The organism is Xenorhabdus lircayensis (assembly GCF_016306625.1).
GTDB lineage: Bacteria > Pseudomonadota > Gammaproteobacteria > Enterobacterales > Enterobacteriaceae > Xenorhabdus > Xenorhabdus lircayensis.
This window is the reverse complement of sequence record NZ_JACOII010000021.1, coordinates 1-57,671: the sequence shown is the minus strand read 5'-3', so window position 1 is coordinate 57,671 and position 57,671 is coordinate 1. Positions and strand designations below refer to the sequence as shown.

56 protein-coding genes, 2 tRNA genes, 2 pseudogenes and 1 other annotated feature (1 of these 61 running past the window's edge) are annotated in these 57,671 nt (G+C 43.0%); of the genes and pseudogenes, 32 read left to right on the top strand and 28 right to left on the bottom strand.

Going from position 1 to position 57,671, the window contains the following annotated elements; genetic code table 11:
- From thrS to H8A87_RS03735, 19 genes are all read left to right on the top strand, one after another.
- On the top strand, window positions 1-700 hold the end of the coding sequence (gene thrS / locus H8A87_RS03825) for a threonine--tRNA ligase (RefSeq protein WP_198688664.1). It extends 1,229 nt beyond the left edge of the window; 700 of the gene's 1,929 nt are visible here — the last part of the coding sequence; its start codon lies off the left edge, out of view; it ends in the stop codon at window positions 698-700.
- Window positions 701-703: 3 nt separating this feature from the next.
- Window positions 704-1,243 (top strand): translation initiation factor IF-3, encoded by a 540-nt coding sequence (infC, locus tag H8A87_RS03820; RefSeq protein WP_198688756.1) that lies wholly within the window; start codon window positions 704-706, stop codon window positions 1,241-1,243.
- Window positions 1,244-1,339: 96 nt separating this feature from the next.
- The gene (gene rpmI, locus H8A87_RS03815; protein ID WP_006118955.1) at window positions 1,340-1,537 is read left to right on the top strand and encodes a 50S ribosomal protein L35; all 198 of its coding nucleotides are present in this window, start codon (window positions 1,340-1,342) and stop codon (window positions 1,535-1,537) included.
- 42 nt (window positions 1,538-1,579) lie between these two features.
- Window positions 1,580-1,936, top strand: a complete 357-nt coding sequence (gene rplT, locus H8A87_RS03810) for a 50S ribosomal protein L20 (protein ID WP_010847342.1) — start codon at window positions 1,580-1,582, stop codon at window positions 1,934-1,936.
- A gap of 126 nt (window positions 1,937-2,062) precedes the next feature.
- Window positions 2,063-2,186, top strand: a sequence feature (Phe leader region).
- Window positions 2,069-2,113: a pheST operon leader peptide PheM gene (gene pheM, locus H8A87_RS20395; protein ID WP_198688755.1), complete on the top strand. Its 45-nt coding sequence runs from the start codon at window positions 2,069-2,071 to the stop codon at window positions 2,111-2,113. Its footprint overlaps the feature before it by 45 nt.
- A gap of 77 nt (window positions 2,187-2,263) precedes the next feature.
- On the top strand, window positions 2,264-3,247 hold the full coding sequence (gene pheS, locus H8A87_RS03800) for a phenylalanine--tRNA ligase subunit alpha (RefSeq protein ID WP_198688663.1): 984 nt from the start codon (window positions 2,264-2,266) through the stop codon (window positions 3,245-3,247).
- Window positions 3,248-3,261: 14 nt separating this feature from the next.
- Complete coding sequence (gene pheT / locus H8A87_RS03795; protein ID WP_198688662.1) at window positions 3,262-5,649, top strand: phenylalanine--tRNA ligase subunit beta; 2,388 nt, start codon at window positions 3,262-3,264, stop codon at window positions 5,647-5,649.
- A gap of 4 nt (window positions 5,650-5,653) precedes the next feature.
- Window positions 5,654-5,950 carry an integration host factor subunit alpha gene (gene ihfA / locus H8A87_RS03790; protein ID WP_038233943.1) on the top strand — a complete coding sequence of 99 codons (297 nt, stop codon included), beginning with the start codon at window positions 5,654-5,656 and terminating at the stop codon, window positions 5,948-5,950.
- A 102-nt stretch (window positions 5,951-6,052) separates the two neighbouring features.
- Complete coding sequence (btuC, locus tag H8A87_RS03785; RefSeq protein ID WP_198688754.1) at window positions 6,053-7,048, top strand: vitamin B12 ABC transporter permease BtuC; 996 nt, start codon at window positions 6,053-6,055, stop codon at window positions 7,046-7,048.
- Between the two features lie 50 nt (window positions 7,049-7,098).
- Complete coding sequence (gene btuD / locus H8A87_RS03780; protein ID WP_198688661.1) at window positions 7,099-7,866, top strand: vitamin B12 ABC transporter ATP-binding protein BtuD; 768 nt, start codon at window positions 7,099-7,101, stop codon at window positions 7,864-7,866.
- A 156-nt stretch (window positions 7,867-8,022) separates the two neighbouring features.
- Window positions 8,023-9,168: a UDP-4-amino-4-deoxy-L-arabinose aminotransferase gene (gene arnB / locus H8A87_RS03775; RefSeq protein WP_198688660.1), complete on the top strand. Its 1,146-nt coding sequence runs from the start codon at window positions 8,023-8,025 to the stop codon at window positions 9,166-9,168.
- Complete coding sequence (gene arnC, locus H8A87_RS03770; protein ID WP_198688659.1) at window positions 9,169-10,146, top strand: undecaprenyl-phosphate 4-deoxy-4-formamido-L-arabinose transferase; 978 nt, start codon at window positions 9,169-9,171, stop codon at window positions 10,144-10,146.
- A complete protein-coding gene (gene arnA, locus H8A87_RS03765) occupies window positions 10,146-12,131 on the top strand; it encodes a bifunctional UDP-4-amino-4-deoxy-L-arabinose formyltransferase/UDP-glucuronic acid oxidase ArnA (RefSeq protein ID WP_198688658.1) in 1,986 nt (661 codons plus the stop codon). The genes arnC and arnA overlap by 1 nt, the downstream gene beginning before the upstream one ends.
- Before the next feature lie 50 nt (window positions 12,132-12,181).
- On the top strand, window positions 12,182-13,075 hold the full coding sequence (gene arnD, locus H8A87_RS03760; protein WP_198688657.1) for a 4-deoxy-4-formamido-L-arabinose-phosphoundecaprenol deformylase: 894 nt from the start codon (window positions 12,182-12,184) through the stop codon (window positions 13,073-13,075).
- 7 nt (window positions 13,076-13,082) lie between these two features.
- Window positions 13,083-14,744: a lipid IV(A) 4-amino-4-deoxy-L-arabinosyltransferase gene (gene arnT / locus H8A87_RS03755; protein ID WP_198688656.1), complete on the top strand. Its 1,662-nt coding sequence runs from the start codon at window positions 13,083-13,085 to the stop codon at window positions 14,742-14,744.
- Window positions 14,741-15,088 carry a 4-amino-4-deoxy-L-arabinose-phosphoundecaprenol flippase subunit ArnE gene (gene arnE, locus H8A87_RS03750; RefSeq protein ID WP_198688655.1) on the top strand — a complete coding sequence of 116 codons (348 nt, stop codon included), beginning with the start codon at window positions 14,741-14,743 and terminating at the stop codon, window positions 15,086-15,088. Before arnT ends, arnE begins: the two co-directional genes overlap by 4 nt.
- Window positions 15,088-15,483: a 4-amino-4-deoxy-L-arabinose-phosphoundecaprenol flippase subunit ArnF gene (gene arnF / locus H8A87_RS03745; protein ID WP_198688654.1), complete on the top strand. Its 396-nt coding sequence runs from the start codon at window positions 15,088-15,090 to the stop codon at window positions 15,481-15,483. The genes arnE and arnF overlap by 1 nt, the downstream gene beginning before the upstream one ends.
- A gap of 144 nt (window positions 15,484-15,627) precedes the next feature.
- Complete coding sequence (locus tag H8A87_RS03740; RefSeq protein WP_198688653.1) at window positions 15,628-16,113, top strand: C40 family peptidase; 486 nt, start codon at window positions 15,628-15,630, stop codon at window positions 16,111-16,113.
- 75 nt (window positions 16,114-16,188) lie between these two features.
- Complete coding sequence (locus H8A87_RS03735; protein ID WP_198688652.1) at window positions 16,189-17,205, top strand: lipoate--protein ligase A; 1,017 nt, start codon at window positions 16,189-16,191, stop codon at window positions 17,203-17,205.
- 15 nt (window positions 17,206-17,220) lie between these two features.
- On the opposite strand, the gene H8A87_RS03730 is transcribed toward H8A87_RS03735, so the two are convergent.
- From H8A87_RS03730 to ppsR, 8 genes are all read right to left on the bottom strand, one after another.
- Window positions 17,221-17,586, bottom strand: coding sequence for a helix-turn-helix domain-containing protein (locus tag H8A87_RS03730; RefSeq protein WP_198688651.1), 366 nt, complete (start codon window positions 17,584-17,586; stop codon window positions 17,221-17,223).
- A gap of 596 nt (window positions 17,587-18,182) precedes the next feature.
- Entirely contained in the window at window positions 18,183-18,977 is a 795-nt protein-coding gene (locus H8A87_RS03725; RefSeq protein WP_198688650.1) for a heme ABC transporter ATP-binding protein, read from the bottom strand.
- Window positions 18,977-19,978 (bottom strand): FecCD family ABC transporter permease, encoded by a 1,002-nt coding sequence (locus tag H8A87_RS03720; protein WP_198688649.1) that lies wholly within the window; start codon window positions 19,976-19,978, stop codon window positions 18,977-18,979. The genes H8A87_RS03725 and H8A87_RS03720 overlap by 1 nt, the downstream gene beginning before the upstream one ends.
- Window positions 19,975-20,793, bottom strand: a complete 819-nt coding sequence (locus tag H8A87_RS03715; RefSeq protein ID WP_198688648.1) for a heme/hemin ABC transporter substrate-binding protein — start codon at window positions 20,791-20,793, stop codon at window positions 19,975-19,977. The genes H8A87_RS03720 and H8A87_RS03715 overlap by 4 nt, the downstream gene beginning before the upstream one ends.
- Window positions 20,790-21,863: a hemin-degrading factor gene (locus H8A87_RS03710; RefSeq protein ID WP_198688647.1), complete on the bottom strand. Its 1,074-nt coding sequence runs from the start codon at window positions 21,861-21,863 to the stop codon at window positions 20,790-20,792. The genes H8A87_RS03715 and H8A87_RS03710 overlap by 4 nt, the downstream gene beginning before the upstream one ends.
- Before the next feature lie 74 nt (window positions 21,864-21,937).
- Complete coding sequence (locus H8A87_RS03705) at window positions 21,938-23,989, bottom strand: TonB-dependent hemoglobin/transferrin/lactoferrin family receptor (protein WP_198688646.1); 2,052 nt, start codon at window positions 23,987-23,989, stop codon at window positions 21,938-21,940.
- Window positions 23,990-24,463: 474 nt separating this feature from the next.
- The gene (locus H8A87_RS03700) at window positions 24,464-25,510 is read right to left on the bottom strand and encodes a 3-deoxy-7-phosphoheptulonate synthase (RefSeq protein WP_198688645.1); all 1,047 of its coding nucleotides are present in this window, start codon (window positions 25,508-25,510) and stop codon (window positions 24,464-24,466) included.
- Between the two features lie 152 nt (window positions 25,511-25,662).
- Window positions 25,663-26,526 carry a posphoenolpyruvate synthetase regulatory kinase/phosphorylase PpsR gene (ppsR, locus tag H8A87_RS03695; RefSeq protein WP_198688753.1) on the bottom strand — a complete coding sequence of 288 codons (864 nt, stop codon included), beginning with the start codon at window positions 26,524-26,526 and terminating at the stop codon, window positions 25,663-25,665.
- Window positions 26,527-26,778: 252 nt separating this feature from the next.
- Here ppsR and ppsA point away from each other — a divergent pair, with 252 nt between their 5' ends.
- Complete coding sequence (gene ppsA / locus H8A87_RS03690) at window positions 26,779-29,157, top strand: phosphoenolpyruvate synthase (protein WP_198688644.1); 2,379 nt, start codon at window positions 26,779-26,781, stop codon at window positions 29,155-29,157.
- 472 nt (window positions 29,158-29,629) lie between these two features.
- On the opposite strand, the gene ydiK is transcribed toward ppsA, so the two are convergent.
- Entirely contained in the window at window positions 29,630-30,739 is a 1,110-nt protein-coding gene (gene ydiK / locus H8A87_RS03685) for an AI-2E family transporter YdiK (RefSeq protein ID WP_198688643.1), read from the bottom strand.
- 207 nt (window positions 30,740-30,946) lie between these two features.
- On the opposite strand from ydiK, the gene ydiJ reads away from it, so the two are divergent.
- From ydiJ to H8A87_RS03670, 3 genes are all read left to right on the top strand, one after another.
- The gene (ydiJ, locus tag H8A87_RS03680; RefSeq protein WP_198688642.1) at window positions 30,947-34,018 is read left to right on the top strand and encodes a D-2-hydroxyglutarate dehydrogenase YdiJ; all 3,072 of its coding nucleotides are present in this window, start codon (window positions 30,947-30,949) and stop codon (window positions 34,016-34,018) included.
- Complete coding sequence (locus H8A87_RS03675; RefSeq protein WP_198688641.1) at window positions 34,015-34,428, top strand: hotdog fold thioesterase; 414 nt, start codon at window positions 34,015-34,017, stop codon at window positions 34,426-34,428. The genes ydiJ and H8A87_RS03675 overlap by 4 nt, the downstream gene beginning before the upstream one ends.
- Before the next feature lie 157 nt (window positions 34,429-34,585).
- Entirely contained in the window at window positions 34,586-35,650 is a 1,065-nt protein-coding gene (locus tag H8A87_RS03670) for a L,D-transpeptidase family protein (RefSeq protein ID WP_198688640.1), read from the top strand.
- A gap of 77 nt (window positions 35,651-35,727) precedes the next feature.
- Here H8A87_RS03670 and H8A87_RS03665 read toward each other — a convergent pair whose 3' ends face one another.
- The 5 genes from H8A87_RS03665 to H8A87_RS03645 form a co-directional block, all read right to left on the bottom strand.
- Window positions 35,728-35,964: a major outer membrane lipoprotein gene (locus H8A87_RS03665; protein WP_047964342.1), complete on the bottom strand. Its 237-nt coding sequence runs from the start codon at window positions 35,962-35,964 to the stop codon at window positions 35,728-35,730.
- Window positions 35,965-36,600: 636 nt separating this feature from the next.
- Complete coding sequence (pykF, locus tag H8A87_RS03660; protein WP_198688639.1) at window positions 36,601-38,010, bottom strand: pyruvate kinase PykF; 1,410 nt, start codon at window positions 38,008-38,010, stop codon at window positions 36,601-36,603.
- A gap of 522 nt (window positions 38,011-38,532) precedes the next feature.
- Window positions 38,533-38,609 (bottom strand) — tRNA-Val (locus H8A87_RS03655).
- A 33-nt stretch (window positions 38,610-38,642) separates the two neighbouring features.
- Window positions 38,643-38,719 (bottom strand) — tRNA-Val (locus H8A87_RS03650).
- 159 nt (window positions 38,720-38,878) lie between these two features.
- The gene (locus H8A87_RS03645) at window positions 38,879-40,252 is read right to left on the bottom strand and encodes an MATE family efflux transporter (RefSeq protein ID WP_198688638.1); all 1,374 of its coding nucleotides are present in this window, start codon (window positions 40,250-40,252) and stop codon (window positions 38,879-38,881) included.
- 279 nt (window positions 40,253-40,531) lie between these two features.
- Here H8A87_RS03645 and H8A87_RS03640 point away from each other — a divergent pair, with 279 nt between their 5' ends.
- Window positions 40,532-41,176, top strand: coding sequence for a riboflavin synthase subunit alpha (locus tag H8A87_RS03640; RefSeq protein WP_198688637.1), 645 nt, complete (start codon window positions 40,532-40,534; stop codon window positions 41,174-41,176).
- Window positions 41,177-41,287: 111 nt separating this feature from the next.
- On the opposite strand, the gene cfa is transcribed toward H8A87_RS03640, so the two are convergent.
- Both cfa and punC read right to left on the bottom strand, forming a co-directional pair.
- A complete protein-coding gene (cfa, locus tag H8A87_RS03635; protein WP_198688636.1) occupies window positions 41,288-42,439 on the bottom strand; it encodes a cyclopropane fatty acyl phospholipid synthase in 1,152 nt (383 codons plus the stop codon).
- A 320-nt stretch (window positions 42,440-42,759) separates the two neighbouring features.
- On the bottom strand, window positions 42,760-43,941 hold the full coding sequence (punC, locus tag H8A87_RS03630; RefSeq protein ID WP_198688635.1) for a purine nucleoside transporter PunC: 1,182 nt from the start codon (window positions 43,939-43,941) through the stop codon (window positions 42,760-42,762).
- Between the two features lie 122 nt (window positions 43,942-44,063).
- Here punC and punR point away from each other — a divergent pair, with 122 nt between their 5' ends.
- Complete coding sequence (gene punR / locus H8A87_RS03625; RefSeq protein ID WP_198688634.1) at window positions 44,064-44,972, top strand: DNA-binding transcriptional activator PunR; 909 nt, start codon at window positions 44,064-44,066, stop codon at window positions 44,970-44,972.
- 3 nt (window positions 44,973-44,975) lie between these two features.
- On the opposite strand, the gene purR is transcribed toward punR, so the two are convergent.
- Window positions 44,976-46,001 (bottom strand): HTH-type transcriptional repressor PurR, encoded by a 1,026-nt coding sequence (gene purR, locus H8A87_RS03620; protein WP_198688633.1) that lies wholly within the window; start codon window positions 45,999-46,001, stop codon window positions 44,976-44,978.
- Window positions 46,002-46,566: 565 nt separating this feature from the next.
- The gene (gene sodB, locus H8A87_RS03615) at window positions 46,567-47,145 is read right to left on the bottom strand and encodes a superoxide dismutase [Fe] (protein WP_198688632.1); all 579 of its coding nucleotides are present in this window, start codon (window positions 47,143-47,145) and stop codon (window positions 46,567-46,569) included.
- Between the two features lie 392 nt (window positions 47,146-47,537).
- Here sodB and H8A87_RS03610 point away from each other — a divergent pair, with 392 nt between their 5' ends.
- Entirely contained in the window at window positions 47,538-47,897 is a 360-nt protein-coding gene (locus H8A87_RS03610) for a Grx4 family monothiol glutaredoxin (protein ID WP_198688752.1), read from the top strand.
- 64 nt (window positions 47,898-47,961) lie between these two features.
- Here the strand turns inward: H8A87_RS03610 and rnt are convergent, their stop codons facing one another.
- From rnt to H8A87_RS03580, 6 genes are all read right to left on the bottom strand, one after another.
- Complete coding sequence (gene rnt / locus H8A87_RS03605; protein ID WP_198688631.1) at window positions 47,962-48,621, bottom strand: ribonuclease T; 660 nt, start codon at window positions 48,619-48,621, stop codon at window positions 47,962-47,964.
- A 188-nt stretch (window positions 48,622-48,809) separates the two neighbouring features.
- Window positions 48,810-49,217, bottom strand: coding sequence for a lactoylglutathione lyase (gloA, locus tag H8A87_RS03600; RefSeq protein ID WP_198688630.1), 408 nt, complete (start codon window positions 49,215-49,217; stop codon window positions 48,810-48,812).
- A gap of 184 nt (window positions 49,218-49,401) precedes the next feature.
- Window positions 49,402-49,677, bottom strand: coding sequence for a pyocin activator PrtN family protein (locus tag H8A87_RS03595; protein WP_198688751.1), 276 nt, complete (start codon window positions 49,675-49,677; stop codon window positions 49,402-49,404).
- A 5-nt stretch (window positions 49,678-49,682) separates the two neighbouring features.
- Window positions 49,683-49,988 (bottom strand): hypothetical protein, encoded by a 306-nt coding sequence (locus tag H8A87_RS03590; protein WP_198688629.1) that lies wholly within the window; start codon window positions 49,986-49,988, stop codon window positions 49,683-49,685.
- Window positions 49,978-50,178, bottom strand: a complete 201-nt coding sequence (locus tag H8A87_RS03585; RefSeq protein WP_198688628.1) for a hypothetical protein — start codon at window positions 50,176-50,178, stop codon at window positions 49,978-49,980. The genes H8A87_RS03590 and H8A87_RS03585 overlap by 11 nt, the downstream gene beginning before the upstream one ends.
- Window positions 50,175-50,567 (bottom strand): DUF551 domain-containing protein, encoded by a 393-nt coding sequence (locus H8A87_RS03580; RefSeq protein ID WP_198688627.1) that lies wholly within the window; start codon window positions 50,565-50,567, stop codon window positions 50,175-50,177. Before H8A87_RS03580 ends, H8A87_RS03585 begins: the two co-directional genes overlap by 4 nt.
- A 95-nt stretch (window positions 50,568-50,662) precedes the next feature.
- Here H8A87_RS03580 and H8A87_RS20175 point away from each other — a divergent pair, with 95 nt between their 5' ends.
- Window positions 50,663-50,794 carry a hypothetical protein gene (locus H8A87_RS20175; protein ID WP_269749513.1) on the top strand — a complete coding sequence of 44 codons (132 nt, stop codon included), beginning with the start codon at window positions 50,663-50,665 and terminating at the stop codon, window positions 50,792-50,794.
- Here the strand turns inward: H8A87_RS20175 and H8A87_RS03575 are convergent.
- The 4 genes from H8A87_RS03575 to H8A87_RS03560 form a co-directional block, all read right to left on the bottom strand.
- Window positions 50,788-51,243, bottom strand: coding sequence for a hypothetical protein (locus H8A87_RS03575; RefSeq protein WP_232370055.1), 456 nt, complete (start codon window positions 51,241-51,243; stop codon window positions 50,788-50,790). The genes H8A87_RS20175 and H8A87_RS03575 overlap by 7 nt on opposite strands.
- The gene (locus H8A87_RS03570; RefSeq protein WP_198688626.1) at window positions 51,230-51,583 is read right to left on the bottom strand and encodes a hypothetical protein; all 354 of its coding nucleotides are present in this window, start codon (window positions 51,581-51,583) and stop codon (window positions 51,230-51,232) included. Before H8A87_RS03570 ends, H8A87_RS03575 begins: the two co-directional genes overlap by 14 nt.
- Complete coding sequence (locus tag H8A87_RS03565; protein WP_198688625.1) at window positions 51,580-51,954, bottom strand: hypothetical protein; 375 nt, start codon at window positions 51,952-51,954, stop codon at window positions 51,580-51,582. Before H8A87_RS03565 ends, H8A87_RS03570 begins: the two co-directional genes overlap by 4 nt.
- Window positions 51,955-52,581: 627 nt before the next feature.
- Window positions 52,582-53,322, bottom strand: a complete 741-nt coding sequence (locus H8A87_RS03560; protein ID WP_198688624.1) for a LexA family transcriptional regulator — start codon at window positions 53,320-53,322, stop codon at window positions 52,582-52,584.
- 116 nt (window positions 53,323-53,438) lie between these two features.
- Here H8A87_RS03560 and H8A87_RS03555 point away from each other — a divergent pair, with 116 nt between their 5' ends.
- From H8A87_RS03555 to H8A87_RS03535, 5 genes and pseudogenes are all read left to right on the top strand, one after another.
- On the top strand, window positions 53,439-53,675 hold the full coding sequence (locus H8A87_RS03555) for a transcriptional regulator (protein ID WP_198688623.1): 237 nt from the start codon (window positions 53,439-53,441) through the stop codon (window positions 53,673-53,675).
- Window positions 53,665-53,946 (top strand): hypothetical protein, encoded by a 282-nt coding sequence (locus tag H8A87_RS03550; protein WP_232370054.1) that lies wholly within the window; start codon window positions 53,665-53,667, stop codon window positions 53,944-53,946. The genes H8A87_RS03555 and H8A87_RS03550 overlap by 11 nt, the downstream gene beginning before the upstream one ends.
- A gap of 406 nt (window positions 53,947-54,352) precedes the next feature.
- On the top strand, window positions 54,353-55,966 hold the full coding sequence (locus H8A87_RS03545; protein WP_198688748.1) for a DEAD/DEAH box helicase: 1,614 nt from the start codon (window positions 54,353-54,355) through the stop codon (window positions 55,964-55,966).
- Window positions 55,963-56,529, top strand: a pseudogene (locus tag H8A87_RS20600) (DUF7146 domain-containing protein); the annotation flags it as partial. The gene H8A87_RS03545 and the pseudogene H8A87_RS20600, both read left to right, overlap by 4 nt.
- 35 nt (window positions 56,530-56,564) lie before the next feature.
- Window positions 56,565-57,671: pseudogene (locus H8A87_RS03535) on the top strand (host specificity protein J); the annotation flags it as partial.

The window sequence follows — 57,671 nt, the reverse complement described above, 5'->3', positions numbered from 1 at the left end:
CTTTGGTTTCGAGAAGATTGTTGTTAAGTTATCAACTCGCCCAGAAAAACGTATTGGCACGGAAAAACAGTGGGATGAAGCAGAAGCTGATCTTGCTGAAGCACTGATTCAAAACAGCATTGAATTTGAATACCAGCCGGGCGAGGGTGCATTTTATGGTCCTAAAATTGAATTTACTCTATATGATTGTTTGGATCGTGCGTGGCAATGTGGTACTGTGCAACTCGATTTTTCACTGCCAGCGCGTCTGAATGCGTCATATGTGGGTGAAAATAACGAACGTAAGGTTCCTGTAATGATTCACCGTGCGGTTCTGGGGTCTCTGGAACGGTTCATCGGTATCCTGACAGAAGAATATGCTGGGTTTTTCCCGACATGGTTGGCACCTCAGCAAGTCGTTGTCATGAATATTACTGACGGCCAGGCAAATTATGTACAGGAATTAGTTAAAAAACTTCAAGATGCAGGCATTCGTGCAAAAGCAGACTTGAGAAATGAGAAGATTGGTTTTAAAATCCGTGAACACACTTTGCGTCGTGTGCCTTACATGCTTGTTTGTGGTGATAAAGAAGTCGAGTCAGGAAAAGTATCTGTCCGTACACGCCGCGGCAAGGATTTAGGCAGCATTGACGTCAATGAGTTTACAGAAAAACTGCTGACAGAAATTCGCAGTCGTAATCTTCATCAATTGGAGGAATAAGGTATTAAAGGCGGAAAAAGAATTCAACCGGCGCGCCCAAATCGCATTAATGAAGAGATTCGCGCCTCTGAAGTTCGTTTAACTGGATTAGATGGCGAACAGATTGGTATTGTCAGTCTGAGAGAAGCTCTTGAGAAAGCTGAGGAAGCTGGTGTTGATTTAGTTGAAATCAGCCCAAATGCCGAACCGCCGGTTTGTCGTATCATGGATTACGGCAAGTTCCTCTATGAGAAGAGTAAATCAGTCAAAGAACAGAAAAAGAAACAAAAGGTTATACAGGTCAAGGAAATTAAATTCCGTCCTGGTACAGATGAAGGCGACTATCAGGTCAAACTACGCAACCTGATTCGTTTTCTGGAAGATGGCGATAAAGCTAAAATCACCCTGCGTTTCCGTGGGCGTGAAATGGCGCACCAGCAGATTGGTATTGAGATGCTTAACCGTATCCGTGACGATCTGACTGAATTGGCTGTGGTCGAATCCTTCCCATCGAAGGTTGAAGGCCGCCAGATGATCATGGTGCTCGCTCCCAAGAAGAAATAGTCAGGCAAAAACAAGTAATAGACTCCAGTCAATTTTGGTTGGGGTCTATTCGCCTGACTAATTCGTTGTAATCAACAATGCGAAGTGGAAATTAAAATGCCAAAGATTAAAACAGTACGCGGCGCAGCTAAACGCTTCAAAAAAACCGCAAGTGGCGGTTTCAAGCGTAAGCACGCTAACCTTCGTCACATTCTGACTAAAAAATCAACTAAGCGTAAACGTCATTTACGTCCAAAAGGCATGGTCTCCAAAGGTGATCTGGGCCTGGTTGTTGCTTGTCTGCCTTACGCATAAGTAATTTTTTAGATTAGAATTTAGAGACGATAGGAGAAGTATATGGCTCGCGTAAAACGTGGTGTTATTGCCCGTGCACGTCACAAGAAAATTTTAAAACAAGCGAAAGGTTACTACGGTGCTCGTTCGCGCGTTTATCGTGTTGCTTTCCAGGCTGTTATTAAAGCTGGTCAGTACGCTTACCGTGACCGCCGTCAGCGTAAACGTCAATTCCGTCAACTGTGGATTGCACGTATCAACGCTGCTGCACGTCAGAACGGCATGTCTTACAGCCGTTTCATCAACGGCCTGAAAAAGGCTTCGATTGAAATCGACCGTAAGATTCTGGCTGACATCGCTGTATTCGACAAAGTAGCATTCGCTGCTCTGGTTGAAAAAGCGAAGGGCGCTCTGGCATAAGTCAGGTTAAAAGAGGGAGCTTGCTCCCTCTTTTGCTTTTTTCCAAAATGTGGCTTATTACTGGTTAGATTAATATCAATCAGGTTAAAATTAGTCAGATCAAAAAAGGATATAGGGGAGAGAACAAAAATAATGAAATTAGCCTTTTTTCGTTTCTTTTTTTACTTTAGCGCCTGAAATAGGGGGCTTTGCGCGTCAGAAAAGAAACGAAAAACAGCGCTTGAGCCTCCAGTGTGGAGGCTTTTTTATTTTTATGACCTCATAGATAACTTGAGGACATAGTCTATAACAACTAAAAGGCCATCTGGCCGAAGGAAGAGGAAAACGATGTCACATCTTACTGAGCTGGTTGCAAAGGCAAAAGCAGCCGTAGAAGAAGCCCAGGATGTTGCCGCGTTGGATTTGGTGCGAGTTGAATACCTGGGAAAAAAAGGCCATTTAACCCTCCAGATGTCATCGCTGCGTGACTTACCCGCCGAAGAGCGTCCAGCGGCAGGGGCTGTTATTAATCAGGCGAAACAAGAAGTTCAAGAAGCATTGAATGCGCATAAGACAAAGCTGGAATCAGATGTTTTGAATGCGCGCCTAGCAGCAGAAAAAATCGATGTTTCATTGCCTGGCCGTCGTATGGAAAATGGTGGTTTGCATCCTGTTACCCGCACGATTGAACGTATTGAAACTTTCTTTGGCGAGTTAGGTTTTTCTGTTGAATCTGGCCCAGAAATCGAAGATGACTATCATAACTTTGATGCTCTGAATATTCCTGCGCACCATCCTGCGCGTGCTGATCATGATACTTTCTGGCTTGACGCAACGCGTCTGCTGCGTACCCAGACTTCTGGTGTACAGATCCGTACCATGAAAGAGCGTCAGCCACCAATCCGCATCATTGCGCCGGGACGTGTATATCGCAATGATTATGATCAGACACATACTCCAATGTTCCATCAGATAGAAGGGCTAATTGTTGATAAAAATATCAGCTTTACCAACCTGAAAGGCACACTGCATGACTTTTTGAATAACTTTTTTGAAGAAGATATGCAGGTTCGTTTCCGTCCTTCTTATTTTCCATTTACGGAACCTTCCGCAGAAGTTGATGTGATGGGCAAAAATGGCAAATGGTTGGAAATATTGGGTTGCGGTATGGTACATCCGAACGTATTGCGCAATGTTGGTATTGATCCTGAAGTCTATTCTGGTTTTGCCTTTGGCATGGGGATGGAGCGTCTGACCATGCTTCGTTATGGTGTTACAGATTTGCGTGCATTCTTCGAAAATGATTTGCGTTTCCTCAAACAATTTAAATAAGGCGGGTATATCTCATGAAATTCAGTGAACTCTGGTTACGCGAGTGGGTAAACCCAGCCATTAGTAGTGAAGCATTGTCTGATCAAATCACCATGGCTGGTTTGGAAGTTGATGGTGTTGAAAAAGTGGCTGGTCAATTCCACGGTGTATTTGTTGGCGAAGTTGTTGAATGTGGCCAACATCCAAACGCAGATAAATTACGCATTACAAAAGTCAATGTTGGTGGTGAACGCCTGCTGGATATTGTTTGTGGTGCGCCAAATTGCCGTCAGGGGCTTCGTGTCGCTGTTGCTACAGTTGGGGCTGTTCTGCCAGGTGATTTCAAAATTAAGGCTGCTAAATTGCGTGGAGAGCCGTCAGAAGGGATGTTGTGTTCATTTTCTGAACTAGGCATTGCTGATGATCAAGATGGCATCATTGAATTGCCAGCAGATGCTCCAATTGGTACTGATCTACGTGATTACATGAAGTTGGATGATAGTGCAATTGAAATCAGCATTACACCAAACCGCGCTGATTGTTTAGGCATCATGGGCGTTGCCCGTGACGTAGCAGTTATCAACAAACTGTCCATGTCAGAACCAAAAATCGAAGCCGTTAAACCAACTACAGACGCGACATTTCCTATCCGTGTTGACGCTCCTGAAGCTTGCCCACGTTACTTAGGGCGTGTTATCAAGAATGTGAACGTCAAGGCTGCTACGCCATTGTGGATGCGCGAAAAACTGCGTCGTGGTGGTATCCGTTCGATTGATCCGGTTGTTGATGTCACCAACTATGTTTTACTTGAGCTGGGACAACCACTGCACGCGTTCGATTTGGAACGTCTAAATGGCTCAATTATTGTTCGTTTGGCCGAGCAAGGTGAAAAACTCACACTGTTAGATGGAAATGAAACGGAACTTTCTGCTGAAACACTTGTAATTTCTGATGAAAAGCAATTGCTTGCTATAGCTGGGATCTTTGGCGGGGAATATTCTGGTGTTAATGCGGAAACTCAGAATATCCTGCTGGAGTGTGCGTTTTTTGCACCATTGGCGATTGCAGGTCGTGCTCGCCGTTATGGTCTGCATACTGATGCTTCTCATCGCTTTGAACGTGGGGTAGATTCACAGCTTCAGCATAAGGCGATGGAATATGCCACTCAGTTGTTGATCGCGATTTGTGGTGGAGAAGCAGGAGAAATCGTTGATGTCACTAGCGAATCTCATTTGCCAAAATCAGCAACGATTACTTTGAACCGTCAGAAATTGGATCGTTTGATTGGCCACCATATTGCTGATGAACAAGTAACAGACATTCTGACACGTTTAGGTTGTCAAATAACTGTCCAGAATGATAGCTGGCAAGCTGTTGCACCTAGCTGGCGTTTTGATATGCAGATCGAAGAAGATCTGGTTGAGGAAGTTGCCCGTATTTACGGTTATAACAATATCCCCGATGTGCCTGTTTGTGCAGATCTCGTGATGACTTCACATCACGAAGCTGATTTGTCATTAAAACGAGTCAAAACAATGTTGGTGGACAAAGGTTATCAAGAAGCAATTACCTATAGCTTTGTTGATCCTAAGATTCAGCAACATCTGCACCCACAGGAAGAAGCGCTGATCCTACCGAATCCAATTTCGGCAGATATGTCAGCGATGCGCTTATCCTTGCTGACAGGATTATTGACCACAGTTGTATATAACCAAAATCGCCAGCAGAGCCGAGTCCGCTTATTTGAGACAGGTCTGCGTTTTGTACCAGATGAGAAGGCGGAGTACGGTATTCGTCAGGAATTGATGCTTGCTGGCGTTATCGCAGGAAACCGTTTCGAAGAACACTGGTCGATTGAAAAACAATCAGTTGATTTCTTTGATTTGAAGGGTGATTTAGAATCTGTTTTAGAAATGACAGGTAAACTATCTGGCATTTCCTTTAGGGCGGAAGAACATCCTGCTTTACATCCTGGACAATGTGCTGGGATTTATATGGAAAATAGTTACATTGGTTATATCGGCGTTGTTCATCCAGAACTGGAGCGCAAACTTGACTTAAACGGCCGTACCGTGGTATTCGAGTTATTGTGGGCCAGTCTAGTAGACCGCATGATTCCTGAGATGACGGAAGTTTCTCGCTTCCCATCTAACCGCCGTGATATCGCCATAGTTGTGCCTGAAAATGTAGCCGCAGAAGATGTTCTGGCTGAATGTAAAAAAGTTGGCGTAAATCATATAGTTGGCATAAACTTATTTGACGTGTATTGTGGTAAAGGTGTCGCGGAAGGCTATAAGAGCCTTGCTATTAGCTTAATCTTGCAGGATACCATGTGTACACTGGAAGAAGAAGAAATTGCTGCGACCGTCAACAAATGCGTTGCTGCATTAGAACAGCGATTCCAAGCATCCTTGAGGGACTGAACTTATGGCGCTTACTAAAGCTGAAATGTCAGAAAATCTGTTTGAGAAACTGGGTATTAGCAAGCGTGACGCTAAAGATCTAGTGGAGATGTTCTTTGAAGAAGTGCGTCGCTCTTTGGAGAATGGGGAGCAGGTAAAGTTATCTGGATTTGGCAACTTTGATTTGCGAGACAAAAATCAACGTCCCGGCCGTAATCCGAAAACAGGAGAAGATATTCCGATTACGGCTCGCCGTGTTGTCACTTTCCGCCCAGGCCAAAAGCTGAAAAATCGGGTAGAAAAAGCGTTACCCAAAGAATAAATACATAAAAAGGCCGCCCTTATGCGGTCTTTTTCTTATCTTTCATATCCCATTGTCTACGATGGGATGTATTTCTTATTTCCTGAATGGCCTCATACCATCATGTACTCTGTTTATGAGTTGATCACTTATCAGAGAAAACGTAACCATAGAGTGATAGCGATTTTATCTGTTTTATTCATTATGCTATTTATTTTGTCATTATGTGCGGGCGAAATCTGGTTCTGGCCTGATCAATGGCTGTCTGACTCTGCTCAGTTGTTTATTTGGCAATTGAGATTACCCAGAGCACTTGCGGTGATGGTGGTCGGTGCGAGTTTGGCTGTATCAGGTGCAATCATGCAGGCGTTGTTTGAAAATCCACTGGCAGAGCCGGGATTGCTTGGGATCAGCAATGGTGCCGGCGTTGTAGTAGTATGTTTGATACTTGCTTTTCATGGTATTGCTCCATTGTGGTTATTGAGCGTTGGCTCGGTACTCGGGGCGCTTTTCATGACGGCTATTTTGTTAGCATTTTCCAGAAGACATCAAGTGACCAATACCCGCCTACTATTGATTGGAGTTGCCTTCGGGGTGATATTTGGAGCCTTGATGACGTGGATGGTCTATTTCAGCACAAGTTTGGATTTACGGCAGTTGATGTATTGGATGATGGGCAGTTTCAGCGGCATTGACTGGCGCCAGAAATGGTTGGTTATTGCATTGCTCCCCGCTATTTTATGGCTAAGCCGCAAGGGTAACATTTTGAATTATCTGTCGCTTGGAGAATTGCAAGCTCGGCAACTAGGTATATCTCATCATAAATGGCGTAATTTATTGGTGTCGGTAGTTGGATTGCTGGTTGGTTTGAGTGTTGCCCTGGCGGGAGCGATAAGTTTTATCGGCTTAGTTATTCCCCATATCTTAAGGTTGATTGGCCTGACAGATCATAAAACGTTGCTTCCTGCCAGTGCATTAGCGGGAGGCAGTGGTTTATTGCTGGCCGATTTATTTTCTCGTCTGTCATTGTCTCACGCAGAAGTACCGATTGGGGTTGTCACTGTAACATTAGGGGCCCCCATCTTTATATGGCTTTTATTAAGAACACACCATTATTAAGAACACATCGTTCTCTACCTATTAATGAGAAATGAGATGAGAGTAATAACATGACCAGCCAGCCGATTTTGGAGCTGAATAATGTTACGGTTAGCAACAGACTGAATGCATTGTCCGCATCTGTTATGGCTGGAGAACAAATTCATCTGGTTGGATTAAACGGTTCGGGAAAGAGTACTTTGCTTTCAGCGGTTGCGGGCATTTTATCCTATAGCGGTCACATTCATTTGAGTGGACGGAATTTGAATGATTATCGCCAACACGAATTGGCAAAATTTCGAGCTTGGTTCTCTCAATCATCGTCTACTCCTATCATGCCAGTTTTTCAATATTTGGACATGTTCCGCCCTGAATCTGTTCCATTGATCCAGAGTGAAAACGTGTTATATGAACTTTGTCAGCAAATGAAACTTCTTCCGTTACTTTCGTCGTCAATTGGGCAATTATCAGGTGGAGAGTGGCAGCGTGTCAGATTAGCTGGAACTTTTTTTCAAATATGGCCGGAATTGAACCCTAACGGAAGGTTACTCCTGCTTGATGAGCCAACAAATAATCTTGATATTACCCAGCAAGCTATTTTGGATAAGTTGATCAGAAAATTTTGTTCACTAGGAGGGGCGGTACTACTGAGTAGCCATGATCTTGATCACACTTACGAACAAGCTACTGGAGTATGGTTGCTCTCACATGGAGAATTATTAGCATCTGGTGTACCACGGAATGTAATGACAGAACGAAATTTATCAGAAATTTTTGAAGTAAAAATTAGACATATTAAAAATATCAGCTATAAATTATGGAGGGTCAACCATATGTAATTTCTAGTAAGTGAAACCCACCATAATTATTACCTCCTATTTTTTGGTGCTCTGGTTGACCAAAAATTGTTTACTTGTTGATGTTTCGTTAAACAAGTATCATCTAGAATTGCTCAATTATAAAACGAACTAAGCTACACAAGGCATAAGGCGATTATGGATAGTTTTTTGCCATTTTCTCGTCCTGCGATTGGCAGGGAAGAAATAGAAGCAGTAGAGAAAGTTTTACGTTCAGGTTGGATTACAACAGGGCCACAAAACCATCAATTAGAGCAAGATTTTTCCCACATGTTTGGATGTAAACATGCTATTGCCCTATGCTCCGCTACTGCGGGAATGCACTTAGCTTTGCTGGCATTGGGTATAGGTTCAGGTGATGAAGTTATTACTCCTTCCCAAACTTGGGTTTCCACTATCAATATGATTTGTCTGTTAGGTGCCGAACCTGTCATGGTTGATGTTGACCGTGATACGTTGATGGTCAGTGCAGAAACAGCCAAAAAAGCAATTACCCCAAAAACCAAAGCCATTATCCCTGTTCATTACGCGGGAGCGCCTTGTGATCTTGATGCTCTGCGCTCTGTTGCTCAAGAAGCCAATATTCCCCTGATTGAAGATGCTGCTCATGCTGTAGGAACCCGTTATAAAAATGAATGGGTGGGAGAGCGGGGAACGGCAATCTTTTCATTCCATGCCATTAAAAATATGACCTGTGCTGAAGGCGGTATGTTCGTTACAGATGATGATGAATTTGCACAACGGGTACGCTGCTTAAAATTTCATGGATTGGCCGTTGATGCTTTCGACCGACAAATTCAAGGTAGGAAGCCACAGGCGGAAGTGATTGAACCGGGCTTTAAATATAACTTATCAGATATTCATGCGGCAATGGCGGTTGTACAGCTAAGTAAGCTGGCATCAATGAACGCACGCCGTTGTGAGCTGGTGGCTCGGTATTCTTCTGCACTTATCGATTCACCTTTGCAAATGTTGAGTGTTCCCGAATATGAGCATTTGCATACCCATCATCTTTTTATGGTACGTGTTGACAAAAATATCTGCGGTATTGATCGCGATACTTTCATGGCACGCCTAAAAGACAGGAATATTGGTACAGGTTTGCATTTCAGAGCCGCCCATACGCAGAAATATTATCGGGAGCGTTATCCGCAACTTTCCCTGCCTGTATCTGAGTGGAACTCATCAACACTCTGTTCATTACCGCTTTTCCCAGATATGAACAACGATGATGTGGATCGTGTCGTGGATGCGATAACTGAAATTCTTTCGGAGCATAAGTAAGTGACATTTGAAAAGATTAAAAAAGTTTCGGTCGTTATTCCTGTTTACAACGAAGAAGAAAGTCTGCCCCAATTGTTGGAAAGAACGATCACAGCATGCCAAAAACTTGAGCAGAAATACGAAATAATCTTGGTCGATGACGGTAGCCGTGACAGTTCTGCCGATATCTTAACTCAGGCGGCTGAGTCTCCCGAAAATCATGTAATTGCTATTTTGCTCAACCGCAATTACGGGCAACATTCAGCTATTATGGCGGGATTTCATCAGGCTGATGGTGATCTGATTATTACGCTTGATGCTGATTTGCAAAATCCACCAGAAGAGATCCCCCATTTAGTTAAAACGGCAGAAGAGGGATATGACGTTGTAGGTACACGTCGTGCCAACCGTCAGGATTCCTGGTTCCGTAAAAGCGCATCCAAAATAATCAATGCGATGATAACTAAAGCGACGGGACGGTCGATGGGAGATTACGGTTGTATGCTGCGTGCCTATCGCCGTCATATTGTACGTGCGATGCTGCAATGCCATGAACGCAGCACGTTTATTCCTATTCTTGCCAATACCTTTGCACGTAAAACGATAGAAATTGATGTAGCCCATGCTGAACGTGAGTTTGGGGACTCCAAATACAGCTTCATGAAACTGATAAACCTGATGTATGACCTTTTGACTTGCTTAACAACTGCACCATTGCGGTTATTGAGTGTAGTGGGGAGCATCATTGCCATAACAGGTTTCCTGTTGGCGGTACTGTTGATTACTCTGCGCCTGATCTTTGGCTCAATGTGGGCTGCTGAAGGCGTGTTTACCCTGTTTGCTATTCTTTTTATGTTTATTGGTGCACAGTTCGTCGCAATGGGATTGCTCGGTGAATACATTGGCCGGATATATAACGACGTTCGTGCCCGCCCGCGTTATTTTATTCAAAAAGTGGTCGGAGTTAAAAAGACCAACGACAATCAGGAAAAAAGCTAATGAAAGCAGTTATCTTTGCCTATCATGATATTGGTTGTGTCGGACTTAATGCGCTAGTAAAAGCGGGTTTTGATATTCAGGCTGTATTTACACATACCGATGATCCAAATGAAAATCACTTTTTTTCATCTGTTGCACGTATCGGCGCAGATTTAGGATTACCTGTATTTGCGCCAGAAGATGTGAATCACCCACTTTGGTTGGAGCGCATCCGTGAGATGAAACCGGATGTCATTTTCTCTTTTTACTACCGCAACATGCTTAGTCAGGAAATTCTATCACTGGCTGAAAAAGGCACATTTAACCTTCATGGTTCCTTATTGCCGAAATATCGTGGGCGTGCTCCCATCAACTGGGCTGTACTCAATGGAGAGACTGAGACAGGTGTAACACTGCACAAAATGCTGGTGAAACCGGATGCTGGGGATATTGTCGCGCAGCAGGCTATACAGATAAGTGAAACTGATACTTCACTGGAAGTACATGGAAAAATACGTGAAGCGGCCGTTGAATTATTGGATAACATCCTGCCTCAAATAAAATCAGGCCATTATCCATCAATTCCACAGAACGAAAGTCAGGCAACTTATTTTGGTCGTCGCACGGCTGAAGATGGTGAGATAACTTGGAATAAATCTGCCAAAGAAATTAATAATTTGGTTAGAGCCGTGACAGAGCCCTATCCAGGCGCATTTACCTTCCTAGGTGGGCGTAAAATTACAATTTGGCGTGCACGACCAATTAATCAGGTTCATGGTAAACGTCCTGGAACCGTAATTTCTACTGAGCCATTTGTTATTGCTTGTGGTGATGGTGCGTTGGAAATCATTAGCGGGCAGGGTGAGTCAGGGCTTTATGTTCAGGGCAATCGCTTAGCTCTTGAGATGGGCATCGTGACGGGTGTTCATGTTGGTCAGAAAGCAACAGCACAAGTCAGTCGCCGTAAACGTGTCCTGATTTTGGGTGTCAATGGATTCATTGGTAATCACCTGACCGAACGTCTGTTGGATGATGGCAACTATGACATATACGGGATGGATATTGGTTCTTCTGCTATTGAACGATTCATTGGCAATCCTTGTTTTCATTTCATTGAGGGAGATGTCAGCATCCATACTGAATGGATTGAATATCACATCAAGAAATGTGATGTCATTCTCCCATTAGTAGCCATTGCTACCCCGATTGAATACACCCGTAATCCATTGCGAGTTTTTGAATTGGATTTTGAAGAGAATCTGAAAATTGTCCGCTATTGTGTGAAATACAACAAAAGGATTATTTTCCCGTCAACGTCTGAAGTTTATGGCATGTGTGACGACAAGGAGTTTGATGAAGATACTTCACGTCTGATTGTCGGGCCTATTAATAAACAGCGCTGGATCTACTCAGTTTCTAAGCAGTTACTTGATCGAGTTATTTGGGCATATGGTGCAAAAGAAGGCTTAAGATTCACTTTATTCCGTCCGTTTAACTGGATGGGGCCAAGATTGGATAACTTGAATTCAGCACGTATCGGTAGTTCAAGGGCGATCACTCAGCTAATTTTGAACTTGGTGGAAGGTTCTCCGATTAAACTGGTGGATGGTGGAGAGCAAAAACGTTGTTTCACTGATATCCATGATGGCATTGAAGCACTGTTCAGAATCATCGAAAACCGAGACGGGTTGTGTGATAGCCAAATTATCAATATTGGTAATCCAACGAATGAAGCTAGCATTCGCCAACTGGCTGAAATGCTTCTGGAGAGTTTTGAAAAACACGAACTGCGCGGGCATTTCCCTCCATTTGCTGGGTTCAAGAAGATCGAAAGCAGCAGTTATTATGGTCAGGGTTATCAGGATGTTGAACACCGTAAACCCAGTATTAAAAATGCAGAACGTCTGTTGGGCTGGAAACCTACCATTGATATGAAGCACACCATTGATGAAACACTGGATTTCTTTCTGCATGGAGCAGTTGAAGAATTAAAACGGAAGCACTAAAAATCAATTGGAAGTCAGGAAGATATTAGGAAAAGAGTAGGAAGAAAGTGATGAAGAAAGTTGGTTTGAGAATTGATGTGGATACTTATCGAGGTACAAGGGAAGGTGTACCGAAGTTGCTTGAGATTTTGCAAAAGCACCGTATTCAAGCCAGCTTTTTTTTCAGTGTTGGGCCAGACAACATGGGGCGTCATTTATGGCGCCTGTTGCGGCCTAAGTTTCTCTGGAAAATGCTGAGGTCAAATGCAGCTTCCCTTTATGGTCTGGATATCTTACTGGCTGGTACAGCTTGGCCAGGGAAAAAGATAGCAAAAGATCTGGGTTATTTGATGAAGCAAACAATGGATGCAGGTCATGAAGTTGGCTTGCATGCATGGGATCATCAAGGCTGGCAAGCAAAAGTAGGGCGCTGGTCGGAGGCCGAATTAGCGGGACAAGTGCGATTAGGCGTTGATGCGTTGGAAAAGGCGACTGGGAAGACCGTTACATGCTCAGCCGTTGCAGGTTGGCGAGCAGATGAACGTGTATTGACGGTTAAACAGTGTTTTGATTTTGATTACAACAGTGATTGCCGTGGAATATACCCATTCAGGCCTCTCTTGCCTAATGGACATGTGGGGACCGTACAAATTCCTGTCACATTACCTACCTATGATGAAGTTGTTGGTACACGGGTCAGTGATGCAGACTTCAATCATTTTATCCTTGAAGCCATCAAAAATGATTGTGGTGTTCCTGTTTATACCATCCATACCGAAGTTGAAGGTATGTCGAAGTCTTCGCAATTTGAAACATTACTGAATATGCTTCATCAGCAAGATATCCAGTTTTGTAAATTAAGTCATTTATTACCTGAAAATAGAGAAACGCTTCCTGTTGGGAAAATTGTTCGTTCGGATTTTCCCGGTCGTGAAGGCTGGTTAGGTTGCCAACAAGAGGTATAACACAGATATGTTGAATACTCGGACGAGTAAAGCAGGGGCCGTTCTAATGGCTCTTTTTTTTATTCTTACTTACCTATTGCCACTGGATAGCCGTCTGTTATGGCAGCCAGATGAAACTCGGTATGCTGAAATTAGTCGAGAAATGCTGCAACGTGGGAATTGGATTGTACCTCACTTCTTGGATATCCGCTATTTTGAAAAACCAGTTGCTGGGTATTGGATTAACAATATTAGCCAGTGGATTTTTGGTGACAATAACTTTGCTGTTCGTTTTGGATCTGTATTCAGCATATTAATTAGTGCGTTTCTTCTTTATCGGCTGGCAATGATGATGTGGCAATGTCGTCAGACGGCTTTTGTTTCCAGCCTGATTTACATCTCCATGTTTATTGTTTTTTCCATTGGCACTTATAGCGTCCTTGATCCCATGTTTTCTTTATGGATTACCGCGGGGATTGTGAGCTGCTATTGGGCTCTCAAAGCTGCCACTACCCGAGAACGGGTTCTGGCATGGTCTGTGTTGGGGCTGACTTGTGGCATGGCATTTATGACAAAGGGATTTCTGGCATTGGCGTTGCCTGTAGTTGCGATGATACCCATCACGATATATCAGAAGCGTTTTCTGGAAATGGTTCGTTTTGGTCCTCTTGCCGTGATTTCCGCTATTTTGATTAGCCTACCGTGGGTGATTGCGGTTGCTTTGCGTGAACCGAATTACTGGCATTATTTCTTTTGGATAGAACATATACAGCGTTTTGCTTCTGAGAAAGCTCAACATATTGCACCCATTTGGTATTACTTACCGATACTGATTTTAGGTGTAATCCCGTGGTTGGGATTACTACCCGGTGCCTTGATTAAAAGCTGGAAAGAGAAAAAAAAACACCCAGAGATGTTTTTCCTCTTTTGTTGGTTTGTTGTTCCATTGGTATTTTTCAGTATTGCAAAAGGAAAATTGCCAACTTACGTTTTACCGTTTATCGGCCCTTTGGCACTGATGATGGCAAAATACGGGGTTGACTGTGTCAAAAATGGCAATATGAATCCATTGAAAATGAATGGCCTGGTGAATGTCTTCTTTGGGCTGATTGCGATTTTGTTTCTTTTTGCCATGGAAACGCTGACCAGCCAGCCACTTTATCAGCCTAACGAGTGGCTGAAATGGATTATGGGAATTATTGCTTTTGGCGCTTGGGGAGTTATTGGTTATCTGTGCTTCACTCGAGATGGAAAATATTGGTTATGGGCTGCTGCTTGTTCAATTGTGCTCAGTTTATCGATAGGTAGTGCATTGCCTATAAAGACGATTAATTCCAAACTTCCCCAGTTTTTCATTAGACAAAATGAGAAAGAGTTGGCTGATAGCAAATATATCCTGTCTCAGTCTGTAGGGGTGGGAGCTGCGATTGCATGGGAATTAAAACGCAGCGATATTTACATGTTTGATCGCCCGGGTGAATTAGAATATGGGCTTGAGTATCCTGATAGCCAATATCGGTATGTGGAACAAGAAGAATTCCCTACGTGGCTAGCTAAAGCACGTAAAGAAGGTCAGGTGGCAGTTGTTTTCCTATTATCTTCAAAAGGTGATCTTCCTGAATTGCCTGAGCCGGATCTTGTGCGCCGTGGTCATCGTTTTGTCCTTGTGATTTATAAGAAACAGCTATGAGTGGCAACATAGCATTATTGGTTTTGGTTAGTTTACTGACCTGCGCGGGACAATTATGCCAGAAGCAGGCTGTTGTCTGTTGGCAGAAAAAAGATACCCCCCATAAGGGGGTATCTATGACGATATGGCTGTCTAGTGCTATTCTTCTGTTGGGGATGGGAATGATATTCTGGCTGAGATTATTGCAATTTTTGCCGCTGAGTATCGCATACCCTATGCTTAGTATGAATTTTGTAGTAGTGACTTTGATTGGGCAATTCCTGTATCAGGAAAAAGTGGGGCTAAAACACTGGGTCGGCGTTTTTGCAATTATGTTGGGAATTTTATTGATGGGCCTGAGTTAATGAAAGGTTATCTTTGGGGAATGGTGAATGTCTTACTGGTCACTGTAGCTCAGTTGTTATTGAAATGGGGAGTTGCCCGTCTGCCAGAACTTTCGTTGTCGGCGCATTGGCTGGATATCGACTGGCTTTGGGCAAACCATAACCCTTTATTGATGGTTATGGCTGGTTTGGCGGGATATGCATTGTCCATGTTATGTTGGTTCTTTACCTTGAAATATCTGCCATTGAACAAAGCGTATCCTATTATTAGCTTGAGCTATGTTTTTGTTTATTTAATGGCAACTTTATTGCCTTGGTTCAACGAAGCTATCTCATTATTGAAAACTGTGGGGGTTATTTTTATCTTGTTGGGAGTTTGGCTAATTAGCCGACCAGAAACAAAACAATCTCATTGATTACCATTTACAACATAATAGCCAGCGCGAGTATTCTATGAAAGAGAACCTTATGAGAGGACAACTTATAAGAGAGAAACTTGTTTTTTTATCTCCTGCCAGATAAAGTTTGTTCGTTTCAATTTGATGACTGGGGGAAAGTGGATGTTAATAAGAGTAGGGCATTTATGCTTATTATTGAGTTTTTTCCTCATTGGTTGTACCAATCCAGTCTCCAAATCTAATTTTCCTCCGTTAAGGACAGCCCTTTCTGATCCGATAATGGTTATCGCTCAGTTAAAAGATCAACTTAATCAATGGCATAAAACTCCCTATCGCTATGGTGGTATGGATAGACATGGTGTTGACTGTTCAGGCTTTGTTTACCGCACGTTTTATGACCGTTTCAATATCCGGCTTCCACGTACAACAAATGATCAAACCAAATTAGGCATACGGATTAACAAAGATGATCTGATGCCAGGGGATTTGGTCTTTTTCAAGACAGGCAGTGGTGAAAGTGGCCTGCATGTAGGTATTTATGATACTAACAATGAATTTATTCACGCATCCACCAGTAAAGGCGTAATACGTTCCTCCCTTGACAATGTGTATTGGCGCCGTGTCTTCTGGCAAGCTCGTAGGATGTGATTTTATCTCCATCCCATTATTCCGGTAGTGCTTTATGATACCTTAAGGCTCTGTTTTTCTTTGCCGGAGTCAAAAATGTCCATATTACGTCTGTTGCTATCAGATTCTCACGATCCTTGGTTTAATCTTGCTGTTGAAGAGAGTATTTTTCGACAGATGCCACCAAATCAGCGCGTTCTGTTTTTATGGCGCAATGCTAATACTGTTGTCGTTGGGCGCGCGCAGAATCCGTGGAAAGAGTGTAACACTCGCCGAATGGAACAGGATGGAATAAAACTAGCTCGGCGTAGCAGTGGTGGGGGCGCGGTTTTTCATGATTTAGGTAATACGTGCTTTACTTTTATGGCGGGTAAACCTGAATATAATAAAACCGTTTCTACGCAAATCATCCTGAAGGGGCTGAAAAAATCAGGTATTCATGCGACGGCTTCCGGTCGCAATGACTTAGTTTTATTTTCTCCTGAGGGAGAGCGTAAGATCTCTGGCTCTGCATATAAAGAAACTAAAGATCGTGGGTTTCATCACGGAACTTTGTTGATTAACGCAGATTTGAATCGTCTTGCCGACTATCTTAATCCTGACCCTAAAAAATTACAGGCGAAAGGTATCACCTCGGTTCGTTCCAGAGTAACGAACTTAGCTGAATTATTGCCTAGTATCACGCATGAAAGAGTTTGTAAGGGCATTATCGACGCATTTTTTGAATATTTCGGTGAGACAGTTAAGGCGGAAATTATTTCACCACAGGTTGTGCCTGATTTACCTGGTTTTAGTGATATTTTGGCTAAACAGAGTAGTTGGGAGTGGAATTTTGGTCAGGCTCCTGCATTTAGTCATACACTAGATACACGATTCCGTTGGGGAGGAGTTGAACTGCATGTTGATATTGAACATGGCGTGATAAGTCGTTGCCAGATATTTACCGATAGTCTGGAACCTGTCCCGTTCAAGTTATTGGCTGAAAAGCTGATCGGAGTACTGTACCAGCCAGAGGCGGTTGGGCAAGTGATTCAGCAAGTTAGTCAACAATATTTCTCTCTAGATACAGAGTTACAGCAATTGTATCACTGGCTTGTCAATGAATTAAAGTGATTGGGAAATTTGACCTTATTCCTCGCAATATAAGAAGATCTTGAATTCAGGCAGGTACCCATTCTCCCTGAATTTAGCGGGTGTAGTATTAAAATGCTTTTTAAATATCCGGGTAAATGTAGCCTGAGAACTAAAACCATATTGCAGAGCAATATCAAGAATTGGCAAATTATCTTCACGCAAAGACTTGGCTGCTTCATGGAGGCGACGTCGGCGCACATATTGACCCAGTGTACAGCCTTTTAATTCCTTAAAAATTCGTTGTAAATGCCATTTTGAATAGCCACTTTTATGGGCAATCGCATCTATTTTGATACCTTCTGTCCGTTGAAGTTGGCTATCTAACCATCTTACAATATCGTTGATGACATTTTCTAACATGTTTACCTCCCACATGTGTGGGTCTTTTGCTAAAAAGATACCGACATATAAATACTTAATTATGTTATTGCGTGAGCCATTTTAAGAATTTCTTTTTTATCGTATACGCAAAATGTGCGGTTTCAGGTTAATAGCCGTTATACGTTGCTTATTTTTTCTCTTATGAAATAAGCTATCGTGCCAGATGTTCATCTATCTTGGGGTGCTAGTAATATTATAGCCGCGTTATTAATTATAAATGAGGCTGTCATGCAATCGGATTTTGTATATTTAACCAGAAAGCGGTTTTTTTTATTTTATATGCATTGGTGATGGCTGGGGTCACAGGTTTACTGTTTTTGAATGTGAATTATTTGCACAATGGGATACGGGAAGATTCACTGACTGAAGTTTTTCAGGAACTCTGTTTGCTGATGATTGTTGAAACTAATTCCGAATAATTCAGTATAGATTAAGACTGGGCAGTTTAGGCAAAAATTGAGGCAAATTTTGCTGTGATACGCAAAATTTGCCTTTTTTATCTTATCTACTCAGTAGATTTCAAGTTGTAGCCAACAAAGCAGAAGTTTGAAACGTGAAGGGGATATAAGTGCCTTTCATTGCCTGAGATAGATCTGTGGCTGATGGGTTTCAGGATGTTGAGTAACGCCTAAATCTGCTTGATACCACTGTTTGAGAATATCGTCCCGCAGTACATCTTGTGGAGTGCCGGATGCGACTAATTTTCCTTTGTGCAACAGGATAATTTTGTCGGCATAGAGTGCTGCTAGATTTAAATCATGCAGTACACAGCAGACAGCAACAGGATGTTGGCGTGTCAAGCGGTGAACCAGCCGTAATGTATGCTGCTGATGATAAAGATCCAGCGCTGAGGTCGGTTCGTCTAAAAACAGACAAGATTCGGTAGGCTCTGGATGCCAAAGTTGGGCCAAAACTCTTGCCAGTTGAACCCGTTGCTGTTCCCCTCCAGATAGTTGCTGATAATTTCTTTTTCTCAGCTCTTCGCACTCTGTCAATGCAATAGCTTCATCAATAGCGATTTTCTTATAGGCATTTTCATGGGGGACACGTCCCATTGCAATGACATCTTCCACACTAAAAGGGAAAGAAAGGGAACTATATTGCCGCATTACTGCGCGAATGCGAGCCAATTGCTGAGTTGGCCAGCGGGAAATAGGTACGCCTTTTAACAAGCATTCTCCTGAATTGGGGGGAATGTAGCCAGTTAATAGTCGTAGCAGTGTCGATTTTCCTGCTCCATTTGGGCCAATAATCGCAACAACTTCCCCCTGATGAATGGAAAGTGAAATATCTCTGATTATCTGACGCTGGCCGATGAAATAATTTAAATTTTTAGCTTCAAGTAAATTATCTGACATGATCGGCTTCATTATAAACGGCCTCCTGATGGCTTAAGAATTAGCCATAAAAAATAGGGGGCACCGATCAAACCGGTGATAAGTCCTACTGGCATTTCTGCAGGAGAAACTAATGTCCTAGCTAGGGTATCGGCTGTTAGCAAAAGGCATGCTCCGCCCAAGGCTGATATCGGCAGCAGCCAAGTATGGTCGCCACCAAACCGTAGTCTGGCAAGGTGTGGGATAACTAAGCCAATAAAACCAATGACGCCCGTCAAAGCAACTGCACATCCAATCAATAAAGCACTCAGTAGCAATAATTGGTATTTAGTACGTTGGACATTAATGCCCAAATAGTGTGCTTCCTCATCTCCCAATTGCAACAAATTGAGTTTCCGTGATTGGCTGAATACCAGTATACAAACAGGGATAATGAGTGATGCAGCAATAACCAGCGTTGGCCATTCAATTTGGCTCAGCGAACCCATCATCCAAATGGAAAACTGACGCAATTGCTGATCATTACTGATATAACTCAATACACCAATAAATGCCATGCACAGTGCATTAATGGCGATCCCTGCGAGTAGTAGTTTTGACAGGTTACCGTGGCTATATTTGTTAAGCGAAAAGATCAGGGATGAAACCAATAAACTGCCGACAAAGGCTGCGATAATGTGGCCGTATAACGCAATGCTGGCAGACAAAGTGAAAGGTAGAACAATCACCATTGCTACCGTAAGTGCTGCCCCACTACTGATCCCTAACAATCCGGGATCAGCCAGAGGATTGCGGAATAACCCCTGCATCACGGCACCAGATACAGCCAGTGCACATCCAACGAGAATCGCCAATAGAATACGTGGCAACCGAATATTTAACCAAATTTGCCACTGTGGGTCATCCAAAGAGGATTCCCACAGAGTTTTAAAGGAAAGTGGCAATGCCCCCATATTGGCTGAGCTAATTGCTAGAAAGAACAACAATAATCCCAGTATTATTAAGCCGAAACTGGGGAATTGAGAACGACTCATTGCACTTTCTCCGCTGCCTCACGGACTTGTTTCATAACGGCGGGAGTTTGTAGGCCAAATCCAAGCAGACCCATTTCATCAACAACAACGACCTGCTTTTTCTTGCCTACTGGTGTGAAATTCAATCCAGGAAGCAGCCAAATTTTATCCATACCACCCAAAGTCTTTAGACCTTCTGTACTGACTAGAAGCAAATCTGGTTTGCTGGCGATAACACCTTCTTGAGATAAAGGACGGTATCCGTGGAAACCTTGCATTGCATTCTTTGCACCAATGGCACGGATAATTTGATCTGCGGCTGTTTTCTGACCTGCTGCCATTGGCATGAGGCCGCCGTGGCTCATGACAAAGAGCACTTTAGTCGAAATATCTGACGTAGCGATGCCTGATAGTTGTTGCTGATATTGGGCAACCAATTCTTCACCACGTTTTTCCTGACTGACCGCTTTGGCGACGGTCATGATCTTTTTAGGAACGGCTTCTAACGAGGTTTCGCTGGTCACTTTAATGACTTTTACACCAGAATCTTCGACTTGCTTGAGTGCCAGAGAAGGTTGAGCCGATTCACTTGCGATCACCAGTGATGGGCGCATGGATAAAATCCCTTCTGGATTCAGCATCCTCATATACCCTACATCGGGCAGAGAGAGTAGTGCTTTGGGATTTTGGCTGGTACTGTCCCTTGCGACAACATGCTGTCCTTCGCCAAGTGCAAAAACAATTTCAGACACATCGCCACCAACGGTAACAATGCGTTCAGCAGAGAACGCATTGAAAGAGATGGTAAGCATAAATGTTAGAAGCCACTTTTTCATGCTACACAAGTTTCCTGTTCTGGTTGCAGTTTAGGCAGAGCGGCAATTTGTTCACGCCATTGAGTCTGCTCAGGGGTACCTTCGGTACGCTGGCCGTACAATTGTGCGATTTGATTTCCATTGGCATCAAACAACTCAAGGCTGGTGACAAAACCATCTTCTGTTGGTTTGCGGGTGACCCAGCTTTCTGCGATGGCACTTTCAATCAGGTGCAGAGTGAAATTGTGATTGAAAATGTTAAGCCATTTCTGAGCGGAATTCTCTTCCTGATATGGCATCAAACGCTCCAGTTTGCCAGTGAAAATCTGAATGCAACCACGGTTTCCGACAAAGACCATGATTTCATTCTGATCTTGATAGGCAGTTTCAACAAGTTGAGTTACTGCTGAATTGTTTACGCGATATGCCAAATCATCTTTCACGGCATTGAAAATTTGCTGACGGTTCAGATTATGGCGTTTCATCATGATGAAGAATTGATGAACATCAGTCATGGCACGCCATTCTTCATCTAACTGCACTTGCAGTTGTTCAGTGATTTCTGCATGTTCAGGTACTTCTTCCGGCTGAATTGCCAGCGCTGGGTTTTCACTGGTCTGATATTTTTCGATCAGAGCTTCCCATGCCGCCATATCAGTATTGTTGGTGGCATAGACTTTATGCAACGCATCGCCTTGGCGATCAAAGAATTGAATGCTGTGACGCACACCATTTTTAGCTGGTTCAACCAAAAAGAAAACGCTGGCCCAGTGATCGAAGAACAGACGTAGATCGAGCTCACGTGGGTTAAGGATCAAACCAACATGTGGGCTGAATTTGGTATTTTCGTAACGACCAACATGCTCGTGAACGGCGAAATCATTACGGGTTATCGCTTTGGTTTCTCCAACAGTCGTCAGTTCCTGAAGTAGGGTAGGAGCATCAACGTTCAAACGTTTTGCATCGATACCGACACGGCTATGCAATAACTCTCCTTCACTGACATTGAGGTAAGCGGCCAGATCACGTGCGTATTTAGCTTTGTTATCTGCTTTGGCTTGTTGGTAACGTTCATAAAGTGACTGATTCACAGTGGCTAGCTCCTTAAAAAACGGGGTTTAAAAATAAATTTAGTTTTAAAATTAATAGATTAGTCTGTTGCTATTTACCACTGGTAGCTGACAAACAGTTTGGCATCACGGCCGCTCTGTGGTGCGCCCAGCGATGAGTAATATGCTTTATCAAAGGCGTTGCCCAGTACGACGGAGGTGGTTAGCCCTTTTAATGTGCTATCGCCGTGATAGCTGACGTAGAAATCATTGACGCCATAACCTGCGTATTGGGCGATCTTCTGACCCCGTTCGTTTTTATCGCCATTTACGCCCCTGAGATGGGTATGTTGAGTAAATTTACCGATCCATCCAATGGAAAAACCTGTTGTGGACAATGGAATATCCAATTTGCTAGTCAGGGTATCAGGGCTAAGAGCGTCTATAGATTTCCCGGTTTCTTCGTTTTTACCCGTTGTACGGTTGTAAGCGAGATCCCAAGAGAACCAGTCAGAGTCATATGTCATGGAAACATCCCAGCCCCAAATTTTGGCCTTTGGAATATTCAATGATGTCGTAAATTTCATATCAGGCGTTACGGTGGAAGATATGTAATCTTTTGCCTTAGTATCAAAATAGCTGGCCTTAAATTTTAGACCATCATTGCTGGTAAATAGCTCATCGAAACGCAGCCCGAAGCCATATTCTTGTGTTTCATTGCTTTCAGGGCGCAAATTGGGATTGGGTTTCCAATAATTGGTGAACCCTGGACGTCCTTTCATTGGATACATATAAAAATGTTTCGAATCGTTATACATTTCGCCCATGGTTGGAGCACGGAATGCCTGAGAATAGGAGGCAAATAGCATCGACCAATTCGTTGGCGTAATGCTAATGGCACCTTTTGACGACCATTTGTCAGCACTGATATCGTCATATTTGCTATTTGAGGCTTTGTAATTATCGTAACGTGTACCGGCGATAAACGAAACAGGCAAATCACGTAGAGTCATTTCGTCTTGAATCCAACCAGATGCAAAACGAATATCAGCATTGGGAAAACCTTCTACAGTATTGTTACTTGGTTTTTGCTTCTGCTTATAGGTTTCACCACCATAGGTAAATTGATGTGCTGCAAAAGTATGGGTTCCCAGATGAGAGCGGTTTTCAAGTTTTACACCGTAAGTTTCTTGTTTGCGGCCTTCAAAACCTTTGTCTTTACTTTTGTTATTAATATTTATATCGGAATAATAGATATCCGCTCTGGCATTTAACCAGTTGTATTCTGAAGGATTTAATTGATACGTCAGTTGAGCATCACGTTGTACGGTAGTGCGATCTATCCGTTGCTTCTCATTGTCATTGGGGGATTGTGGATTCTTAGGCTCATGTGCCTCATTGCGGTAATAGCGTAAGTCACCACTTAACGTTTGGCTGCTATCTATTTTCCAAGAGCCTTTTGCCAACATATTACCAATGGTTTCGTCGTTATGGCCTTTTACACCGTTCCCGTAGCGGATATTGCCTGCATCGCGGGTACTAAATGCAAATAAGCCATCAAGTTGTTCTGTTTTACCGAATGCGGCTCCACCAAATCCCAGACTGTGGTCACCGCTTCCTGCACGGCTAAAAACGCGGAAACCGGTATTTTTATCTTCTTCTAATAAATCAGCAGCATCCACTGTTTGATAGGCAATAACGCCTCCCAGAGCACCACTGCCATATAATAGAGCAGATGGACCCCGAACTATTTCAACTTGTTTAATTAACGTTGGATCGAGGAATACTCCATTAAGATGCCCGGTATCTGTTCCTTGGCGAATACCATCAACGAGGGTCAAAACACCTTTTTGGGAATAGCCTCGCATACTGATGTCCTGCCCATTGGCACGGCCAGAGCCAGTGATATCAATTCCCGGAATGTTGCGCAGCAAATCATTCGCATTGCCAGCAACTTTACTGCTGGCTGAATTGCCTTCAATGACCGTAACCATCATAGGTGCCTCAAAACTGTCACGCACATTGCCAGTGGCATACACAGTCAGAGTCTCTTTGGATGATTTATCTTTTTCGGAATGTACTGTCGTTGCATTCGCAGAAGATAAACTCGCGAAGATGACTACACTTAATGTAGACAATTTTAGGCTTGGCGGTTTAATTAGAGTCATGCAGGTTAATCTCTATGTTTAAATAGTATTTTTATGGACACAAATAGCTGGCCACCTTGCCGATATTCAGCAGGTGAGTTTGCTAGGATTTTTGTTTTGTCAGAATAAATTTGCTGGATTTGGTCGAATGTAACGGAAAAATCCGTTTTGATAGCAAACTTTCATAACATACGATTCCCTCAATAGTTGCTGACTACCAATACAATTGCTTTCTACCGCATTGCTGGGGAGCTCAGGAAGAATCTGCTGTTGTAGAAAGTTAGTGTGGTAACGTTGATAATACGCTAATTTTTCCATAACCAAGTTTGAACAATAATTATTCTAGTATTGAGAATAATTATCGTTTCAATAAGAGCTAACTTCAAGCTATTTTTTTTATACCTGAGATTATGTATTAATTATTTGATTTTAATTGGTTTATTTTTATTGGTTACTGGCCCCAACAGTAGATCGGAGCCAGAATAAAGAAAGGATTCAGGAACGATTTTCAACGGCTTCGTCAAGGATACTGATAAATTCTTCCGTATCCTGCCAGCCAAGGCATGGGTCAGTAATAGATTGCCCGTAAGTCAAAGATTCTCCCGTAATCACTTTTTGTGTACCTTCGACTAAAAAACTTTCAGCCATGATACCAGCAATGGCTGTTGAGCCGGATTGAATTTGTTCACCAATATTTTTTGCAATATCTAACTGACGGCGATGAATTTTTTGGCAATTAGCGTGGCTGCAATCTACAATCAAGCGTTCGGGTAAGTGTAATTCGCGTAATTTATGGCAGGTTGTTGCAATATCTTCAGCGCTGTAATTCGGTTTTTTCCCGCCACGCATAATAATATGTCCATAGGGATTCCCATTGGTTTGGTAAATGGTCATCTGACCGTTTTTATCCGGAGACAGGAATGTATGTTTGGCGCGTGCAGCCCGTATTGCATCAATGGCGATAAGCGTATTGCCATCCGTCCCATTTTTAAAACCAACTGGACATGATAGAGCCGAGGCCATTTCTCGGTGAATTTGGCTTTCCGTGGTTCTGGCACCAATGGCTCCCCAGCTAATTAAATCAGCAATGTATTGGCCAGTGACCATATCCAGAAACTCTGTGGCGGTAGGGACACCCAGTTCATTGATATCAATTAATAGGTTACGGGCAAGCGAGATCCCCTTATTGACCTGACAGGAACCATCTAACATGGGATCTGAAATCAGACCTTTCCAGCCAATGACTGTTCTCGGCTTCTCAAAATAGGTTCGCATCACAATTTCTAGGTTGTGCTGGTATTTTTCGCGTAGTTTACGTAGGCGAGAGGCATAATCAAGGGTTGCATCAGTATCATGAATAGAGCAGGGGCCAATAATGACCAGTAAACGTTGATCGTCGCCTGTCAGGATGGACTCAATACGCTTTCGTGACGATGTCACATTTTGCAGGGTCTTTTCCGAAATAGGATATTGCTCGGCAAGCGCTTTAGGTGTTATCAGGCTATCAATGCGGTGGGTTCTTAATTCATCTGTTTTGTACATATACTTTCTCGAATTCTACTTCACATTGAGACAGTGTCTGGAATGACTGAAATCACAATAACTCAATCTCCAGCAAATTTAACAGACAATACTGCTATTTGCGCGAGAAAGTGTCGTGAACAAATATTGTGAAACATGCTGGTATTACGGAGTCAGAACATGCGGCGTTTCAATCCCATACTGTCAATAATTTTGGCCGAAATTTCTTCGACAGAATAATTTGTGGTATTTAAATAATTAATCTTATTTTTGCGGAATAGTGCTTCCACTTCAGCAAGTTCAATCCGACATTGCCGTAATGAAGCATAACGGCTATTTTCACGCCGTTCTTCCCGAATGGCAGCAAGCCTTTCTGGACTGATAGTCAGGCCGAATAATTTATGCTGAAAGGATTTTAAGGCGGCGGGTAATCGTAGGTTATCCATATCATCTGCGGTGAAAGGATAGTTTGCGGCCTGGATGCCAAATTGCATCGCAAGGTAGAGGCTGGTAGGTGTTTTTCCGCAACGGGATACTCCGAGAATAATGACTTGAGCTTGATCAAGATTGCGTAATGAAACACCATCATCATGAGCGAGAGCATAATCAATGGCAGCAATTCGAGCATCATATTGACTCAGATTCTTTTTGGATAAGCCATGGGTTCGATGTAATTCTGGTTTTGGCTCTAAACCGATTTCTTGTTGTAATGGTGCGACCAGTGTTTGGACGATATCCTGACAGAATCCGTCACTTTGGGTAATAATATTTTTGACCTCATCTGAAATAATGGAATAAAAGACCAATGGTCTAATTTGCATTTTCTGATATATCGCGTTTATTTGATCTTTGACTTCTTCTGCTCGAGCTTTGCTAGTCACGAAAGGGAGGGTATAGGAGGTAATAGCAATAGGAAATTGAGACAACACAGCATGGCCCAATACTTCTGCTGTGATTGCTGTCCCATCGGAAATAAAAAATACGCTGCGTTCCAGTCTTTCATTTTCCGATGTTTGGGAAGTGTGAATTTCTATCATCGTTTCTTTCTTTATATTGTTAGATTGCTTGTCGTTATCGGATTGGTCGAGTTGTCTGGCTGAATCGTTTTTATCAAGCACCATCAGCATAACTCGTTTCCTCCGATTATACTTGTAAAAAAATAATATTGTTGGGTTGATCGATTCACCTTTCTATATATAACAAGACAATGTGCTAGGCTATTTCTTGCTGTGAAGAGCAGCTTTAATTTTTCCGATTTGTATCTCCGAATGTAAAAAGGATAGTTTCTAATGTCCAATAGTGGCCTCACCCCAAGCAATGTGCTCTGGTATAACCAATTAGGTATGAATGACGTTAATCGGGTCGGTGGTAAAAACGCCTCTCTTGGCGAGATGATTACCAATCTGGCTGAACTTGGCGTGTCTGTTCCTCATGGTTTTGCAACGACTGCACAGGCATTTAATGATTTTCTGGAACAAAGTGGTGTGAACCAGCGTATTTATCAATTGCTGGATGAAACCAATGTTGATGATGTCAATCAATTGGTCAAGGCTGGCGCACAGATTCGTCAGTGGGTGATTGATACGCCATTTACGGCCCAACTCGAAAAAGATATCCGTGATGCCTATCTACAATTGTCTGAAGGTGAACCTGATGCCTCTTTCGCTGTTCGCTCTTCCGCAACAGCCGAAGATATGCCGGATGCCTCTTTTGCTGGACAGCAGGAAACTTTCTTGAATGTGCAAGGCATTGATGCTGTGTTGGTTGCCATCAAACATGTCTTTGCGTCACTTTTTAATGATCGCGCTATTTCTTATCGTGTCCATCAGGGATATGACCACCGTGGTGTTGCACTTTCTGCGGGCGTACAGCGTATGGTTCGCTCTGATTTGGCATCATCTGGCGTGATGTTCACGATTGATACTGAATCAGGTTTTGATCAGGTTGTGTTCATTACATCAGCCTATGGCCTGGGTGAGATGGTCGTACAGGGGGCGGTGAACCCTGATGAGTTTTATGTCCATAAACCCACTTTGAAAAATAATCGTCCTGCAATAGTGCGCCGTAATCTCGGCTCTAAAAAAATACGTATGGTTTACGCAGATAGTAAAGAGCACGGAAAGCAGGTGCGCACGGAAGAGGTATCAGACGAGCTGCGCAATCGTTTCTCTTTGACTGATCATGAAGTGGAAGAGCTGGCAAGACAGGCCTTATTGATTGAAAAACACTATGGTCGTCCTATGGATATCGAATGGGCGAAGGATGGACACAATGGCAAGTTATATATTGTACAAGCCCGTCCTGAAACCGTTCGTTCAAATCAGCAGGTGATGGAACGCTATCAACTCAATGAACTGGGTAGTGTGCTGGTGGAGGGGCGAGCGATTGGGCATCGTATCGGTGTAGGGACGGTCAAGATTATCCATAACATTGGTGAGATGGATCGTATTCAAGCGGGTGATGTGCTGGTAACTGACATGACGGATCCGGATTGGGAGCCGATCATGAAAAAAGCGGCGGCGATTGTCACCAATCGTGGTGGACGTACTTGCCATGCTGCCATTATTGCCCGTGAGTTGGGTATCCCAGCCGTCGTTGGTTGTGGAGATGCCACTGAACGTCTGAAAGAGGGCCAACAGGTAACAGTTTCTTGTTCCGAGGGTGATACCGGTTACGTTTATCAGAATAAATTGGATTTCAGCGTTCAGAGTTCCCAAATTGATGAATTGCCGGAATTGAATGTGAAGATCATGATGAATGTAGGCAATCCTGATCGCGCATTTGACTTCGCTCGTTTGCCAAATGAGGGGGTTGGTCTGGCTCGTCTGGAATTTATCATTAACCGAATGATTGGTGTGCATCCTCGTGCTCTACTTGAATTTTCACAACAATCACCTGAATTACAAGAACAGATTAATTCATTGATGGTTGGTTATGATAATCCTGTTGAGTTTTATGTTGGGCGATTAACTGAAGGAATTGCAACGTTAGCGGCAGCATTCTGGCCGAAACGTGTGATTGTTCGCTTGTCAGATTTCAAATCCAATGAATATGCGAACTTAGTCGGTGGGGATATGTACGAGCCGCACGAAGAAAACCCGATGTTGGGTTTCCGCGGTGCAGGTCGCTACGTTTCTGACAGCTTCCGCCAGTGCTTTGCTTTGGAATGTGAGGCGGTCAAGCGAGTGCGTAATGTCATGGGGTTAACCAACGTTGAAGTGATGATTCCATTTGTGCGTACAGTCGCCCAGGCGGAAGCCGTGGCGGCAGAACTGGCATCTCAAGGCTTGAGGCGTGGTGAAAATGGGCTGAAAGTCATCATGATGTGTGAGATCCCATCAAATGCGTTATTGGCTGACCAATTCCTTGAACATTTTGACGGTTTTTCAATTGGCTCCAATGATATGACGCAGTTAGCGCTGGGATTGGATCGCGATTCTGGTGTGGTGTCTGAATTATTTGACGAACGCAATGATGCTGTGAAGCAATTGCTTTCCATGGCAATTCAATCAGCCAAACGTCAAGGTAAATATGTCGGTATCTGTGGTCAAGGCCCTTCGGATCATGAAGATTTTGCCGCGTGGTTAATGAAAGAGGGTATTGACAGTTTATCGTTGAATCCTGATACGGTAGTGAAAACTTGGATTTCTTTGGCTGAAAATAACTAGCTGAATATAATTCAGAACTGCATTAAAAAGCCTGTTAGAATATCCGCAGGCTTTTATATTTTATGTAACATGATCTTTCCTAACATGGATGATTAATTACGGAGAGAAAAAGTGAAAAAAATCCAAAAAAAAAGCCTATCATGGGCTGACAGGCAAAGACTACACACAGCAATATATATTACTTCATTGAGCCCAGCCTATGGCGTTTATAGGCTGGGGTAGCAATTAACTGGGAAACATTTGTTTCGATGAAGAGAATACTAATTTAATAAATGAGTTTATTCATTAAGAATCCTCTTAATAAATAGATCTTGGAAAAAGAAACTTTAGAAAAATAACTTTTCTGCAACAATTTTCTCAGTAAATTTTATTTCTTTTGAAAAATAAATTTATTTCTCCGATAAAATTGGGATGATATATTCACTAATTTGATAGTTGCGCGAAAAAATAATATTCTCGCGCGGTTATTTGATTATTTTACGTTCTTCTTCCCAAAATATTTTTCTGTTTCTGCTATCTTGCTTTCGGGTTCAGGGACTTCATCCATCCATGCCAACAGTAAGCTGTAAGAAACTGCCAGTACAACAGGGCCAATAAATAATCCGATTACACCCAGTGAAAGTATGCCGCCGATTACGCCAGTAAGAATTAAAACCATAGGCAAATCAGCCCCAAGACGAATAAGAAAAGGACGAAGAACGCCATCCATTGTGGTCAGGATTATGCTCCAAATGACTAAAATGGTTCCCCATGTTGTTTCTCCTGTCCAATAAAGCCATGCGATAGATGGAATGAGGACGAGCAAAGGTCCAAGCTGGGCAACACAGCATACAAACATCAGTACTGTTAATAACATTGGGTAGGGAATACCTGCGATTGCCAGCCCAATTCCACCAGCAGTGGCCTGTACCAATGCAGTGACAACCACGCCAAGGGCCACAGCACGGATGGATTGAGCCGCCAGCAGTACTACCGCATCACCACGTTTGTCTGCCAGCCGGATGGCAAAATGCCGGATACTCAGCATGACTTGTTCACCTTTCCAATAAAGTAATACACTGAACATCACCATAAGTGCCAGATGGAAAAGGAAGCGGCCTGCATTAGCAGCTTGGGTAAAAAACCATGTTGCGGCATTACCGATATAAGGAGGGATTTTGTTGAGAAGAATGTTACTGCCATCAGCAATCAAATCCTGCCATTTAAGATATAAATCATCACCAACGACGGGTATCCGGCTGAGCCACTCCAATTGTGGCAGTTCAAGAGCGGAGGGAGATTTTGCCCATGCAATCAGCGGGGCACTATTTTCCACTAAGCTACTGACAAGTAACGCGATAGGGATAACAAATAATAAGACTAGTAGTAATGTCATAATGGAAACAGCGATCCAACGCTTTCCCCATAATCGTTGTTGTAATTTTTCCAATAGTGGCCAAGTTGCGATAACCACCATTCCTGACCAAATGAATCCCAAAACAAAGGGGCTTAAGACCCAGAAGCTGGTTGTAATGAGCAATAAAATAAAAAATAGTACAAATAACAGCTTGGGCAAATCTTGACATGATTGCGATTTTTCCATGAAATCATTTCTCGTGGTAATTGAAAATACTGTTGGCAGTAACAATAGTAATTAAATATAACGTTATTTCACAGGTTACTCAAAATCGATAAATATTGTGATATGGTTAAAAGCCTACCTGCTCAGAAAACTGTCTGAGTTACGTTATCCAAGATAGTATATAAATAAAGCAATGTGGATACTTATTAGAAAAGGGGCAACAAGCCAATGATCCCACGTATATCACAAGCCCCTCATGTCAGTGAATTGACACAGGATTATTTGACTGCACTGAAAGACGCCGGCTTTACCGGAGACACTGCCAGTAGTTATGCCGATAGGCTGACTATGGCAACAGATAATAGTATTTATCAACTGTTGCCACAAGCTCTTGTGTTCCCGCGCTCCAGTGCTGATGTTGTACTGCTGACAAGGATAGCAGGTGAGGATCGTTTTCAAACCCTGACATTTACCCCACGTGGAGGTGGAACTGGCACTAATGGGCAATCACTTAACAATGGTATTGTGGTGGATATGTCCCGTTACATGAATCGTATTTTGGAAATAAATCCAGAACAGGGATGGGTTAAAGTCGAAGCCGGTGTTATCAAAGATCAACTTAATCAATATTTAAAACCTTTTGGTTACTTTTTCTCTCCTGAACTCTCGACCAGTAATCGCGCTACGTTGGGCGGCATGATCAATACAGATGCTTCCGGCCAAGGATCGCTGGTTTATGGCAAAACTTCAGATCATGTACTTGGTGTGCGCGCTGTTTTATTGGGAGGGGAAATGTTTGACACCCGATCTATCAGCACGACATTGGCGGAATCGATTGCTCAGGAAGAAACTACCATTGGGCGTGTCTATAAAACGGTTCTGGAACGTTGCCGTGAACAACGGAAGTTAATCATTGAGAAGTTTCCTAAACTCAATCGATTCTTGACCGGATACGATTTGCGTCATGTGTTCAGCGACGATATGCAGACATTTGACCTCACCCGCATTTTGACTGGTTCTGAAGGTACACTGGCCTTTATTACAGAGGCTATTCTGGATATTACGCCGCTGCCAAAAGTCAGGCGGTTGGTCAATGTTAAATATGATTCCTTTGATTCCGCCTTACGCAATGCTCCTTTTATGGTAGAAGCCAAGGCGCTTTCAGTTGAAACGGTAGATTCTAAGGTACTCAATCTAGCGCGTGAAGATATCATCTGGCATTCAGTGAAAGAATTGATTGCTGATGTGCCTGATAAGGATATGCAAGGGCTGAATATTGTCGAATTCAGTGGCAATGATGAACAGCAAATCGAGCAACAATTTCACGATCTTTGCTTGCGCCTTGATGGGTTGATGACAAAAAATCAGGCGGGCATCATTGGTTATCAAACTTGTCATGATTTGATGGATATTGAGCGCATTTATGCCATGCGGAAAAAATCTGTTGGATTGCTAGGCAACAGCAAAGGGGCAGCTAAACCCATTCCGTTTGTTGAAGATACTTGCGTTCCTCCCCAACATCTTGCCGATTATATTGTCGAATTTCGTCAGCTTTTAGATAACCACAAATTGAGTTACGGCATGTTCGGGCATGTAGATGCTGGTGTTTTACATGTGCGCCCTGCGTTGGATATGTGTGACCCTCAACAGGAAATCTTGATGAAGCAGATTTCCGATGAAATTGTTCGTTTAACGGCCAAATACGGCGGTTTGTTATGGGGTGAGCATGGTAAAGGATTTCGTGCGGAATATAGCTCCGATTTTTTTGGCGAAACCTTGTATGACGAACTGCGTCGGATAAAAGCGGCATTTGATCCACTTAATCGACTAAATCCGGGGAAAATCTGTCCACCCATTGGAATTGATGCCCCAATGATGAGAGTTGATGCAGCCAAGCGCGGAACTTATGACCGTACTATTCCTGTTAATGTGAGAACCGCATTTCGCGGGGCGATGGAATGTAATGGTAATGGCCTGTGCTTCAATTTTGACGTCAAAAGCCCAATGTGTCCTTCGATGAAAATCAGCCAGCATCGCATACATTCTCCTAAAGGCAGAGCTACCCTTGTTAGGGAATGGCTACGACTTTTGACAGATCAGGGGGTTGAACCTAATTTATTGGAGCAAGGGCTAGATCAGGCGCACCCCAGTTTGCGGGGATTGATTAAAAAAACCCGCCATAGTTGGCAGGCATGGCGAGGCGAATATGATTTTTCACATGAAGTGAAAGAGGCGATGTCAGGTTGTTTAGCCTGTAAAGCTTGTTCGACACAATGCCCGATTAAGATTGATGTACCGTCGTTCCGTGCGCGTTTTCTGGCACTTTATCATGGCCGTTACCTACGTCCATTGCGTGATCATATTGTTGCCAATGTTGAACACAGTACGCCATTGATGGCAAAAGCTCCTCGGATATTTAATTTTTTCCTGAAACAACCATGGGTACAAAAAATCAGCCAGCAGACTATTGGCATGGTCGATTTGCCTTTGCTTTCCTATCCGACATTGCAACAGCAGCTTGCAGGTCATTATGCCGCAAGGACGACGCTGGAACAGTTGGAAAATTTATCACCCTCTCAGCGTGATCAGCATGTGCTGATTGTTCAAGACCCTTTTACGAGTTACCACGATGCGAAAGTGGTCACTGATTTTGTGCAGTTAGCGGAAAAATTAGGGTATAAACCCGTGTTACTACCATTCTCACCCAATGGAAAAGCGCAGCATGTTAAAGGATTCCTGAGTCGATTTGCCAAGACGGCGGGGAAAACTGCCGATTTTCTTAATCGAGTGGCACGCTTGAATATCCCTATGGTGGGAGTCGATCCTGCTTTAGTGCTGTGTTATCGGGATGAATACAAAGACATTCTCGGTGAGCGTAGGGGGGATTTTAAAGTTCAATTGGTGCATGAATGGTTAATCAATATTCTGCCGAAAAAAATGCCACAAGAGAAACGTGATGGCTCAATATTCCGCCATGACTGGTGTTTACTGGGACACTGTACAGAAGTAACGGCACTACCTAATAGCAGTAAACAGTGGGCCGATATTTTCCTTCATTTTGGTCATCAATTGAATCATGTCAGTGTAGGATGTTGTGGCATGGCGGGCACATATGGCCATGAAAAGAAAAATTTGAAGAACTCGATTGGTATTTACAAACTTTCATGGGCTCCGGCACTGAAAAAACTATCCCTGGAACATTGTCTGAGTACAGGGTATTCATGTCGCAGTCAGGTGAAACGCATAGAAGGAAAGCTACTTAAACATCCATTACAAGCCTTATTGGAGATAATGCCGTGATTTGGAAACGTAATATAGATGTGAATATGATTAATCAATTGAATGATGAGTGCATGGTAGGACATGTAGGAATCGAAATTACCCAGCTTGGCGATGATTTTATTGAAGGAATAATGCCTGTTGATCAACGAACTAAACAGCCATTTGGTATTCTGCATGGCGGGGCATCTGTGGTATTGGCCGAAACGCTCGGTTCGTTTGCAGGGTATCTCTGTTCGGAAGGTGAACAGAAAGTGGTGGGGGTCGAAATCAATGCCAACCATCTTAAGCCTGTTCGTGAAGGTATGGTTAAAGGGATTTGCAAAGCAATCCATCTTGGCCGTTCACATCAAGTTTGGCAGATTGATATCTATAATGACCAACAACAACTGTGTTGTACATCTCGCCTGACAACGGCTGTTTTATCTTAGTATTATCCCATTAGTCGTTTTATTGCGTTTTTGTTCCTGCCAGTATTTGGCTGGCGGGAACGACCTGACACTGTTTGCAGCGAAAGGGATAGAATAGTCTCACAAAATAGTCTATTAATTAACCACTGACATTCAAGTATCATTTCAGGAAGCATGTATGAAGCGATTTTTAACTTTTATCGGCATGTCCTTGATTAGCGTGTTATCGTTAATTGGATTGGCTAATATCGCCCATGCTATCGAATATCCATTGCCACCTGCTAATAGTCGCTTGATTGGTGAAAATTCTACTTATGTTGTGTCCGATGATGGACTTCCGTTGGAATCCATTGCTGCCAAATACCAAATAGGTTTACTGGCGATGTTGGAAGCGAACCCTGGAGTCGATCCGTATTTACCGGAAGCTGGCACTGAGCTAATTATTCCATCACAGATGCTGCTTCCGGATACTCCTCGCCAGGGTATTATCATCAATCTGGCTGAACTTAGACTCTATTATTTTCCCAATAAGACAAATCATGTCATCGTGTATCCTATTGGGATAGGTCAACTTGGACGTAATACGCCAATCATGACAACATCAGTCAGCCAGTTGATCAAAAACCCAACATGGACACCGACCACCAATATCCGCAAGGATTATGCAAGCCGGGGGATTATTTTGCCTGCTGTGGTGCCCGCAGGCCCGGATAATCCAATGGGGGACTTTGCCTTACGTTTGGGGGCTGGGCGTGGCGAATATCTGATCCATGGCACAAATGCGAATTTTGGTATTGGTATGCGTGTTAGTTCGGGATGTATTCGCTTACGACCCGATGATATTGAAGATTTATTCCGTTCAGTTCCGCGGGGAACGCGAGTCCAGATTATTAATGAACCGATGAAATATGCCGTGGAACCAGACGGTAAGCGTTATGTGGAAGTTCATCAGCCACTCTCGACAAAAGAGACAGATGATCCACAAATGACGCCAATCCTACGTTCTGAAGGCTTAGTGAAATTCATTGATAATCATGAAACAGACGAAGTTCTTGTTGATCAGGCTATTATCCGCCGAGCAGGACTGCCCGTGCTGGTGAATACAGGACAGGTTCCAAACAGTCAAAAGGAGCTGGAAATTTCAAGGCCGTTTGAGAAGCGTGAGGAAGTCACCTCCGAAATAAAACCGGCTAAAGTACCTCGATTGCATCAACCAGGGCCAATTTATCAACCTAAAACTTAAATCCTTAATGATACGGGACGGGAGGAAGTAGAGAAATGGCGTACGGTGGTACGCCATTTTTGTTATTTGTTACAAGCTTATTTCTTGTATGAACGAACTTGGTTATTAAGGCGTTGATTCGCACGAGCAGCTTCATCTTTGGCTGATTGTACATCAGAACGAATAGAACTGAGGTCATTGCTCAACTGGTCAACTTTAGAACCGAGAGTTTGAACCTGAGAGGCGAGTTGCTCAACTTTAGTCGCGCTTGAACAACCCGCTAACAGGGTAGAAGCCAGAATTACTGCACCAAGTACAACTTTAGTACGATTCATCACGATACCCTCTAGATTAAGTTAATCTCCAAGTAGCCATCTAAGTATTACACAAACTATTTTAGAAAGAGAATAAATTTTTGCTACGAAAAAAATTCGCACCGTTCTTTATCTCAAAATAAGCCAATAATTTTTGGATATCGACAATAGAATGGTAGTCGAATGGTTGATTTAACCAGAATCATCCCAATTTTGGCGTGATGTGCATTCCATTTTTATAGTTCAGAATAATAAACGAGAGCACAAATCGTCTATTTGATTATTTTAAAGATAGGAAAGCCATTGAATAGGTATCGATAAATTAATGCGAATTATTGCGATATAAAAAACGTTTACTTTAAACGTAAACGAGCAAAAATAGTAAAGTATTTTTGTACTGATCATCGTCATAAAGAAGGCTATGGAATAAATTATATCCCTGTTGTTATATTAGTATTCTTAGAGTTATGGTAATTTCAAATTGGAAAATATATCTAATGTAACTGTATATTGGTTGTAAGGTTCACTATGACAATGGTATGTCATAGAAATATAAAAAACCCACAATTGTATAATATAAATGTGGGTTTTATTCGTGATTGGCAGTGCTGACCAAGGTTAGGCAGCACTGCGTTCATGATTTAAAATAACGAAGGCTTAAAGCACATGAACGGAGGAGGTGTTTGTTGTGCCACTCGCTACCAGTGCACCGGAGACCATAACAACGATATCACCTTTATGTGCCATACCACTTGCCAGAGCCGCTTCTTTACCAATGCGATAAAAATCATCGGTAGAAGCGATTTCTTTGACAACCTGAGTGAAAACACCCTTGACCAACAGCAATTGGCGAGAAGTGATTTCATTCGTGGTCAGAGCAAAAATCAGCGCGTTAGGGAAATACTTGCGGATGGATCTTGCTGATTTACCACCATAGGTTGCCACGACGATCAGTGGTGCTTCCAGTTTTTCTGCAATTTCAACAGCACCACGGCTGACCGCTTCAGTAACGCGCAGTTTCTGAGATTTGGTGTTTTCAATCCGGCTGCCCATGACGCGATCTGTACGTTCACAGATTGTCGCCATGATGGAAACGGCTTCGACAGGGTATTTCCCTTTAGCGCTTTCACCGGAAAGCATTACCGCATCAGTGCCGTCTAAAATAGCGTTGGCAACGTCGCCAGCTTCAGCACGGGTAGGGCGTGGGTTTTTGATCATGGAATCCAGCATTTGCGTTGCAGTGATAACAACTTTACGAGCCGCATTGCATTTTTCGATCATCATTTTCTGTGCAAAAATCACTTCCTCTACTGGGATTTCAACACCCAGATCACCACGGGCAACCATGATACCGTCTGAAGCTTCGAGAATTTCATCGAAATTATTCAGACCTTCTTGGTTTTCGATTTTAGAAATGATTTGAATATGTTCACCACCGTGTACTTTCAGGTGCTCACGGATTTCGAGTACATCGGCGCGTTTGCGGATAAAAGATGCAGCGATGAAATCCACACCTTGCTCACAACCGAATACGAGATCTTGTTTATCTTTTTCTGCCAATGCAGGCAGGTTGATGGAAACATTCGGCAGGTTAACGCCTTTGTTTTCGCCCAAGTCACCGTTGTTCAATACTTCACAGATGACTTCAGTCGCGGTGACGTCTTTGACTGTCATGGCGATCAAACCATCGTCAACCAATACGGTGTTGCCTGATGCCAAATCCGTTGGCAGTCCAGCATAAGTCACGGCTACACGATCTTGACTGCCAATGACGGATTTATCTGTCGTAAAGGTGAAAGTCTGACCCGCAGTGAGGGTGACGTCATTGCCACCTTCCAGTTTCATGGTACGGATTTCAGGGCCTTTAGTATCCAGTAGGATTGATGCTTTCTTGCCAGTTTTCGCCGTGACCGCACGAATATTTTTAATACGTTGACCATGCTCTTCGTAGTCACCGTGAGAAAAATTCAGGCGCATTACATTCATGCCTGCATTGAGCAGTTCAGTCAATTTTTCTTCGGATTCTGTTTTCGGCCCGATAGTACAAACAATTTTGGTTTTTTTCATGACAATCTATCTACTGGTTTTAATGGATTAAAAGAGTGAATCGCCAACCATTGACATTTATGCCAACATCATCTGGTGTTGTAAGTTGCGCAACATAATGGAAAACGGATAGCAGAAAGCGTCAAATGGTTTTTTTAGTGTGCAGTCAGGCATGTGCAAACATGCGGACTTGGTTCGATTAATCATCTGTAATTTTTTCTGAATTCGGTAAATCAATTGGCTGAAACCATTCAACTTATGACAGAAGCGTATTATAGAGACTAATTTCTGTGAAATGAATCAAAAAAATGGCTCTCGAAGAGATTTATATACGGAAAGGAAGAAATAAATCTGACTCATGTTAAAGAAATCAGGAAGTTGTTGCGCAAGCAGGATGTAATTGAATTTTTAGTACGAAGAATAGGTTGGGGTACAATTGGTTTATTGGTTTATGAAAATGCGGTTTGTGAAAATGGGATAAAGCAACAAGATGTAGCAAAAAAATAGCAGTCTAAAGGGAAGTTAAGGAAGATACTTAAAATATGGTGCGTCCGAGTGGACTCGAACCACCGACCCCCACCATGTCAAGGTGGTGCTCTAACCAACTGAGCTACGGACGCACATAAGATTCTTTTTTGTGCCAATCTGATATTTGGTGCGTCCGAGTGGACTCGAACCACCGACCCCCACCATGTCAAGGTGGTGCTCTAACCAACTGAGCTACGGACGCAATCTAAATTTCCGCGATTGACAACGGGGACGAATATTAACGGGCACTGGGCTTTCTGGCAAGGGGAAAAGTACAAATTCTTGTTCAACTGCTCGCATTTACATCTTTTAGAATGAATTTGCAGCTTTTCCCCTGGGATTTATAACTTAATGTACTGAATTAATGGGTGGAACGTTTCAGAATAAAATCGGCTGACTGTTTTTGTGTCCACAAAATTCGGTAGCCAATCATGAACGCCGCTGCGGTTAAGCCAATTATGAAGCCAATCCAGAAACCCTTTGGCCCCATGGGTTCAGTCACATAATCAGTTAGCCCCAGAATATAGCCACTAGGCAACCCTAAGAGCCAATAAGCAATGAAAGTGATAAAGAAAATAGAACGTGTGTCTTTATACCCACGCAATACGCCCGAACCAATGACCTGAACAGCATCAGAGAGCTGGTAAATAGCCGCAAACAACATCAAGTGGGAAGCAAGAATGACAACTTCGGGATTATCGTTATACATAAATGCAATCCGTTCGCGGAACAGAACTGTGAAAGCGGCGGTCATACACGCAATAATTAAACCAACAGCAAGACTGGTGTAAGCAGATATTTTGGCACCTTCGGTTGATTTCCGACCGAGGTTATAGCCGACGCGAATAGTTGCCGCGATCCCCAATGACAGCGGGAACATAAACATCATGGAGCTGAAATTGAGTGATATCTGGTGTCCAGCAACGGCAACGACGCCAAGAGGAGAAACCAACAATGAAACAACAGCAAAAAGTGTAACCTCAAAAAACATTGCCAGTGCAATAGGTAAACCAAGTCGGAAAATACGCTTTTGCGTATGCCATTCAGGGCTTGCAAAATTATTAAATGTTTGAATATCCTTTTGGGAAGGAGAATGTTTCACATATGTAAGCAGCAACAGGAACATGACCCAGTAGACCGTTGCCGTTGCAACGCCACAGCCTACACCTCCCAATGCTGGTGCACCAAATTTGCCGTAAATAAATATATAGTTGATGGGAATATTAACCAGTAATCCGGCAATGCCGATTATCATTGCTGGCTTGGTTTTCGACAACCCTTCACATTGGCCGCGCAAAACTTGGTAGAACAAGTAACCGGGCGCACCCCACATAATGGCATGGATAAAATCCGTGGCTTTTTGCGCCAATACGGGATCGACGTTATGTTGTGCTTCTATAATAAATCGGCTGTTATACAGTACCGTGATGACTAGGATGGAAAGGAAGGTTGCAAGCCAGAAGCCTTGTTGGATCTGACCAGCAACATTTTTTCTCTGACCGGAGCCATTCATGTGTGCCACGATTGGCGTTAAGGCGAGCAATAAGCCTTGACCAAACAGAATAGTTGGTAACCAGATTGATGTACCAACGGCAACAGCTGACATCTCAACAGCGCCAGCTTTACCAGCCATAACTGTATCGACGAACCCCATCGCAGTTTGTGAAAATTGTGCGATGATGACGGGGATCCCTAGAGCGAGCAAACTACGCGCTTCATTTAAATATTTCTGCACGTACTACACCTTTTTTGATTGAGAATTAACTAGAAAAAACAAGGAATATTTCTGCGAGCAAACGATGTTAGTGGACAATATATCGCCTATAAGCCCTTATATTGTATAGGACTCATTTTATTAAGCCAATCGTTGCACGATGTTTATACTCAATAATTGGAACTATATTCAATTGAAACCCAGCTGAAACCACGTTCAACCTAACTCAACCGAAATAGTGTTTAAAAGTGATGAGTGGGTTAAACTAACTTGCTATGTAAAATTATTAAAGAGGTGCCCATGTTTACAGGTATCGTTCAGGGAAAAGCGCCGATAGTTGCCATTGATGAAAAAATGCATTTTCGGACTCATGTTGTTAAATTCCCGGCTGAATTATTACCCAGAATTGAAACAGGAGCTTCTGTTTCCCACAACGGTTGTTGTCTGACTGTAACCAAGATCGATGGCGATTTCATTAGTTTTGATTTGATGAAAGAAACACTGCGTTTGAGCAATCTCGGTGAACTTAAAGTAGGTGATATCGTCAATCTGGAAAGGGCAGCTAGATTTGGTGATGAAATTGGAGGGCATTTGATGTCCGGTCATGTTATTACAACAGCTGAAATTGCCAAGATTTTTACTTCAGAAAATAATCATGAAATTTGGTTTCGAATTCACGACAAGCAATTGATGAAATATATTCTGCACAAAGGATTTATTGGCATTGATGGGATTAGCCTGACAGTTGGCGATGTCGTTAATAATCGCTTCTGTGTTCATTTGATCCCGGAAACATTGGAGCGTACAACTCTGGGTAAAAAACGTCTTGGACAAAAGGTCAATATTGAGATTGATCCACAAACTCAAGCAATTGTAGATACCGTTGAACGAGTCATGGCGCAGAAAGAACAAGAAAGGTTGTTGTTACAGACCGAAGAACAATAAAAACATTTCCAAATTGTGTTAAAGATTTTGTCGCAGCGTCCTCAAAAGAATGTGGAAGCTACAGAAATGCAGTTTCTGTAGCTTTTCGAGTCCTATTTGTGGAGAAATTCTCTATCTAGGTACTCTTAGTCCCTTTTCAATACCTTGTGGGCTGAATATGATCTGCCATAGTTGAATATCCCTTGATCGGAATGCGCCTGCACAGGCATTCAAGTAATAACTGAACATACGTTTGAAACGTGGGCTATAGTTATGTTCTATTTCGTGCCAGCTTGCAGTAAACCGCTCATACCATGCCATGAGTGTCCGGTCATAATCTGCACCAAAGTTGTGCCAATCTTCCATGACAAACTTTCCACTACTTTCTTTGGCAATCTTTGAAATCGATGGTAAACAGCCATTGGGAAAAATATATTTGGAGATCCAGGCATCAGCATCAGATTTATCAAGATTGGAACCGATGGTATGGAGAAGGAACAGACCATCAGGCTTCAGGTTCTTTTTTACTATATTGAAATAATTGCCATAATTTTTAGGGCCAACGTGCTCAAACATACCGACGGAAACAATGCGATCAAACTGGAGGTTAAGATTTCGGTAATCTTCAAGGATAATTTTTACCTCTAGATCTTTACAGCGTTCCTGGGCATATTTCTGTTGCTCGGCTGATATTGTCACTCCAGTGACGGATACGCCATAGTTTTCCGCAGCATAAGCGGCCAAGCCACCCCATCCGGAGCCGATATCCAATAAGGTCATGCCTGGGGACAGTTGTAATTTTTCGCAAATCAGGCGAAGTTTATGGGATTGAGCTTCTTCCAGCGTATTAGCCTCTTTCCAATAACCGCAGGAATATTGCATATGAGGATCAAGCATTCGGGTAAAAAGATCATTGCCTAAATTATAGTGTTCCTCACCGACAATCCAAGCTCGTTTGGGAGACTGTAAATTAAATATACGAGAGATAATTATCTTCAAGATATCTTTAACATTTTTTGGAATACGGTTTTCCAAACCTGCCCGCAATATTTTATGAAAGAAAATATCAAGGTGATCACATTCCCACCAGCCATCCATATAACTTTCACCCAGCCCCAAGGAACCTTCTCTCAATACTCTCTTATAGAAGTCGGGATTTTTAATGCGTATATCGGAAGGACGCTTGCCGTTGATCTCAATATCAGCTTTTTGAAGCAATTCATGAACGATCCTATACCAAGAATCAGTTATTGTTTTTTTACCTTCAACGAAAGATGAACTCATATACTCTCCAACATTTGTGTGATGGAATTTTGAGGGATCACTTTGTAGCTGATTTTTTTATTATGTTAAAACCACGAAGGTTTATTTAGAAAAAATATAGAAATTACAATGAAGGCGCATATTGCCCATTCATCCTGAAATTAAATAGAGCCTCAGTGCTCCGAAAAACCTCAAATTCCGAGTTTCTTAGAATAATGAATCTGTATGAGTATATGATTGAAATAGCATTTAAACAATCATCTAAAGGTCACATAATGATGTAACCTTTAGATAATAATGTTCTTAATTATTATTTTTTTGAGAAATTGTTTTACCTATGTTTAGTGGCTTTTTTCAGCATATTGCTTTTGTAGCCAATAACCTACTGCCATCGGAACAACAGTAAGAACCATAACTGTCGTAGTAGATAATAGAGGATATTTCATAAACATAGAGACGACCATACTGGCGACAAAGCAAAGACCTAATTGCAGAGCATTTTGCAATGCAGCAGCCTTACCACTGTCCTTAGGATAAACAGAGAGTGCATTTGACACGGCAATTGGATAAGACGCGCCATTCATTGCAGCCATAAAACAAAAAGGAACGAGAATAGCCATAAACGAAGGTTTATCTAATAGGGAAAGCAAATAAATAATGATCATGCTTACAGCATAACCCACCAACATAAATGGGAAGACCGTTTCACTTTCCACTTTTTCCAATAAGATACGGCAACCATACCCACCGATCATAAACGCCAGAGTTTGAGGAATATAACTCAGACCTATATCGGTAGGGTCATAACCCATATTCTCCAAAATCGTTGGTGAGCCAGTTAGCCAAGCAAAAAAACCAGCGCTACAAGCAGCATAAATCAAGACATTCCCGCTAAAAACAGGAGTCTTTAGTAATGTAAAGAAAGAAACCACCTTCTTATCGGAATTGGTTTCGATATTCTTGCATTTATTGGTCAGGAAAAATGTTGGTATCAACAGAAAGAGTGTCACTACCATTAAAACAAGGAAAATGACTCTCCAACTGGCGTGTGACAATAGCCAAGCGCCCAACAAAGGTGCAAGAGCAGGGGAAAGGGCGACCAGAGGCATGATCATGGCAAAAACGCGTTTGGCACGTTCTGCATCATATCTATCGACGACCAAAGCCTGCCAGGAAACTGCCGCAGAGCAGACACCAACCGCTTGAATAAATCTTAGTACGAGCAACTGGGTGGAGTCGGTTATCCAGAGCATACCTAAACAGCTAATGGAAAACAGGAATAATCCGATAATAAGAACAGGTTTTCTTCCTAAATGGTCAGACAATTGTCCCCATAAAAGCTGAGCAAAGGCAAAACCGGCAAGAAAAATGCTGAGACTCGCACTAATGGCACCTTCTGATGTACCTAACTCTGCTTTCATTGCACCAAATGCAGGCAGATACATATCGATAGCCAAATAACCGAGCATGCTCAGGCCGGCGAGATAAAACATAAATGGAGTTGAGTTTTTATTCGTTGTCATTGGTCAATAATTTTGTATGGTAATTGATAAGGAAATACCCGGCTTATTCTATATGGCATGATTTTTACTTGTGAAACGGTAATATTTGCACCATGCTGTGAAATAAATTGAAAGGAAGATATATGTGGTCTGAATACTCTCTGGAAGTCATTGATGCTGTTGCCAGAACAGGAAGTTTCAGTGCAGCTGCATCAGAACTTCATCGTGTACCCTCTGCTATCAGCTATACGGTAAAACAACTCGAAGAATGGCTGGCGGTGCCTTTATTTGAGCGTCGTCATCGCGATGTGGATTTAACCGAAGCGGGAGCTATTTTTGTCAAAGAAGCCCGTTCTGTTATCAAAAAAATGAATCACACTCGACATCAGTGTCAGCAAGTTGCCAATGGCTGGCGAGGACAATTCAGTATTGCGGTTGATCAGGTAGTAAAACCAGAACGAACTCTACGATTAATTTTGGATTTTTACCGTCATTTTCCAGATATTGAATTATTTATCTACCCTGAAGTTTTTAATGGTGTATGGGGTGCCTTGGTGGATGGGCGGGTAGATGTAGCCGTTGGTGCGACACGGGCGTCTCCTGTCGGAGAAAGATATAGTTTCAGGGATATGGGATTCATGCCTTGGTTATGTGTAGCCAGCCCTGAACATGAGCTGGCGGCAATATCGGGTAAGTTGAATGACGACCAAATGCGACCTTATTCCAGCTTGTGTCTTGAGGATACTTCACGCAGTTTACCTAAGCGTGATACATGGGCTTTGGATAATCAGCGCCGATTGGTCGTTCCCGATTGGGATGCGGGCTTGAATTGCCTGATGGATGGGTTGTGTGTAGGCATGGTGCCCAAGCATCGTGCACTACCGCTGATCCGTAAAGGAAAGCTAACTACACTCGAACTTGAACAACCACTACCTGATAGCCCATGTTGCTTAACGTGGTCGGAAAAAAGCCATTCACCAGCATTAAGCTGGTTACTTGATTATCTTGGGGATAGTGAAACGCTTAATGCTGAATGGCTGCAAGAAAATTAACCCTCAACGGCGATAGTCGATAAAAGGTCCATCCGTGACAGAGCGTCGTTCAACAAGGCGCGGATGGACTTCAATAGTTTGTGCATCCTCACGTTTATTGATGATTCTGTCCAGTAACATCGAAAAGGCCATTTGCCCCAAACGTTCCTTGGGTTGGTGGATGGTTGTCAATGCTGGCGTGAAATAGCGGGCGTTGCGAATATTGTCATAACCGATGATGGAAATGTCTTGTGGAACACGTAATCCCAACTCATCAGCAGCACAGATCGCTCCCATCGCCATGACATCCCCACCGCAAAAAACCGCAGTCGGGCGATGTTTTTGATTCAGGATCTTACTCATAGCTTGATAACCGGATTCAGGTTCAAAATCGCCTTGCACAATCCACTCATCCCGAATGGCGATATTGGCTTCTTTCAGTGCCTTGAGAAAACCTTGGTGACGTCCGCCTCCAGTATTTCTTGCCAATGGTCCAGGAATGGAAGCAATATCACGGTGACCACGTTCAATAAGATAACGGCCAGCCAAATAACCACCATGAAAGGCGTTATCAATAATTGCATCGGTAAAATCTCCTCTGGACTCGCCCCAATCCATGACCATCATGGGAATATTGCGATAATCTTCCAGCATACCTAAAAGTTGCTCAGGGTATTCCGAACACATTACCAGCAGGCCATCTACGCGTTTTTGTGCCAACATCGCGAGATAAGCCTTCTGTTTATCAAGATTGTTATGGGAATTACATAAAATCAGTGTATAGCCTTTGCGGTAGCAGCTATTTTCAACAGATTCTATGATTTCAGCAAAATAGGGGGCTTCACTTGATGTTGCCAGCAATCCGATGGATTTAGTGTGGTTGACTTTTAAGCTGCGAGCAACGGCGCTGGGAGAATAATTCAATTCTTTAATAGCCGCCCAAACTGCAGCCTTTGTATCTTCGGCGACGAAACGGGTTTTATTGATAACATGGGATACGGTTGTGGTTGAAACACCAGCGCGTTTAGCCACATCTTTAATCGTTGCCATGATAAAAAGGACTCCTGACCTTTGGGTCTAAATTTATATACCCTTCATCTTTCAAGTCGCAGCGTGGTTGACTGAACTCACTCACAGCCATGCCACAACTTGAAATCTATGGATATAGGTATTTGTTAATCGTTTGCCAACATAATTTTATATATAGAGTGATGGTTGGCAATAATTTAGCGATAAACCTTGAATTTTGTCTGATCTAGCTCAAAAGTGAAAGTAATAATCGATGTTATAAAGAGTATGGATTAAGTATGACGGTATGGTTTTTTAGATAATACGGTAAATAACCACCTAAAATTTATGACGTTTAGGTGTCTTAATTTTCACTTTGAGGATGTTCTATGGATACAGATCTGAAGTTGGGATTATTGGCTGCCAGTAGTGCATTAATCATGATTGTTTTTCTGGGAAGCCTTTGCCTGATCTAATCAAGGCCTGGAAAAAGAGAATTGAGGTGTAACATCGCCCGTTTTAAGGGCGGGTTCTCAGATATTCATAATTTAGTGAATGGAGAAAACCCGGCCTTTGTTATTTCAAACTGGTATGAGGATCAATCTTATTAAGCCAGATTTTCTTCAACAAATTTCCAGTTGACCAGAGCCCAGAAGTGTTCCAGATATTGAGGGCGTGCATTACGGTAATCGATGTAATACGCGTGCTCCCAAACGTCGACGGTCAGTACTGGTTTATCTTCGCCAGTCAATGGGGTTGCTGCATTAGAAGTGTTAACGATAGCCAAGCTGCCATCAGTTTTCTTAACCAACCATGTCCAACCAGAACCAAAGTTTTTCAGGGCGGCGTCAGTAAACTGTTGTTTGAACTCAGCAAAAGAACCGAAAGTACTGTTGATGACATCTGCTACTTTCCCTGTTGGTTCGCCGCCACCATTTGGTGACAGGCTATGCCAGTAAAAAGTATGGTTCCAGACTTGTGCTGCGTTATTGAAGATGCCGCCTTCAGATGTTTTTATTATTTCTTCCAGTGATTTTCCGGCAAATTTGGTATCTTTAACCAAATTATTCAGGTTTACAACATAAGCGTTGTGATGTTTGCCGTAGTGATATTCTAGAGTTTCTGCAGAAATGTGTGGTTCCAGGGCATCTTTGGCATAAGGTAATGCTGGTAATTCAAAAGACATTGCATGCTCCTTTTTAATATCGGGTTTTTGGCTCTGCAAACCATGATTTATAAGACACTAATCATGGGCAGGGCAAATTTAAGCTTATTATCATGTTGCTATTTTGATAATTATCTTAACAACTTTTTTGCTAAATAACAGGGAAAAAGATGCTACTTAGCTGCGATCTGGTGCAAAAATGAACTGTAAAACGAATCGAATACGGTCAGTCGAGATGAGAATATCTAATGATCATTTGCTGCAAATCGTGGCAAAAATTTGCCACAGAAAGTTCGCGGTAGAAAAATTAGAGTAGAAAGTGGTATTCTGAATCAATCTTTTCTGATGCTGATGAATAGCGCTTGCAGTTTAAGGAAGCAAAAATGACGACTATTAATACGAATACTAACATGATGTCTGATACAACAAATAAGGCGATCATTGAAAAAATCGAACGCCAAATTAAAGAAAACCCAATCCTGCTGTATATGAAAGGCTCCCCGAAATTGCCAAGCTGTGGTTTCTCTGCACAAGCAGTTCAGGCTTTATCTGCCTGTGGCGAACGTTTTGCTTATGTGGATATTCTGCAAAATCCTGATATCCGCGCAGAATTACCTAAGTATGCACACTGGCCGACGTTCCCTCAGCTTTGGATTGATGGTGAGCTGGTGGGCGGTTGCGACATTCTTATGGAAATGTATCAGCGTGGTGAATTACAAACACTAATCAAAGAGACTTCTGACAAGTATCGTGAACAAGAAGAAGGTGAATAATTCATCGAAATGATGAATGATCTCCATAGCCCCATATCCATTAATAGGTATGGGGCTTGATTTTTTAGGATTCGTTGTCAACGGTGTCAGTGGAAGTTAATGGCCAACCACCGAGCCGTTTCCAGCGATTAACGAGTTCGCAGAAAAGTAGGGCAGTCCGGTCGGTGTCATAAAGCGCACTATGTGCTTGATTGCTATCAAACGGTATTTCCGCTGTGATACAAGCTTTGGCAAGGATTGTCTGACCAAGAACCAACCCACTGAGTGCGGCAGTATCAAAAGTAGCAAACGGATGGAATGGATTGCGCTTCAAACCAGAACGTTCTGCAGCTGCCATAACAAAATTATGATCAAAATTGGCATTATGAGCGACCATAATCGCACGGTTACAGTTAGTATCTTTCATGCCTTTGCGGATCATTTTGAAGATGGCATGTAATGCGGTGTATTCACTGACCGCTCCCCGCAAGGGATTCGTGGGGTCAATGCCTGTGAATGTCAGGGCAGCAGGATCAAGGTTAGCCCCTTCAAAAGGGTCAATATGGAAGTGCAGTGTATCAGCGGGTGTTAGCCAACCTTCTTCATCCATTTTTAATGTAATTGCAGCAATTTCAAGTAAAGCATCTGTACGTGCATTAAAACCACCGGTTTCGACATCAATGACAACGGGATAGTAGCCACGAAAGCGTCCACTTAACATGTTTTGATCGTTTTTATTAGACATCTGATTTTCAGTTCTTAACTTCAGGATTCTGTTTTTAACTCTGGAATAGTGGCTATTATGACAAAATTTGGTATGTCTTGCAGAAGTAATGCTTATCCAATAAAGAATAAAGGGCAATAGAGTATGCCCTTTCGCATGTGTGTGAATATCCCCCTCATCTTTCAAGCGGCAACTCGAAATCTATTGGATTAGTTTCCTAATGCACGGCTGGCGCTGGTGTTTTCGATGAGTTCGATCTTATAGCCATCAGGATCTTCAACAAACGCAATGACGGTTGCACCTCCTTTGACTGGCCCAGCTTCACGGATTACATTCCCACCAGCACGCTTGATGCGTTCACAGGTAGCCGCGACATCATCGACGCCCAAGGCGATATGTCCAAATGCGGTTCCCATTTCGTAGTTTTCAACACCCCAATTGTAGGTGAGCTCAATGACTGCACCTTGACTCTCATCGGTATAACCAACAAACGCGAGGGAATACTTATACTCTGGATTTTCACTGGTGCGAAGTAAACGCATGCCTATTACCTGAGTGTAGAAATCAATCGAGCGCTGCATGTTACCAACACGGATCATAGTATGGAGTAAACGCATGATTACCTCTTGATATTTATAGTTTTATTGCGATAAATAGCTTTATTGCGAAACTTTGCTCACTAGCTGCATATGTCTGGTTAACTAGAATTTAATACATTATAAATCAATTAATTATAATTATTAGGGGGGCTATTGGGGTGCTACGACAACAGTACCCGGGTAGAATTTGATGACTTCTTGATTAATTTGTTTTTTCTACTCTTTTAAACTGTATTCTCTCCAATTCTTGTACAGCCCGTGCTCTTTGCTGATCAATATATGCAGCAAGGTCATTCACATGAACGATTCGCGGCGATTTCTGGCTGTCATTTAACTTATACGTGGGAATGTCCAGCTTTCCTTCATTTGCTTTGCGCTCTGCTGTTCCGGGACTCATTTTGAGGTACCTTTCCGCTATGTTTGATAACGGAATTTGCGAAGTTTCAAACTCTGCCATTAATAAGAATGCCGTGTTCATCTTCATTATTCAACCCTTTTCCGATACCCGTTCTCCAATATTATTTTCGCTACTGCCGCAGGCGTTACGGCGTCACTCCATGTCGCATCAAATATGATGTCATTCAGTTCGAGTGTGAGAATGTTGTTTAGATTCTTTGGCTTTATTTGATAGGGCACCCCTTCCATGACTTCAATCGTGAGTGTGGCTATTTCTTCTGCATTCCGTTCTGGCTTACGGTATCCGGCTTGCCATATTGCTTCGGTGATATCAGCAGGGTGACTCCAAGCCGAAGCAATTATTTGTGTGAGGTGGAATGAGTTATTGGTCATGGCTTTTTTCCTCCCTCTGCTTTATTTCAAAACTCACTCGCTGGGCAATGTGCATAGCATTACGAATCGTTTTATCAATCATCTCGTCAAGCTCATTAATGATTAGCACCATCTCGTTATCATGTTTTTCTGCCAGTAGGTATTTGGTTACCTCCCAAGTCACGGCGGTATCCATCAGGCTTTTGCTCATGACCGCTTCTCCTCTGGTTGCTTAGGTAACTCCATCCAGTGAGTGACTGTGTAGATTCTGCCGTCCATATCGGCCATGCACTCGTTATTGTTTGTCTCGCAGTCTTGAAACTTATTTGACCATGCAGGATCAAACCATGCGGTTGTTATTCCGTAACTGCCAAATGTGAGATATTTTCTTTTTGATTCTGGCTTCCCGTCCTGAACGCTTACCCAAGGTATTACCTGCGGCTCAGTGACTTTTCCCTCAAACACAGCACAAACCAAGTTCGTCGCTTTGACTATTTCGCCGTACTGCCATGCCTCTATCTCTAATTTAGTCCCCGGATGCTGGCGGGCGATCTCGTTGAGGATTGCTACTACTAATTCGGGTTGGTTAATCTTGAACATTATTCTTTACCTCGCTTATTACGCCCTTTCTTCACTGGCGTTATCTTCACGCCTGCTACTTTGGGGACTGGTGGCCGAGGAGGGCAGATGCCCTCGTGAATGTAAAAGTTACGTTTCATGTGGTGGATGATCTGCTGCGTGTAATCCCTGCCGTCGTCGATGTGGACTACCGTTCTGACAATGACGTCGTTAATGTCCGCCATCTGGCGGCGCTGCTCAGTCATTGAAACGCCCCCTTAGCGGCCAGTGTGTCACCCATGTCATTGATCATGCTTTGCCATATCTCGCGCCCGTGACTCGTCAGATGGCCATTGATTACACATTTTTCCATCAGGTGAATGGCGATGACTTCCCATGCTGGGTAATTCTGCTGTAGTGCTTCCAGTGCGCAACTATCCACCAGTTCACGAATGCCTTTTACACCATCGACAATCGCGACATTAATTTCTGTTTTTCCGACTTGCATCGTGAAGTGAGCGCCACCGTTACGGGTTGTTACATCGTGATAGATACCCTCTGCATCAAACTGCTTTTGTGCTCGAGCGTAGGCCAGTTTATTCAGTGCCCCTTGCTCGCTGAAATAATCCTTGTTAGCGCCACGAACGACATAGACTTCACGCAGTTCAATTTTGATATCTTGGTTGGTGACGGTTTCAATGGGGTTAAGCGTTTTCATGGTCATTCCTTATATGTTGGATTATTTTCTCTTCTTTTTTTATCTGCCGTCTTTCTTTTATTTCATCGATAGCATTACAATGATTTTCATGTTCAGCTTCGATAATAAAAGGCAATATCGAAAACAGGCGAGACAATCTACTAAGATCATTCATGGCATCATCCTGAGAATACTCTTCACTCTTAACGGCTACATTTGCTAAATTAGCAATGGACTTTATTCCATCTGTTATTGAGTAAATAACCTCTTCGCTTGATGATGATAAAAATTGTAAATCTTTATCGCTCATTTCAGATATTCGGGTATTACTAACGCGAGTGTGTTTGTAGATGTTATTCATGAATATTCTACTCCACGGACTTGTGCTATTTGTTGGCTTATTTTATGCACTATATCTAATGCAATGCTGAGTAGATGAGCATTAGCTAAATTTTTATCAGTATCCATTAATAAGCAAACATATGTTCTGAGGTTTTCTATTTCACACGCTGTACCTTCTAACTTACCATATAATTCTGATTCGTCTTCCGTGATATAATCTTTATTTAAATCCCTTAATCGTTGAGCTAAATCACATGTCTTACGATGCACACCACGACACATTAAATGAGTGTCCGGTTGAGCTTCATTTTGAGTTGCGGTAACTACAGGGAATATTGATGCTTCAATTTCTTCCGCAATCTCGACGGCTGTTTGTAGTTTATTGTTCATTATTTTCTGAATTTGACCAAGTAAACAAATAAGTTTGCAATCTTTCCGCTAGTTTTAGTGGGGTTTTAATATTTTTGTTATTATTTGATGTCTTTTCTATTTTTCTTGCCTTTGTTTTTATTTTATAAAACAGCAATAAATTAGATTAAAAATTTATTGTTGCTGCTACTTTCACAATTTCGTATTTTCTTACGGTAATTAACGTGAATCAGAATAACAATGTTTGTTTTGGTTCAAATCAAACATTTGACCAGTCCATGCTGTGATATAAGAATCTGATAACATCCTCTTTGCTTGCTGGTAGCTCTCAGCGATGCATTTAATTCTGACTGGGTACTTTTGTTTTGCATTAGATCGTTCAATTGCAGCGAAGAAAAAAGTCTTCATCGTCATCCCTCTGGGTTAAATGAGCTTATTTAAGCTCCTTGCGTTACCTCAATGACTCCGACTTTATCTAAAAGATAAATTATTATAAATAGTAAATTGATAAAATATTTATCAATACAACTTTATCTGATGATAAATTATTGATATATATTGATAAAATAATTTATCATTCCTTGATATTTGGACGAAAAAAAACCAGCGGAAAGCTGGCTTTATTACTGATTTAGTTTCTTGCCTTAATTATCCCAATCTTGAGTAATCCATTTTCCATTTACCGACAACAAATCCATGTATATGAAATTTTGATTCATCTTCCGAGTCGATCTCCCATCTGTCGTAAATTTGATTATCACTAATAACAACAATTACATCTTTTAATAGCTGCAATCGTTTTATGTGCATCCCACCTCCATATGTAAATGCATAGATACCATCACTCATAAATCGATTGACCGTTATATCTAAAACAACTAGCTCTCCGGGATTGATCGTCCCTAGCATGCTGTCCCCAACAGCAGTTGTTAATTTTAATGATGTCGATTTCCTACCACCGAACACCTGTTTTGCATATTCAGGATCAATCTCAATTGAGCGAACTATATCGGGATAATCGCTATTCAATCTACTACCTCCGCAACTGAATTCCACATCAAGCTGTTCAATCCTGTATGAAGGATTAGTAACTTTATGTGAAATATTTTGCAAGTGATAGTTTTCCCTGTTGTTTTCTTTGTGATTATTATCACGGTTATTAATAGACTGAGGCACATCTAGCCAGCCTGTGGAGAGATCTAAATTCCCCTCTATACGTCTGGCAATGATATCTCCTATGTTTCTTACTGCATTATCGCTCGTGAGCTGACTGAGCTGACTGGGAGGTATTCCTATCAACTCTGCAAATTCTGCCTTTGATATCCCTTGACGAACATGTGTATCCATCAAGGCGCGCAAATTGTTGCGTCTTATGTCTTTAGTTTCCATATCACAATGATCACATTAATTAGCAATTTGATAAATATGCACGATGATAAAAAAACTTGCAAATTTTTATCAAAAAGATAAATTATGGTTCTGAAATTAACTTGTAAGGTAAAGATATGAAGAATGATTTGCATCGTTGGAAAAGGGAAGCCAGTAAAGATGACTGGAGTGATCTCGCTCAAATTGTTGGGACGAGTGTTGGGTATTTAAATTTGATTGCGGGTGGATTTCGCAGGGCTTCCCCAAATATGGCAAGCCGCATTGAGGATGGAACTAAGAAATTCAACGGATTAATCCCAGTAAAAAAAGAAAATTTAATTTTTATGGATCCACCAAAGAAGCATGTTTCCTAATTACATCGCGGTTCAAATGCCATCGCATTTCTACCCTGACGATGGCGCATGGATACAGGAGATGCTGGCAAAACTGAGAGCCAGCACACGGGCGAAGATCACGGCGAAGTATTCAGAAATCTATCAGGCAGCATGGGACGACGAAGCGGTGTCGTACCAGAAAGACAACGCCGCACGACGGGCAGCCAATATCCGGCTCAGGGAGTTTGTCGTGAAGTATGAGAGGGCCGCGCAGGGTTACACAGAGCAGCCGAAAGTGGTAGGGCAATAATCAAGGGTTTGGATGTTTAGATGTTTAGCCGTCTAAATGTTTTTTTTGGGGAAGAGGGGAAAACTTTCTAGGGGGTTTGGGGGTGATCTTTGAAAGGGGTGTTAGGGAAGGCACAGCCAAAGGAAGGACTCAGATCTTAATGTAGATCACTATAGGGGTAAAAGATGGCAGCAGCCGTTTAGACGTCTAAATAGGTGGAAGTAAAAAGGCTTGTACTCTGGCAGTGGAAAATAATCAAGTGAGGGTCTCAATGTTAAATCAGAATGGATATGCAGGGGAAAGCAAGAAACCGAACGGTAGCACTTTGGAGAGTCATTCCGTATCGGTTCTTGCAATAGGCACGAAGGAAAAGTTACCTGCACAAAGTATCGCACAGGGACCACAGAAAATAAACAGGGGTAACATCATGCTGAATCTTACCCCTAACTTTGCACAGGAACGCGGTTTAAGCCTGTTGCGCCAGAACTGGAAACAGCACCGCACTTTTATGGTGTACAGCCCGACAGGTTCAGGCAAAACCGGACTGGCCGCCTTTATCACCGCGGGATATATCACCCGTGAAATGCGGGTCATGTTCTGTGTACCGTATACGATCCTCGTTGAGCAGACCGCCAAACAGTTCGTTAAGTATGGTTTACCCGAAGATGAAATCGCCTATATCTGGCGTGACCACCCGAATTATGACCCAAACGGCCTGATTCAAATTGCCTCAGCAGATACGATTATCCGCCGTGACTTCCCGGACAATATCGACCTGTTAATTATCGACGAAGCACACTTACGCCGTAAACGGATGCTGGAAATTATCCGTGATACTGACATTCCGGTGATCGGGTTATCCGGCACCCCCTTTGCGCCGTTCCTCGGTCAATACTACGAAAAGCTGATTAAGCCCACCACCATGAAAGAGCTTATCCAGCGCGGGGATCTGAGCAAATACGAATTCTATGCCCCGACGAAGCCTGATTTAAGCGGCGTAAAGAATACCGGCAACGCCGAATACGGCAGTGATTACAAAGAGACTGAGATTGCCGAAATCATGTGTGGGTCTGATCTGGTGGGCGATATCGTCAGTAACTGGCTGAAAAATGGCAATAACCTGTCAACCATTTGCTTTTGCGTGACGGTCAGCCATGCCAACTTTGTGACCGTTGAATTCAATCGCGCCGGGGTTAATGCCGAAATTATTACGGCAGAGACACCCCACGAAAAGCGTCAGGTGATTATTCACCGTTTCGAACAGGGTGCTATAAAAGTCATTGTGAACGTGGGGACGCTGATTGCCGGTTTTGACAGTGATGTCCGCTGTATCATCTACGCCCGTCCCACGAAATCAGAAATCCGCTGGGTTCAGTGCCTTGGTCGTGGATTAAGAACAGCACCGGGCAAAGAAGCCTGTCTTATCTTTGATCACTCCGGCTCGGTTCACCGCCTCGGCTACCCCGACAGCATCGAATATGACGAACTGCCCCGCAAGAACGACGGCATGAAAACCCAATCCAGCTACCGGGAGCAGGAGAAGCGGGAAAAATTGCCGAAAGAATGCACGTCCTGTCACTACATGAAGCCTGCGGGTGTCTATGTCTGCCCGAAATGTGGATTCAAGCCACTGGCGGGTGAGGATATTGATGTGGATACCAGCCGCACTATCCAGAAACTCAGCACGAAAGAACGCACTTACACACAGGCCGAAAAACAAAGCTTTTATTCCCAGTTGAAGTATTACCAGAACCAACGCGCCACACAGGGGAAGTTCCTGAGTGACTGGTGGGTCAAATATACCTTTAAAGAAAAGTTCGGCGATTTGCCTCGAGGCTTGCATGACACCCCGCAGGAACTGACGCCCGAAGTGAACAACTTTATCAGGCATAAACAAATTGCGTGGGCGAAATCCCGCAAGAAAGCGGAACAGCCGTCCAGCCAGGAACAACAGGAAATGCCCCTTGAGATAACTCGCCAGAAGGTACGCAAGCTGCGTGAAAACCTCAGCACACCCTCACAACAGGGAGACACACGGTGAACAGAATAAAAACCACTGAGGCCGTTATCGGTCGCTGGCCTGAAATTTTCGATTACCTCGGTTTACCGCCTGTCACAGGCAAAAAACACTTTAAAGGAAAGTGCCCGATATGCAGCCGAAAAGGTAAATTCCGTATTGATGACCAGGAAGGGCGCGGCACGTTTATCTGTATCTGCAATGCCGGGGATGGCTGGAAATTGCTCACCCTGACGCAGGGTAAAGATTACAAGACACTGGCGGATGAGATTGATGCTTTTTTGGGTATCCAGTCCGACAAGCGCAGTGTCGTGAAAAAAGAAACTAATATCACCGCTTTCAGAAATAAGGTCACCGCCTGTTACCCCAATCTTCTCAGCCTGAAAGGGACACCGGGCGAGTCCTATTTGCGGAACCGGGGTATTCATGTTTTACCTGCGGACAATGTGCGGTATTGCCCCGATCAGCCCACGCATCAGGGGCATTTGCAAGCAATATGGGCACTCGCCACTGACTCAAAAGGGCAGCTCTGTTACCTGCACCGCACTTACCTTGACGGGGATAAAAAAGCCAACATCACCCCACAGAAGAAAATGAATTCATTACAGGAAGACAGCTATCTGGAGCATACCAGACTATTTTTGATACCCATATCGACAACAAAACAACAACCCTGTATGAGCGCTCATATCGTATCAATCTGCCTGATGCCAGAACAGGCTGGACGGTTCGGGTTGTCAGAAAAACACCGAACAGCACCAGTGAACGGATCATTGATAAGATGAACATTATGGCGTTCACCGAAATTATTGACGCCAAATTCCGCTACCCGAATACCGAGCTGCTGTACGTTGAGTTCGACGCCAGATTGTTCAATGGCAATGTGCCCACGATTTCATGTAAACCCAAGGGGCGCATCATTCGTGTGCCGACGAATTACGACCCGGTCAGCCGCACGTACAGCGGTATCTGGAACCTGACATTTAAATGGGCGCACAGCAATAACCCGGCGTGGGTTTTGTACGACATCTTACTGAATGATCTGTGTGGCCTCGGTGACAAAATCGACAAGACGCAAATCGATGAAATTGAGTTGTATCGCGTGGCACAATATTGCGATCAGCCCGTTCCCGACGGCAAAGGGGGCATGGAGCCGCGATTTATCTGTGATGTCTACATCCAGTCACGCGAAGAAGCCTATAAGGTGCTGAACGACATTGGTGCGATATTCCGGGGTTCGGTCTACTGGGGTGCCAGCCAGTTTATTGCCATGGCGGATATGCCGGACGACATCAGATACATTTTCACGCAGGCCAGCGTGATTAATGGTGATTTTGTCTACAGCAGCGGCGGCGAACGTAACCGCAGTACGGTTGCCATGGTGAGCTGGTCAAACCCGGACAACCATTACAATGATGAGGCTGAAGTTGTTTCGGATGATAATTTAATCCGGCGCTATGGTATCAACCAAACCGATATTGCCGCCATTGGCTGCACCCGTCAGAGTGAGGCGCAGCGCCGGGGAAAATGGGCGATCCTGACCAACTCACGTGACACTCTGGTTTCATTCCGCGTGGGGCTGGAGGGTCAAATCCCCATGCCCGGTCAAATTATCGGTGTGGCGCACAAAAACAGAGCCGGGCGCGTAATTGGCGGCCGCATTCAGTCGGCGAATAATCGCACGGTTACACTGGACAGAAAACCTGATGTGCAGGCAGGTGATCGCCTG

Excerpts from the sequence above, each read along its gene's own strand:
- rpmI (WP_006118955.1), top strand. The coding sequence starts at position 1,340 with ATGCCAAAGATTAAAACAGTACGCGGCGCAGCTAAACGCTTCAAAAAA.
- rplT (WP_010847342.1), top strand. The coding sequence starts at position 1,580 with ATGGCTCGCGTAAAACGTGGTGTTATTGCCCGTGCACGTCACAAGAAA.
- pheS (WP_198688663.1), top strand. The coding sequence starts at position 2,264 with ATGTCACATCTTACTGAGCTGGTTGCAAAGGCAAAAGCAGCCGTAGAA.
- pheT (WP_198688662.1), top strand. The coding sequence starts at position 3,262 with ATGAAATTCAGTGAACTCTGGTTACGCGAGTGGGTAAACCCAGCCATT.
- ihfA (WP_038233943.1), top strand. The coding sequence starts at position 5,654 with ATGGCGCTTACTAAAGCTGAAATGTCAGAAAATCTGTTTGAGAAACTG.
- btuC (WP_198688754.1), top strand. The coding sequence starts at position 6,053 with ATGTACTCTGTTTATGAGTTGATCACTTATCAGAGAAAACGTAACCAT.
- btuD (WP_198688661.1), top strand. The coding sequence starts at position 7,099 with ATGACCAGCCAGCCGATTTTGGAGCTGAATAATGTTACGGTTAGCAAC.
- arnB (WP_198688660.1), top strand. The coding sequence starts at position 8,023 with ATGGATAGTTTTTTGCCATTTTCTCGTCCTGCGATTGGCAGGGAAGAA.
- arnA (WP_198688658.1), top strand. The coding sequence starts at position 10,146 with ATGAAAGCAGTTATCTTTGCCTATCATGATATTGGTTGTGTCGGACTT.
- arnD (WP_198688657.1), top strand. The coding sequence starts at position 12,182 with ATGAAGAAAGTTGGTTTGAGAATTGATGTGGATACTTATCGAGGTACA.
- arnT (WP_198688656.1), top strand. The coding sequence starts at position 13,083 with ATGTTGAATACTCGGACGAGTAAAGCAGGGGCCGTTCTAATGGCTCTT.
- arnE (WP_198688655.1), top strand. The coding sequence starts at position 14,741 with ATGAGTGGCAACATAGCATTATTGGTTTTGGTTAGTTTACTGACCTGC.
- arnF (WP_198688654.1), top strand. The coding sequence starts at position 15,088 with ATGAAAGGTTATCTTTGGGGAATGGTGAATGTCTTACTGGTCACTGTA.
- H8A87_RS03740 (WP_198688653.1), top strand. The coding sequence starts at position 15,628 with ATGTTAATAAGAGTAGGGCATTTATGCTTATTATTGAGTTTTTTCCTC.
- H8A87_RS03735 (WP_198688652.1), top strand. The coding sequence starts at position 16,189 with ATGTCCATATTACGTCTGTTGCTATCAGATTCTCACGATCCTTGGTTT.
- H8A87_RS03730 (WP_198688651.1), bottom strand. The coding sequence starts at position 17,586 with ATGTTAGAAAATGTCATCAACGATATTGTAAGATGGTTAGATAGCCAA.
- H8A87_RS03725 (WP_198688650.1), bottom strand. The coding sequence starts at position 18,977 with ATGAAGCCGATCATGTCAGATAATTTACTTGAAGCTAAAAATTTAAAT.
- H8A87_RS03720 (WP_198688649.1), bottom strand. The coding sequence starts at position 19,978 with ATGAGTCGTTCTCAATTCCCCAGTTTCGGCTTAATAATACTGGGATTA.
- H8A87_RS03715 (WP_198688648.1), bottom strand. The coding sequence starts at position 20,793 with ATGAAAAAGTGGCTTCTAACATTTATGCTTACCATCTCTTTCAATGCG.
- H8A87_RS03705 (WP_198688646.1), bottom strand. The coding sequence starts at position 23,989 with ATGACTCTAATTAAACCGCCAAGCCTAAAATTGTCTACATTAAGTGTA.
- H8A87_RS03700 (WP_198688645.1), bottom strand. The coding sequence starts at position 25,510 with ATGTACAAAACAGATGAATTAAGAACCCACCGCATTGATAGCCTGATA.
- ppsR (WP_198688753.1), bottom strand. The coding sequence starts at position 26,526 with ATGATAGAAATTCACACTTCCCAAACATCGGAAAATGAAAGACTGGAA.
- ppsA (WP_198688644.1), top strand. The coding sequence starts at position 26,779 with ATGTCCAATAGTGGCCTCACCCCAAGCAATGTGCTCTGGTATAACCAA.
- ydiK (WP_198688643.1), bottom strand. The coding sequence starts at position 30,739 with ATGGAAAAATCGCAATCATGTCAAGATTTGCCCAAGCTGTTATTTGTA.
- ydiJ (WP_198688642.1), top strand. The coding sequence starts at position 30,947 with ATGATCCCACGTATATCACAAGCCCCTCATGTCAGTGAATTGACACAG.
- H8A87_RS03670 (WP_198688640.1), top strand. The coding sequence starts at position 34,586 with ATGAAGCGATTTTTAACTTTTATCGGCATGTCCTTGATTAGCGTGTTA.
- H8A87_RS03665 (WP_047964342.1), bottom strand. The coding sequence starts at position 35,964 with ATGAATCGTACTAAAGTTGTACTTGGTGCAGTAATTCTGGCTTCTACC.
- pykF (WP_198688639.1), bottom strand. The coding sequence starts at position 38,010 with ATGAAAAAAACCAAAATTGTTTGTACTATCGGGCCGAAAACAGAATCC.
- H8A87_RS03640 (WP_198688637.1), top strand. The coding sequence starts at position 40,532 with ATGTTTACAGGTATCGTTCAGGGAAAAGCGCCGATAGTTGCCATTGAT.
- cfa (WP_198688636.1), bottom strand. The coding sequence starts at position 42,439 with ATGAGTTCATCTTTCGTTGAAGGTAAAAAAACAATAACTGATTCTTGG.
- punC (WP_198688635.1), bottom strand. The coding sequence starts at position 43,941 with ATGACAACGAATAAAAACTCAACTCCATTTATGTTTTATCTCGCCGGC.
- punR (WP_198688634.1), top strand. The coding sequence starts at position 44,064 with ATGTGGTCTGAATACTCTCTGGAAGTCATTGATGCTGTTGCCAGAACA.
- purR (WP_198688633.1), bottom strand. The coding sequence starts at position 46,001 with ATGGCAACGATTAAAGATGTGGCTAAACGCGCTGGTGTTTCAACCACA.
- sodB (WP_198688632.1), bottom strand. The coding sequence starts at position 47,145 with ATGTCTTTTGAATTACCAGCATTACCTTATGCCAAAGATGCCCTGGAA.
- H8A87_RS03610 (WP_198688752.1), top strand. The coding sequence starts at position 47,538 with ATGTCTGATACAACAAATAAGGCGATCATTGAAAAAATCGAACGCCAA.
- rnt (WP_198688631.1), bottom strand. The coding sequence starts at position 48,621 with ATGTCTAATAAAAACGATCAAAACATGTTAAGTGGACGCTTTCGTGGC.
- gloA (WP_198688630.1), bottom strand. The coding sequence starts at position 49,217 with ATGCGTTTACTCCATACTATGATCCGTGTTGGTAACATGCAGCGCTCG.
- H8A87_RS03595 (WP_198688751.1), bottom strand. The coding sequence starts at position 49,677 with ATGAACACGGCATTCTTATTAATGGCAGAGTTTGAAACTTCGCAAATT.
- H8A87_RS03590 (WP_198688629.1), bottom strand. The coding sequence starts at position 49,988 with ATGACCAATAACTCATTCCACCTCACACAAATAATTGCTTCGGCTTGG.
- H8A87_RS03585 (WP_198688628.1), bottom strand. The coding sequence starts at position 50,178 with ATGAGCAAAAGCCTGATGGATACCGCCGTGACTTGGGAGGTAACCAAA.
- H8A87_RS03580 (WP_198688627.1), bottom strand. The coding sequence starts at position 50,567 with ATGTTCAAGATTAACCAACCCGAATTAGTAGTAGCAATCCTCAACGAG.
- H8A87_RS03575 (WP_232370055.1), bottom strand. The coding sequence starts at position 51,243 with ATGAAAACGCTTAACCCCATTGAAACCGTCACCAACCAAGATATCAAA.
- H8A87_RS03570 (WP_198688626.1), bottom strand. The coding sequence starts at position 51,583 with ATGAATAACATCTACAAACACACTCGCGTTAGTAATACCCGAATATCT.
- H8A87_RS03565 (WP_198688625.1), bottom strand. The coding sequence starts at position 51,954 with ATGAACAATAAACTACAAACAGCCGTCGAGATTGCGGAAGAAATTGAA.
- H8A87_RS03560 (WP_198688624.1), bottom strand. The coding sequence starts at position 53,322 with ATGGAAACTAAAGACATAAGACGCAACAATTTGCGCGCCTTGATGGAT.
- H8A87_RS03555 (WP_198688623.1), top strand. The coding sequence starts at position 53,439 with ATGAAGAATGATTTGCATCGTTGGAAAAGGGAAGCCAGTAAAGATGAC.
- H8A87_RS03550 (WP_232370054.1), top strand. The coding sequence starts at position 53,665 with ATGTTTCCTAATTACATCGCGGTTCAAATGCCATCGCATTTCTACCCT.
- H8A87_RS03545 (WP_198688748.1), top strand. The coding sequence starts at position 54,353 with ATGCTGAATCTTACCCCTAACTTTGCACAGGAACGCGGTTTAAGCCTG.